The sequence below is a fragment of the Roseovarius aestuarii genome, assembly GCF_019966515.1.
Taxonomy (GTDB): Bacteria; Pseudomonadota; Alphaproteobacteria; order Rhodobacterales; family Rhodobacteraceae; genus Roseovarius; species Roseovarius aestuarii.
In genome coordinates this window covers 57,672-115,048 of the sequence record NZ_JAIMIB010000009.1, presented here as the reverse complement: position 1 = coordinate 115,048, position 57,377 = coordinate 57,672, and the positions used below count along the sequence as shown (strand labels likewise).

The 57,377-nt window shown below is 57.0% G+C and carries 56 protein-coding genes and 1 pseudogene (1 of these 57 only partly in view); 33 read left to right on the top strand and 24 right to left on the bottom strand.

The annotated features are described in order from the left end of the window. Positions 1–1,109: the 5' portion of an ABC transporter ATP-binding protein gene (locus tag LC334_RS12505; RefSeq protein WP_085801004.1), read on the bottom strand. The gene continues 16 nt to the left of window position 1, outside the view; the window shows 1,109 of its 1,125 coding nt (coding positions 1–1,109); the start codon lies at positions 1,107–1,109; its stop codon lies off the left edge, out of view. 69 nt (positions 1,110–1,178) lie between these two features. Further along, entirely contained in the window at positions 1,179–2,261 is a 1,083-nt protein-coding gene (locus LC334_RS12500) for a polyamine ABC transporter substrate-binding protein (protein WP_085801099.1), read from the bottom strand. Positions 2,262–2,407: 146 nt separating this feature from the next. On the opposite strand from LC334_RS12500, the gene LC334_RS12495 reads away from it, so the two are divergent. Then, the gene (locus LC334_RS12495; protein WP_085801005.1) at positions 2,408–3,103 is read left to right on the top strand and encodes a GntR family transcriptional regulator; all 696 of its coding nucleotides are present in this window, start codon (positions 2,408–2,410) and stop codon (positions 3,101–3,103) included. Positions 3,104–3,199: 96 nt separating this feature from the next. Beyond that, positions 3,200–4,594, top strand: a complete 1,395-nt coding sequence (locus tag LC334_RS12490; protein ID WP_085801100.1) for an aspartate aminotransferase family protein — start codon at positions 3,200–3,202, stop codon at positions 4,592–4,594. Positions 4,595–4,754: 160 nt separating this feature from the next. On the opposite strand, the gene LC334_RS12485 is transcribed toward LC334_RS12490, so the two are convergent. Next, positions 4,755–5,939, bottom strand: coding sequence for a M24 family metallopeptidase (locus tag LC334_RS12485; RefSeq protein ID WP_085801006.1), 1,185 nt, complete (start codon positions 5,937–5,939; stop codon positions 4,755–4,757). A gap of 161 nt (positions 5,940–6,100) precedes the next feature. Between LC334_RS12485 and eutB the strand changes: the two genes are divergently transcribed. From eutB to LC334_RS12430, 11 genes and pseudogenes are all read left to right on the top strand, one after another. Then, the gene (eutB, locus tag LC334_RS12480) at positions 6,101–7,111 is read left to right on the top strand and encodes a hydroxyectoine utilization dehydratase EutB (RefSeq protein WP_085801101.1); all 1,011 of its coding nucleotides are present in this window, start codon (positions 6,101–6,103) and stop codon (positions 7,109–7,111) included. After that, the gene (locus LC334_RS12475; RefSeq protein ID WP_085801007.1) at positions 7,108–7,689 is read left to right on the top strand and encodes a flavodoxin family protein; all 582 of its coding nucleotides are present in this window, start codon (positions 7,108–7,110) and stop codon (positions 7,687–7,689) included. Before eutB ends, LC334_RS12475 begins: the two co-directional genes overlap by 4 nt. Then, the gene (locus tag LC334_RS12470; protein WP_085801008.1) at positions 7,686–8,447 is read left to right on the top strand and encodes a carbon-nitrogen hydrolase family protein; all 762 of its coding nucleotides are present in this window, start codon (positions 7,686–7,688) and stop codon (positions 8,445–8,447) included. Before LC334_RS12475 ends, LC334_RS12470 begins: the two co-directional genes overlap by 4 nt. A 9-nt stretch (positions 8,448–8,456) precedes the next feature. Beyond that, positions 8,457–8,930 (top strand): Lrp/AsnC family transcriptional regulator, encoded by a 474-nt coding sequence (locus LC334_RS12465; RefSeq protein WP_085801102.1) that lies wholly within the window; start codon positions 8,457–8,459, stop codon positions 8,928–8,930. Between the two features lie 111 nt (positions 8,931–9,041). Next, positions 9,042–10,412, top strand: a complete 1,371-nt coding sequence (locus tag LC334_RS12460) for an aspartate aminotransferase family protein (RefSeq protein WP_085801009.1) — start codon at positions 9,042–9,044, stop codon at positions 10,410–10,412. A 213-nt stretch (positions 10,413–10,625) separates the two neighbouring features. Next, positions 10,626–11,726 (top strand): ABC transporter ATP-binding protein, encoded by a 1,101-nt coding sequence (locus tag LC334_RS12455; RefSeq protein ID WP_085801103.1) that lies wholly within the window; start codon positions 10,626–10,628, stop codon positions 11,724–11,726. A 107-nt stretch (positions 11,727–11,833) separates the two neighbouring features. Next, complete coding sequence (locus tag LC334_RS12450; protein WP_085801010.1) at positions 11,834–12,925, top strand: extracellular solute-binding protein; 1,092 nt, start codon at positions 11,834–11,836, stop codon at positions 12,923–12,925. Positions 12,926–13,022: 97 nt separating this feature from the next. Then, the gene (locus LC334_RS12445; protein WP_085801104.1) at positions 13,023–14,294 is read left to right on the top strand and encodes an ABC transporter permease; all 1,272 of its coding nucleotides are present in this window, start codon (positions 13,023–13,025) and stop codon (positions 14,292–14,294) included. A gap of 12 nt (positions 14,295–14,306) precedes the next feature. Then, positions 14,307–15,185, top strand: a pseudogene (locus tag LC334_RS12440) (ABC transporter permease); the annotation flags it as partial. Between the two features lie 180 nt (positions 15,186–15,365). Beyond that, entirely contained in the window at positions 15,366–16,481 is a 1,116-nt protein-coding gene (locus LC334_RS12435) for a tetratricopeptide repeat protein (protein ID WP_085801012.1), read from the top strand. A 236-nt stretch (positions 16,482–16,717) separates the two neighbouring features. Then, positions 16,718–17,425 (top strand): Crp/Fnr family transcriptional regulator, encoded by a 708-nt coding sequence (locus LC334_RS12430; RefSeq protein ID WP_085801013.1) that lies wholly within the window; start codon positions 16,718–16,720, stop codon positions 17,423–17,425. Between the two features lie 55 nt (positions 17,426–17,480). On the opposite strand, the gene LC334_RS12425 is transcribed toward LC334_RS12430, so the two are convergent. The 7 genes from LC334_RS12425 to LC334_RS12395 all read right to left on the bottom strand — a co-directional run bounded on the left by LC334_RS12425 (position 17,481) and on the right by LC334_RS12395 (position 24,798). After that, positions 17,481–17,753 carry a hypothetical protein gene (locus LC334_RS12425; protein ID WP_085801014.1) on the bottom strand — a complete coding sequence of 91 codons (273 nt, stop codon included), beginning with the start codon at positions 17,751–17,753 and terminating at the stop codon, positions 17,481–17,483. Continuing rightward, entirely contained in the window at positions 17,750–18,298 is a 549-nt protein-coding gene (locus LC334_RS12420; RefSeq protein WP_085801015.1) for a cytochrome c oxidase subunit 3, read from the bottom strand. The genes LC334_RS12425 and LC334_RS12420 overlap by 4 nt, the downstream gene beginning before the upstream one ends. Next, positions 18,295–20,226, bottom strand: coding sequence for a nitric oxide reductase activation protein NorD (locus LC334_RS12415; protein WP_085801016.1), 1,932 nt, complete (start codon positions 20,224–20,226; stop codon positions 18,295–18,297). Before LC334_RS12415 ends, LC334_RS12420 begins: the two co-directional genes overlap by 4 nt. 3 nt (positions 20,227–20,229) lie before the next feature. Next, positions 20,230–21,051, bottom strand: coding sequence for a CbbQ/NirQ/NorQ/GpvN family protein (locus LC334_RS12410; protein ID WP_085801105.1), 822 nt, complete (start codon positions 21,049–21,051; stop codon positions 20,230–20,232). Positions 21,052–21,056: 5 nt separating this feature from the next. After that, a complete protein-coding gene (locus tag LC334_RS12405) occupies positions 21,057–22,421 on the bottom strand; it encodes a cbb3-type cytochrome c oxidase subunit I (protein ID WP_085801017.1) in 1,365 nt (454 codons plus the stop codon). Between the two features lie 15 nt (positions 22,422–22,436). Next, on the bottom strand, positions 22,437–22,889 hold the full coding sequence (locus LC334_RS12400; RefSeq protein ID WP_085801018.1) for a c-type cytochrome: 453 nt from the start codon (positions 22,887–22,889) through the stop codon (positions 22,437–22,439). Positions 22,890–22,962: 73 nt separating this feature from the next. Beyond that, positions 22,963–24,798 (bottom strand): NosR/NirI family protein, encoded by a 1,836-nt coding sequence (locus tag LC334_RS12395; RefSeq protein ID WP_223412970.1) that lies wholly within the window; start codon positions 24,796–24,798, stop codon positions 22,963–22,965. A 355-nt stretch (positions 24,799–25,153) separates the two neighbouring features. Between LC334_RS12395 and LC334_RS12390 the strand changes: the two genes are divergently transcribed. From LC334_RS12390 to LC334_RS12345, 10 genes are all read left to right on the top strand, one after another. Beyond that, positions 25,154–26,908 carry a nitrite reductase gene (locus tag LC334_RS12390; protein WP_085801020.1) on the top strand — a complete coding sequence of 585 codons (1,755 nt, stop codon included), beginning with the start codon at positions 25,154–25,156 and terminating at the stop codon, positions 26,906–26,908. Positions 26,909–26,996: 88 nt separating this feature from the next. Further along, positions 26,997–27,782, top strand: coding sequence for a uroporphyrinogen-III C-methyltransferase (gene cobA / locus LC334_RS12385; RefSeq protein ID WP_085801106.1), 786 nt, complete (start codon positions 26,997–26,999; stop codon positions 27,780–27,782). Beyond that, positions 27,775–28,077 (top strand): c-type cytochrome, encoded by a 303-nt coding sequence (locus tag LC334_RS12380; protein WP_085801021.1) that lies wholly within the window; start codon positions 27,775–27,777, stop codon positions 28,075–28,077. The genes cobA and LC334_RS12380 overlap by 8 nt, the downstream gene beginning before the upstream one ends. Beyond that, on the top strand, positions 28,074–29,222 hold the full coding sequence (locus LC334_RS12375; protein WP_139836422.1) for a cytochrome D1 domain-containing protein: 1,149 nt from the start codon (positions 28,074–28,076) through the stop codon (positions 29,220–29,222). Before LC334_RS12380 ends, LC334_RS12375 begins: the two co-directional genes overlap by 4 nt. A gap of 3 nt (positions 29,223–29,225) precedes the next feature. Continuing rightward, on the top strand, positions 29,226–30,218 hold the full coding sequence (ahbB, locus tag LC334_RS12370; protein ID WP_085801023.1) for a siroheme decarboxylase subunit beta: 993 nt from the start codon (positions 29,226–29,228) through the stop codon (positions 30,216–30,218). Further along, positions 30,215–30,664 (top strand): Lrp/AsnC family transcriptional regulator, encoded by a 450-nt coding sequence (locus LC334_RS12365; RefSeq protein WP_085801024.1) that lies wholly within the window; start codon positions 30,215–30,217, stop codon positions 30,662–30,664. Before ahbB (LC334_RS12370) ends, LC334_RS12365 begins: the two co-directional genes overlap by 4 nt. Further along, a complete protein-coding gene (gene ahbB, locus LC334_RS12360; protein WP_085801025.1) occupies positions 30,661–31,149 on the top strand; it encodes a siroheme decarboxylase subunit beta in 489 nt (162 codons plus the stop codon). Before LC334_RS12365 ends, ahbB (LC334_RS12360) begins: the two co-directional genes overlap by 4 nt. A 4-nt stretch (positions 31,150–31,153) precedes the next feature. After that, a complete protein-coding gene (nirJ, locus tag LC334_RS12355; RefSeq protein WP_085801026.1) occupies positions 31,154–32,368 on the top strand; it encodes a heme d1 biosynthesis radical SAM protein NirJ in 1,215 nt (404 codons plus the stop codon). After that, positions 32,343–33,890, top strand: a complete 1,548-nt coding sequence (locus tag LC334_RS12350) for a nitrite reductase (protein ID WP_085801027.1) — start codon at positions 32,343–32,345, stop codon at positions 33,888–33,890. Before nirJ ends, LC334_RS12350 begins: the two co-directional genes overlap by 26 nt. Positions 33,891–33,935: 45 nt before the next feature. Continuing rightward, on the top strand, positions 33,936–34,199 hold the full coding sequence (locus LC334_RS12345; RefSeq protein WP_085801028.1) for a hypothetical protein: 264 nt from the start codon (positions 33,936–33,938) through the stop codon (positions 34,197–34,199). Between the two features lie 36 nt (positions 34,200–34,235). Here the strand turns inward: LC334_RS12345 and LC334_RS12340 are convergent, their stop codons facing one another. From LC334_RS12340 to LC334_RS12300, 9 genes are all read right to left on the bottom strand, one after another. Next, positions 34,236–34,616 (bottom strand): c-type cytochrome, encoded by a 381-nt coding sequence (locus LC334_RS12340; RefSeq protein ID WP_085801029.1) that lies wholly within the window; start codon positions 34,614–34,616, stop codon positions 34,236–34,238. 17 nt (positions 34,617–34,633) lie between these two features. Continuing rightward, positions 34,634–35,557 (bottom strand): FAD:protein FMN transferase, encoded by a 924-nt coding sequence (locus tag LC334_RS12335; RefSeq protein WP_223412969.1) that lies wholly within the window; start codon positions 35,555–35,557, stop codon positions 34,634–34,636. Further along, the gene (locus tag LC334_RS12330) at positions 35,554–36,069 is read right to left on the bottom strand and encodes a nitrous oxide reductase accessory protein NosL (protein WP_085801030.1); all 516 of its coding nucleotides are present in this window, start codon (positions 36,067–36,069) and stop codon (positions 35,554–35,556) included. The genes LC334_RS12335 and LC334_RS12330 overlap by 4 nt, the downstream gene beginning before the upstream one ends. Then, on the bottom strand, positions 36,066–36,887 hold the full coding sequence (locus tag LC334_RS12325; RefSeq protein ID WP_085801108.1) for an ABC transporter permease: 822 nt from the start codon (positions 36,885–36,887) through the stop codon (positions 36,066–36,068). The genes LC334_RS12330 and LC334_RS12325 overlap by 4 nt, the downstream gene beginning before the upstream one ends. Next, entirely contained in the window at positions 36,887–37,783 is an 897-nt protein-coding gene (locus LC334_RS12320) for an ABC transporter ATP-binding protein (RefSeq protein WP_085801031.1), read from the bottom strand. Before LC334_RS12320 ends, LC334_RS12325 begins: the two co-directional genes overlap by 1 nt. Continuing rightward, positions 37,776–39,038, bottom strand: coding sequence for a nitrous oxide reductase family maturation protein NosD (locus LC334_RS12315; protein ID WP_085801032.1), 1,263 nt, complete (start codon positions 39,036–39,038; stop codon positions 37,776–37,778). The genes LC334_RS12320 and LC334_RS12315 overlap by 8 nt, the downstream gene beginning before the upstream one ends. A gap of 3 nt (positions 39,039–39,041) precedes the next feature. Beyond that, positions 39,042–40,949, bottom strand: a complete 1,908-nt coding sequence (nosZ, locus tag LC334_RS12310) for a TAT-dependent nitrous-oxide reductase (protein ID WP_085801033.1) — start codon at positions 40,947–40,949, stop codon at positions 39,042–39,044. 22 nt (positions 40,950–40,971) lie between these two features. Then, complete coding sequence (locus LC334_RS12305) at positions 40,972–43,092, bottom strand: 4Fe-4S binding protein (protein WP_370737943.1); 2,121 nt, start codon at positions 43,090–43,092, stop codon at positions 40,972–40,974. Between the two features lie 282 nt (positions 43,093–43,374). Beyond that, the gene (locus tag LC334_RS12300) at positions 43,375–43,815 is read right to left on the bottom strand and encodes a c-type cytochrome (RefSeq protein WP_085801035.1); all 441 of its coding nucleotides are present in this window, start codon (positions 43,813–43,815) and stop codon (positions 43,375–43,377) included. A gap of 235 nt (positions 43,816–44,050) precedes the next feature. On the opposite strand from LC334_RS12300, the gene LC334_RS12295 reads away from it, so the two are divergent. The 5 genes from LC334_RS12295 to LC334_RS12275 all read left to right on the top strand — a co-directional run bounded on the left by LC334_RS12295 (position 44,051) and on the right by LC334_RS12275 (position 47,248). After that, positions 44,051–44,506, top strand: a complete 456-nt coding sequence (locus LC334_RS12295) for a hypothetical protein (protein ID WP_085801036.1) — start codon at positions 44,051–44,053, stop codon at positions 44,504–44,506. Further along, the gene (locus tag LC334_RS12290; protein ID WP_085801037.1) at positions 44,503–45,078 is read left to right on the top strand and encodes a hypothetical protein; all 576 of its coding nucleotides are present in this window, start codon (positions 44,503–44,505) and stop codon (positions 45,076–45,078) included. The genes LC334_RS12295 and LC334_RS12290 overlap by 4 nt, the downstream gene beginning before the upstream one ends. Next, positions 45,078–45,728, top strand: coding sequence for an SCO family protein (locus tag LC334_RS12285; protein ID WP_085801038.1), 651 nt, complete (start codon positions 45,078–45,080; stop codon positions 45,726–45,728). Before LC334_RS12290 ends, LC334_RS12285 begins: the two co-directional genes overlap by 1 nt. Positions 45,729–45,852: 124 nt before the next feature. Then, positions 45,853–46,173, top strand: a complete 321-nt coding sequence (locus tag LC334_RS12280; protein WP_085801039.1) for a hypothetical protein — start codon at positions 45,853–45,855, stop codon at positions 46,171–46,173. Between the two features lie 367 nt (positions 46,174–46,540). After that, the gene (locus tag LC334_RS12275; protein ID WP_139836423.1) at positions 46,541–47,248 is read left to right on the top strand and encodes a VPLPA-CTERM sorting domain-containing protein; all 708 of its coding nucleotides are present in this window, start codon (positions 46,541–46,543) and stop codon (positions 47,246–47,248) included. Positions 47,249–47,423: 175 nt separating this feature from the next. Here LC334_RS12275 and LC334_RS12270 read toward each other — a convergent pair whose 3' ends face one another. Next, the gene (locus LC334_RS12270; protein ID WP_085801041.1) at positions 47,424–49,799 is read right to left on the bottom strand and encodes a 1-deoxy-D-xylulose-5-phosphate synthase N-terminal domain-containing protein; all 2,376 of its coding nucleotides are present in this window, start codon (positions 49,797–49,799) and stop codon (positions 47,424–47,426) included. 12 nt (positions 49,800–49,811) lie between these two features. Next, the gene (locus tag LC334_RS12265; protein ID WP_085801042.1) at positions 49,812–51,017 is read right to left on the bottom strand and encodes a methionine gamma-lyase; all 1,206 of its coding nucleotides are present in this window, start codon (positions 51,015–51,017) and stop codon (positions 49,812–49,814) included. A gap of 140 nt (positions 51,018–51,157) precedes the next feature. Here LC334_RS12265 and LC334_RS12260 point away from each other — a divergent pair, with 140 nt between their 5' ends. From LC334_RS12260 to LC334_RS12250, 3 genes are all read left to right on the top strand, one after another. After that, positions 51,158–51,616 carry an Lrp/AsnC family transcriptional regulator gene (locus LC334_RS12260; RefSeq protein ID WP_085801109.1) on the top strand — a complete coding sequence of 153 codons (459 nt, stop codon included), beginning with the start codon at positions 51,158–51,160 and terminating at the stop codon, positions 51,614–51,616. Between the two features lie 235 nt (positions 51,617–51,851). Further along, complete coding sequence (locus LC334_RS12255) at positions 51,852–52,436, top strand: Hint domain-containing protein (RefSeq protein WP_139836424.1); 585 nt, start codon at positions 51,852–51,854, stop codon at positions 52,434–52,436. A 45-nt stretch (positions 52,437–52,481) separates the two neighbouring features. Further along, positions 52,482–52,844 (top strand): hypothetical protein, encoded by a 363-nt coding sequence (locus tag LC334_RS12250; RefSeq protein ID WP_139836425.1) that lies wholly within the window; start codon positions 52,482–52,484, stop codon positions 52,842–52,844. Positions 52,845–53,068: 224 nt separating this feature from the next. Here LC334_RS12250 and LC334_RS12245 read toward each other — a convergent pair whose 3' ends face one another. The 3 genes from LC334_RS12245 to LC334_RS12235 form a co-directional block, all read right to left on the bottom strand. Then, a complete protein-coding gene (locus LC334_RS12245) occupies positions 53,069–53,461 on the bottom strand; it encodes a hypothetical protein (protein ID WP_085801045.1) in 393 nt (130 codons plus the stop codon). 470 nt (positions 53,462–53,931) lie between these two features. Then, positions 53,932–55,071: an AI-2E family transporter gene (locus tag LC334_RS12240; RefSeq protein ID WP_085801046.1), complete on the bottom strand. Its 1,140-nt coding sequence runs from the start codon at positions 55,069–55,071 to the stop codon at positions 53,932–53,934. A 421-nt stretch (positions 55,072–55,492) separates the two neighbouring features. Continuing rightward, positions 55,493–55,738, bottom strand: a complete 246-nt coding sequence (locus LC334_RS12235; RefSeq protein WP_223412977.1) for a hypothetical protein — start codon at positions 55,736–55,738, stop codon at positions 55,493–55,495. Positions 55,739–56,155: 417 nt separating this feature from the next. On the opposite strand from LC334_RS12235, the gene LC334_RS23055 reads away from it, so the two are divergent. Then, the gene (locus tag LC334_RS23055; protein ID WP_263286442.1) at positions 56,156–56,287 is read left to right on the top strand and encodes a hypothetical protein; all 132 of its coding nucleotides are present in this window, start codon (positions 56,156–56,158) and stop codon (positions 56,285–56,287) included. A 409-nt stretch (positions 56,288–56,696) separates the two neighbouring features. Next, positions 56,697–57,089 (top strand): hypothetical protein, encoded by a 393-nt coding sequence (locus LC334_RS12230; RefSeq protein ID WP_139836426.1) that lies wholly within the window; start codon positions 56,697–56,699, stop codon positions 57,087–57,089. Positions 57,090–57,377: the final 288 nt, after the last annotated feature.

The following is a 57,377-nucleotide window of genomic DNA, read 5'->3' as shown; positions in this document are numbered from 1 at the left end:
ACACCAGCGGTGTCTGTCCACGAGAGCCAAACCTCGTCTTCCCAGGTGAAAGACCGGCGCGATAGGCGGCGGGTATTGGCGGTCTGCGACTTCACGACCTGACCGTTGGCCAGTTCGACGTGGTAGGTCGACAGGTTGCCGAGATACGCGATGTCGAGAATCTTACCCTGTAGCGCGTTGGCGGCGTCTGCGGGTTTTTCCGCCGTGATCGCGACCTTTTCGGGCCGGATCGCCAGATGGCAGGATTGAGCCTTGGCAAGCTGTATATCGGATTTGGCATGCAGAATTGGCTGGCCTTCGGCAAAGGCGATGTCATAGCCGTCGCCCGCCGGTGTGGCGGTGCCGCTGATGATGGTGACATCGCCGATGAAATCGGCCACATAGGCGGAATTGGGCATCTCGTAAATGCGGGCAGGGGTGTCGGCCTGGATAATCTTGCCGTGGTCCATGACCGCGACGCGGGAGGCGACAGTCATTGCCTCTTCCTGATCGTGGGTGACGATCACGAAGGTGGTGCCGGTTTTTTCCTGAATGTCCATCAACTCGAACTGCGTATCCTGACGCAGCTTGGCATCCAGCGCGCCCAGCGGTTCGTCGAGCAGCAGGAGTTTGGGCGCCTTGGCGAGTGATCGGGCTAGGGCGACACGCTGGCGCTGCCCGCCGGAACACTGGTGCGGTTTGCGCTTGGCGAACTGTTCCAGGCGGGTGAGTTTCAGCATCTCGGCTACGCGGGCGTCGATCTTGTCTTTGGGCATGTTATCGCGCTTGAGGCCGAAAGCGATGTTTTCCCAGATGCTTAAGTGAGGAAACAGCGCGTAGGACTGGAACATCATGTTCACGGCGCGCTTGTTTGGCGGGATGGGGGCAATGTCCTGCCCGCCCAGAAGGATGGTGCCCTCGGTCGGAGTCTCGAACCCCGCCAGCATCCGCATCATCGTGGTTTTGCCGCAGCCCGAGGGGCCGAGAAGAGCAAAGAATTCCTGCTCGTAAATATCAAAGGACTGGTTGTCGATGGCAACGAAATCGCCAAATCGCTTGGTCACATTCTTAAACTGAATTAGCGGTTTTGCGTCCGGATCATTCCACGGCTCAAATACGGTCTGTCCCATTCCTGCCCCCTGAATGCAGTAAAGAAAAACCCGTGCAAGTTGCCTAGCACGGGTTTGTATTATGCAGGCTTAGGTGCCCGACTTGATTTTCGTCCACAGGCGCGTCACAACCCGCTGCACCTTCGCGTTATACGGCGTGATGGTGTAGAGGTTGGCCAGTGTCGCCTCATCAGGGTAGATCGCCGTGTCGCCGATCACATCTTCCTCCAGCATTGGCTGTGACGCCTTGTTGCCGTTGGCATAGTAGACGTAGTTCGACGCATCCGCCATGTTCTGCGCGTCCATGATGAAGTTCAGGAACTTGTGCGCGCCGTCCACATTGGGGGCGTCTGTCGGAATGGCCATCTGGTCGAACCACATCAGTGATCCTTCGGCAAAAGCGTTATAGGCAATCTCGACACCGTTTTCGGCCTCGGCGGCCCGGTCACGGGCCTGCAATATGTCACCGGACCAGCCGACGGCGACGCAAATGTCGCCATTTGCCAGCGCGTTGATATATTCCGAACTGTGGAATTTCTTGATATGCGGCGCGACCGCGGCCAGAACCGGCTCGGTTTTTGCCAGCACGTCAGGATCGTGGCTGTCCGGGTCTTCGCCCAGATATTGCAGAACCATCGGAAGGATTTCGGTCGGGGCGTCTAGGAAATACACGCCGCAATCCGCGAGTTTTTCCATGTTTTCTGGGTTCAGCACCAAGTCCATGCTGTTCAGCGCCACGTCTTCGCCCAGAATTTCAGTGACTTTGCCAACATTCACACCGATCCCGGTGGTGCCCCACATGTAGTTGATCGAGTAGGCGTTGTCGGGATCATACTGGATGGTGCGCGATTCGATCACGTCCCACATGTTTTCTTTGTTGGGCAATTGCGATGTGTCGAGTTTCTGGAAGGCGCCTGCGGTAATCTGGCGCTGCAGGAAGGTGCCCGACGGGACAACCACGTCGTAGCCCGAGCCGCCGGCAAGCATTTTGGTCTCGAGCACTTCGTTGCTGTCGAATACGTCGTAGATCAGATCGATACCGGTTTCCTGTTCGAATTTCTCGAGCAGTGCTTCGTCGATATAGTCAGACCAGTTATAGACCCGCACCTCTTCGGCATGGGCGGTGAGCGCGCCCAAGGCGAGGGTGGCGGTGGTCAGAATCAGTTTCTTCATGTTTTTCTCCCGTTGGTCGGCAAGTTTATTGCCGTGCGCGCGAATTTGATCAAAAATTTCCGCGTTTGGCAATATGGTAATGTTTCCACGCAGTCGTTAAACTCGCAAGGACAGAGATTAGAGGCGATATAAAAGGCCGCAGGATAATGAACAAACAGGCCCGGAAACCGGATAGCGGCGGCGGTGGCGAAAGCCGTCTTCCGGCGCATGAGCTGATCTACCGGCAATTGCGTGACCAAATACTGTTCGGTGACCTGGCGCCGGGGCAGGCGGTGACCATCCAGGGGCTGACCGATCGGCTGGGCGCGGGCATGACCCCGGTGCGCGAGGCAATCCGCCGTCTGATTGCCGAGGGCGCGCTTGAGTTCCAGGGTAACCGACGGGTCAGCGTGCCATTGTTGTCAGCAGATAATATCAGTGAAATAATTGTTGCTAGGCAATGGCTTGACCCTCATCTGGCGTTGCGCGCGACGGAACGGATTTCGTTAGAAGAACTCGATGAGCTGACCGAGATGGATGCGACATTGGATCGGGCCATCGAGCAGGGTGACCTGCGCGCTTATCTTGAGCTGAATTACCGCTTTCACAAGCGTCTCTACGAGATTGCGGATGCCCCTATTCTGGCAGATCTTGCAGATGGGTTGTGGCTACGGTTCGGGCCATCATTGCGGGTGGTTTGTGGCCGTATGGGGACACAGAATTTGCCTGATAAGCACAAGGACATGCTAGCCGCCATGCATGCTCGCGATGCTGAACGTGCGGCGCGCGCCATTCGCGAAGATGTGATACAGGGCATGGAGCAGGTGCGCCGCTCGTTCGAGTTGCCGGTCGCCTCGTTCTGATTCGATTGACAAGAAATAATTTGATCATATTCTGGGCGCGTACTTTTGGCGCGTGACGCGTCTTTCCCTCGTTCCCGTATGCGAAAGGCCCAGACGATGAACATGATCTCGAACCATATGCCGACGGCAGAACTGCAGGCGCTGGATGCAGCGCATCATATGCATCCCTTCACGACCAATAACGAGCTAGCCGAAAAGGGCGCGCGCGTCATCACCCGTGCCAAGGGCGTGACCCTGACCGACAGCGAGGGCAATGACATTCTGGACGCGATGGCGGGGCTGTGGTGCGTGAACCTGGGCTATGGCCGTCCCGAGCTGGCCGAGGCCGCGATGCGCCAGATGCAGGAGCTGCCCTACTACAACACGTTCTTCATGACGACCCATGTGCCGGCGATCGCGCTGAGCGCCAAGCTGGCCGAATTGGCGCCGGGCAATCTGAACCATACCTTTTTTGCCGGGTCGGGCTCGGAAGCGAATGATACCAATATCCGCATGGTCCGCACCTATTGGGCCGAGTTGGGCAAGCCGGAGAAGAAAGTGATCATCGCGCGCCACAATGGCTATCACGGCTCCAGCGTGGGCAGCGCCAGCCTGGGCGGGATGAAGCCGATGCACGCACAGGGCGGCCTGCCGATTCCGGATATGCACCATATCGGCCAGCCCTACTGGTATGGCGAAGGTGGCGACAAATCCCCCGAAGAATTCGGTCTGGAGCGCGCGCAGGAGCTGGAAGCGGCGATCAATGAGTTGGGCGAAGATCGCGTAGCGGCCTTTATTGCCGAGCCGATCCAGGGCGCCGGTGGGGTAATCATTCCGCCCAGCACCTACTGGCCGGAAATTCAGCGCATCTGCGAAAAGTACGAAATCCTGCTGATTGCCGATGAGGTGATCTGTGGCTTTGGCCGTACCGGCAACTGGTTCGGCAGCCAGACGTTCGGTATCCGGCCCGACATCATGACCATCGCCAAGGGACTTTCGTCGGGCTATGCGCCCATCGGCGGCTCGATCGTCAGCGATGAAGTGGCGAAGGTGATGGATGCCTGCGAATTTGTGCATGGCTATACCTATTCCGGTCATCCGGTGGCCTGCGCCGTGGCGCTTGAAAACCTGCGCATTCTCGAAGAAGAGAAGATCGTCGAAAAGGCAGGTGCCGAGACCGCGCCTTATCTGAAGGAGAAATGGCAGGGGCTGGCGGATCATCCGTTGGTCGGCGAAGCGGTGATCGAGGGCTTGATGGGCTCAATCGCGCTGACGCCGGACAAAGCCAGCCGCGCGGCTTTTGCCGCTGACGCGGGCACCGCCGGGTATGTCGTGCGCGAAGCCTGTTTCGCCAATTCTCTGGTGATGCGTCACACAGGTGACCGGATGGTGATTTCCCCGCCACTGGTGATCACCAAATCTGAGGTCGATACGCTGGTTGAGCGTGCGTGGAGGGCGTTGGATTTTGCTCATAAGAAGCTGAGCGATGACGGGTTGATGAAAGCCGCCTGACCTGGCGTCGAACGCGCTGCGCGTGACGTATGTGGCAGCCTCTTGAGATGAATAACCTCAAGGGGCTGTTTCCTGACGGCACGCCTTTGGCGTAAGACCTAGCCCGCGTTCAGGCCACGCAGGCCCTGGGGGACGCCCCCCAGACCCCCGTGCCGACCGGTCAGTCTTTTACGAACATCTTGCGCGGGCGGTTGCAGAAGGTCTGCGCCGGGCCGTTTTCGGTGATCAGGATCGACTCGGTGATCTCGAGCCCCCAGTCATCCATCCAGAGGCCCGGCATGAAGTGGAACGTCATGCCCGGTTCCAGCACGGTCTGATCCTCGGCGCGGAGGCTGGCATGATGCTCACCCCAATCGGGCGGATAGCTGAGACCGATACCGTAGCCGCAGCGTGCACCCCGCTCGATCCCCGCGCGGGTCAGCGGTGCGGCCAGTGCATTGGCGATGTCGCAGGTGCGGTTGCCGGCACGGGCGGCGTCGAGCCCGGCCTCAAGCCCTTCGACAAGGGCGGCTTCGGCGCGGCGGATCTCGTCACCGGGTGTGCCGAGGAAAAGCGTGCGGCAGAACGGGGTGTGATAGCGGCGGTAGACGCCGGAGATTTCAAAAAACGTCGCCTCGCCGTGCTGAAACTCGCGCCCGTCCCAGGTGAGATGCGGCGCCGAGGCGTCCTTGCCCGAGGGCAGTAGCGGCATCAGACCGGGGTAATCGCCCCAGATGTCATCCACGCCGCTGATCGCATCGTGAAAGATGCTGGCGGCGATCTCGTTCTTGCGCACGCCGGGTTCGACCCGATCGAGATAACCATCGACGATTTTTTCGGAAATTCGTGCGGCCTTGCGCATGAAGGCCAGTTCCTCGTCGGATTTGACCGAGCGCTGCCAGTTCACCAGATAGGTCGCATCGACAAAACGGGCATCGCCCAGCTCGGCTTGCATCACCTCGAACGCCTTGGCGGAGAAATAGTAATTGTCCATCTCCACCCCGATCCGTCCGGTGTGGCGGCCCATCGCCCTGAGCCGTGCGGCGAGATCCTGCATCGGGTGGCTGGTGGTGGATTGCACGTAGCTGTCATCGTAGCCCAGCACCCGGTCATCGCTCATCCAGACGGTGCGCAGCCCGCCATTGGCATCCATCCGGCGGCCCCACCAGATAGGGTCTTCATCGGGGAAGACCAGCACGCCCTGATGCACGTAGAACGACCAGCCGTCATAGGCGGTGAGCCAGTTCTGGTTCGACGGGTCGGTGACGAAAAGCGTGTCGATCCCGGCCTTTTCCATCGCGATGCGGGTCTTGGTCAGGCGGCGCTGAAATTCGGGACGAGAGAAGGGAAGGTCTTTGGGGGTCATATCATACCTGCGGCTTTGTTCTGGGTTTCATTCTGGCACTGTCGCGGTCATCTGCCCCGACAAAGGCGGCAAAGCGCGTCGTTTTCCGGCGATGGGCGCGGATCGGATTGACGTATCGCAATAGCTGACCAAGAGTGAGCCGGATGATCGGGAGGGACGCTATGCAGGTTACATTGGCTGATATTCATGCCGCGGCGCGGGTGATCCGCGGGGTGGCGGACGCGACACCGCTGGTGCCCTCGCCCTTCATGTCGGCGCGGACCGGCACGGAATTTCTACTCAAGCTCGAAAACATGCAGCCCATCGGCGCCTTTAAGCTGCGCGGTGCGATGAACGCGGTGGCGGCGCTGGGGGACGATGCGCCGGGCGTGACCTGCGTTTCCACCGGCAATCACGGGCGCGGTGTGGCCTATGCCGCCGCGCAACGCGGGATGCGCGCCATCATCTGCATGTCAGAGCTTGTGCCGCAGGCAAAGGTCGATGGCATCAAGGCGTTGGGGGCTGAGGTCAGGACCATCGGCAAGTCTCAGGACGAGGCCCAGGTCGAGACTGATCGTCTGGTGGGGGAGGAAGGTTTCGTCGAAATCTCGCCCTTTGACGATCCTCACGTGATCGCCGGTCAGGGCACGATCGGGCTTGAGATCATGGCGGCGCGCCCGGATATCGAAACCTTGCTCATTCCGCTCTCAGGGGGCGGGCTGGCGGCGGGGATCGCCCGGGCCGCCAAGGCGATCCGGCCCGAGGTGAAGGTGATCGGCATCAGTATGGATCGGGGGGCGGCGATGCATGCCAGCCTGCAGGCGGGCAGGCCGGTGGAAGTGCCGGAATTCGCCTCGCTCGCCGATAGTCTGGGCGGCGGGATCGGGATGCAGAACCGGCTGAGCCTGGCGATGTGTCGCGAGTTGCTGGACGAGGTGGTGCTCGTCACCGAAGAAGAGATTTATCACGCGATGCAGACGCTTTATTACGAGGATCGGATCGTCGCCGAAGGCGGCAGCGTGGTGGCGCTGGCGGCGGTGCTGTCGGGGAGGGTTTCACCCCGGGGGCCGGTCGCCACAACCATCACCGGGCGCAATCTGGATATGGGTGTCTTTACCCGGGTCGTGGCCGGACAGGATGTGCAGCTTGGCGATGTCACCGTGACGGGCCGGGCCTACGAGGCAGCGTCATGACCCGCGTCGCCTGCCTGCTGGGCAGCCCCCGCGCCGGGGGCAACAGCGACATGCTGGCCGGGGTGTTTTGCGAGGCGGCGGCGCGTAAGGGGGCGTTGGTGGAGACCTTCGCGCTGCGCGAGCTGCGCTTTCAGGGCTGCGTCGGGCTCAGGCAGTGCAAGACCGGGGGCACGGGTTGCGGATTGCTGGACGATCTGATCCCGGTGCTGAACGCGGTCGCCGCGGCGGATGTGGTGCTGATCGCCTCGCCGATCTATTTCTGCAATATCTCCGGGCTGCTGAAACAGGCGCTGGACCGGTTCTTTTCGTTTTTTGTGCCCGATTACGTGACCGCTGAGGACCCTTCGCGATTGGGCCGCAGCAAGGCGTTCGTATTGGTGCAGGTGCAGGGAGAAGGGGTTGAACGCTATGGCGATCTTTTGGACCAGTATGGGCCTGCGCTGGACAAGCTAGGGTTTCAGCGCCGCGTGCTGATCCGGGCCTGCGGCGTGCGCGAGGTCGGAGATGTATTGCAACATGAAGAGGCGCTGCAACAGGCCAGGCATCTGGCGCAGCGCCTGACCGGGGGCACCGCGTGAAGCTGGGCGTCTATCAGTGCGTTGCGGCGGGTCGATCATCCCAGGAACGGCTGGCGGTGTTGGAGGAGCATCTGAAAGAGCAGGATATTGACCTGCTGGTTTGTCCCGAGCTTTTCCTTTCAGGATATAATGCGGGGCCGGAGATTGACCGGCTGGCCGAGCCGCCTGATGGCCCGTTCGGGCGCAAAATGGCAGCGTTGGCGCAGCGCCACGGGTGCGCGATTGCTTATGGCTATCCGGAGCGTGGACCGGACCGGATTTACAATTCGGCGGCGCTTTACGATGCCGGTGGCGCGCTGTTGGCCACCCATCGAAAACAGATGCCCGCTCCCGGAAGTTTTGAAGAGGATGTCTTTGGCCGGGGTGATGGCATCACCTTTGCCGAGGTGTGCGGTTGGCGGGTGGCGATGATCATCTGTTACGAGGTCGAATTCCCCGAGATTGTCCGGCGCGCAGCGCAGGGCGGGGCCGACCTGCTGCTGGTGCCTACGGCATTGGGGGCGGATTGGGGCGTGGTTGCCGAAAAACTGGTGCCCGCGCGGGCGGTCGAAAACGGGCTCTATCTGGCTTATGCCAGTCACGCTGGCGAAGAAAACGGCGCGTCCTACTTCGGAGGAAGCCGGATCGCGGCCCCGGATGGCTCGGACCTGGCTGTCGCCAGACAAGATGAGGTGCTGATCAGCGCCGGGATCATCCAGGAGATGGTGTGGAAGATGCGCGAAAGGCTGCCCTATCTACGCGATTGCAAAGGGCTGTGAGATACCATGCTGAAACTGGATGACCGGGATATCGCGATTTTGCGGGTGCTGTCGGCGCAAGGGCGGATCACCAATGCGAAGCTGGCCGGGAAGGTTGGCCTGTCCGCCAGCCCCTGTTGGGAGCGCGTGCGCAAACTGGAAAAGGCGGGGGTGATCGAAGGCTACCGCGCGTCGATCAGCCTGAAAAAACTAGCCCCGGTCATGACCGTATTCGTGACGGTTGAACTGACCGACCACACGGCGGCGGCGTTTCGTGTCTTTGAGGGGCATGTGCAGAAACAGCCCGAGGTAACGGCCTGCTGGGCACTGGGCGGCGGGTTCGACTATCTGATGCAGGTCGTGGTTCGGGATATCGAGGTGTATCAGGTGCTGATGGATGCGATATTGGACGCCGATGTCGGGTTGGCGCGTTATTTCACCTATGTCGTGACCAAGGAAGTGAAGGCTGGTGCCGCTCTGCCGCTGGATCGGTTGATGACTTGATAGAAGTTGCAGAAGATTCTTCTGCAATTCTGCGCAACTTCAGTTACACGATCTGGGGCGGGCGGTGCACCTTCGCGCCGACCGACTCACTTGTGATTATGGGGACAGACCATGCTGAGAAATGACCAACTAGCGGAATGGGATCGCGACAACTTTTTTCATGCCTCAACCCATCTGGCGCAATTCGCGCGCGGAGAGCTGCAAAACCGGGTGATCACCGGCGGGTCTGGCTGCCACATCGAGGATCGCGACGGTGTGCGTCTGCTCGATGCATTTGCCGGGCTTTACTGTGTGAACGTGGGCTATGGCCGCGAAGAGATCGCCGAGGCGATTGCATCACAGGCCAAGGAACTGGCATATTACCACGCCTATGTTGGCCACGGCACCGAAGCCAGCATCACCCTTGCCAAGATGGTGCTGGATCGGGCGCCGTCGAACATGTCCAAGGTCTATTTCGGCCTCAGCGGCTCGGATGCGAACGAGACCAACATCAAGCTGATCTGGTATTACAACAACATCCTCGGGCGGCCTGAGAAGAAAAAGATCATCTCGCGCTGGCGCGGCTATCATGGGTCGGGCCTGATGACCGGGTCGCTGACCGGGCTTGAGCTGTTTCACAAGAAATTCGACCTGCCGCTGGCGCAGGTCGTGCATACCGAGGCGCCGTATTATTTCCGCCGCGCAGATCAGAGCCAGAGCGAGGAACAGTTCGTCGCCCATTGCACAGCGGAGCTTGAGGCGCTGATCGAGCGTGAAGGCGCTGACTCCATCGCGGCCTTCATCGGCGAGCCGGTGCTGGGCACGGGCGGGATCGTACCGCCGCCCGAGGGGTACTGGCCCGCGATTCAGGCGGTGCTGAAAAAGCACGATATCCTGCTGGTGGCCGATGAGGTCGTGACCGGGTTTGGTCGCCTGGGCACGATGATGGGCTGCGATCATTATGGGATCGAGGCGGATCTCATTACCATCGCCAAGGGGCTGACGTCGGCCTATGCGCCACTTTCGGGCTCGATCGTGAGCGAGAAAATGTGGAAGGTGCTGGAACAGGGCACCGATGAAAACGGACCCATCGGCCATGGCTGGACCTATTCGGCGCATCCTATCGGGGCGGCGGCGGGTGTTGCCAACCTGAAGCTTCTGGACCAGTTGGACCTGATTGCCAATAATCGGGAAACGGGCGGTTATCTGAAGAAAACCATGTCCGAGGCATTGCAGGATCATCCCCATGTCGGCGAGGTGCGCGGCGAAGGAATGCTTTGTGCGATAGAATTTGTGAAAGACAGAGAAACTAGAAGTTTTTTCGACGCGGCCGAGAAGGTTGGCCCGCAAATCGCCGCAGCCCTGGCCGCCGAAGGCGTCATCGGGCGAGCAATGCCACAGGGTGATATCCTTGGATTCGCGCCACCCTTCTGCCTGACCCGAGATGAAGCCGACGAAATATCCGAAAAAACTCAAAGAGCGGTCAAATCCGTCCTCGGATAGGCGAACTTAGACGAATCAGCGATGAGAACCTGCGTCGGCCGCGCCGATTAAATTACGAATTTCATCATCTCAAACCACGAAAGTGATGAAATTCCTCAGGCCGTCGCATATTCGGCGAAAATTGCCGCGCTGAGCTTGCATTGCAGCGAGTTTGTCGGTTTAGTTCGGTCCGAACGCGGAAAAGCCGCGAACAAAAAAGACAGGGAGCTCGAATTGGCAGAGCCAAGAAGCAACGATGCGTTCGTTGAATTTGAACGTGTGCAAAAGAGTTATGACGGCGAAACGCTTGTTGTAAAAGATCTCAACCTCTCGCTGCCGAAGGGCGAATTTCTGACAATGCTGGGGCCGTCGGGGTCGGGTAAGACCACTTGTCTGATGATGCTGGCAGGGTTCGAGACCGCGACCCACGGCGAAATTCGTCTGGACGGGAAAGAGATCAACAACATCCCGCCGCACAAGCGCGGCATCGGCATGGTCTTTCAGAACTATGCTCTGTTTCCGCATATGACCATTGCCGAAAATCTGAGCTTTCCGCTGGAAGTGCGCAAGATCGGTAAGTCCGATCGCGAAGCCAAGGTGAAGCGGGCGCTTGATATGGTCGAGATGGGGGCCTTTGGCGGGCGTCGTCCGGCGCAGCTTTCGGGCGGCCAGCAGCAGCGTATCGCGCTGGCCCGCGCGCTGGTCTTTGAGCCAGAGCTGGTTTTGATGGACGAACCACTCGGTGCGCTTGACAAGCAGCTGCGTGAGAAGATGCAATTCGAAATCACCAATCTGGCGCATAGCCTGGGCATCACCACGGTTTACGTGACCCACGACCAGACCGAGGCGTTGACGATGTCTGATCGCGTCGCTGTGTTCGACGATGGCCGCATCCAGCAGATTGCACCGCCCGATCAGCTTTATGAAGAGCCAGATAACAGTTTCGTGGCGCAGTTCATTGGTGAGAACAACACGCTGATGGGGACACTGAAAGAGATCAAGGGTGATCAGGCGCTGGTCGAGTTGGATGATGGCGAAGTGATCGACTGCAAACCGGTCAATGTCAGCCAAGTTGGCGAACGCACCCGTGTGTCGATCCGGCCCGAGCGGGTCGAGTTTAACAAGGACCGCTTGCAGCAAGGTGCTCATACGCTGAAGGCCGAAGTGCTGGAATTCATCTATATGGGAGACATCTTTCGCACACGCCTGCGTGTGGCCGGAAATGATGAGTTCATCGTCAAGACCCGGAACGCGCCGGATCAGGTTCGGCTTGAGCCGGGCACTCAGATCGATATCGGGTGGCTTCCGCAGGATTGCCGGGCACTTGAGGCATAAGGAATATCGCGCCTGAAACTGGCGCGGTGAACAGCGAGTTCCGACTGTAACGCCCGTGACAGGGACTCCGAAATGTAGCTAACGGGCACTCTTAGGGAGAAATGAGTATGAAACTTACCAAAATTCTACTTGCCACGACGGCGCTAACTGTCGCTGCAGGTGCGGCGGCGGCCCAGGAAATGACCATCGTGTCATGGGGCGGTGCCTATTCGAAGTCGCAAAAGAATGCCTATCATGATCCGTATTCGGAAAAGAGCGGTGTCACCATCATCAACGATGACAGCTCGGCAGAAGCCGTGGCAAAGCTGCGGGCGATGGCCGAAGCTGATAACATCACCTGGGATGTGGTTGACGTGGTCGCCGCGGATGCGCTTCGCCTGTGCGACGAAGGTCTGGCCATGGAAATCGACCCCGATACGATGCTGGCACCAGCACCCGACGGCACGCCTGCTTCGGAAGATTTCGGTGAACTGCTGGTTGGCGACTGCTTCATCCCGCAGATCGTCTATTCAACCACTTTCGGTTATCGCACCGATCTGGTGGGTGACAACGCGCCGACCGATGTCTGCGCAGTCTTCGATCTGGATGCCTATCCGGGCAAGCGTTCGCTTGAAAAGCGTCCGATCAACAACATGGAATGGGCGCTGATCTGTGACGGTGTCGCAAAGGATGACGTCTACGACGTTCTGGCAACGCCGGAAGGTCAGGATCAGGCGCTGGCCAAGCTGGACTCGATCAAAGACCAGGTTGTCTGGTGGTCGGCAGGTGCTGACACGCCGCAACTTCTGGCGGACGGCGAAGTTGTCATGGGGTCCACCTATAACGGCCGCCTGTTCAGCGTGATCGAAGAACAGAAGCAGCCCGTGGGCATGCTGTGGGACGCGCAGGTGTTTGACCTTGACGGCTGGATCATTCCTGCCGGTCTGAGCGACGAGCGTAAGGCCCGTGCGCTGGACTACATCATGTTCGCGACCGACACCCAGCGTCTGGCGGATCAGGCCAAGTGGATCAGCTATGGCCCGGCACGCAAGTCGTCGGCACCGCTGGTCGGCAAGCACGCGGAACTGGGTATCGACATGGCGCCGCACATGCCGACCGACCCGGAAAACGCCAAGAACACGTTCCTCTATAACTACGAATTCTGGGCAGATTACCGCGACGACATCGACGCCAAATTCCAGGCGTGGCTGGCACAATAAGCCGGTTGAAATCTACGGGAGGGGGCGGCCTGTCTGCCCCTTCCCTGCCCATACCTGAACCGGTGTGGACCTGAACAAGAAAACCGACGGGGATGACATGAGTGACACTGCAGATACCGGCCCTGTATTGGCCGCAGACGGTACACCGCTAAAACGCAGTCTGGCCAAAGCTCTCAGGGTGCAGAAAATCCGCGCACTGTTGTTGATTGCACCACTGCTTATCTTCGTGCTGATTTCGTTCATTGTTCCGATCATCAGCATGTTGTCCCGCTCGGTCGAGAACGACATCGTGCAGAATACCTTGCCGGAAACCGTGCCTCTGCTGGCCGCGTGGGACGCTTCAAGCGGCGAATTGCCCGGCGAAGATGTCTATGATGCGCTCGCACGCGACATGGTTATCGCCGTAAACGCCAAGCAGCACACGAAGCTGGCCACGCGGCTGAACTACGAGCAAACCGGCATTGCCTCGATGTTCCGCAAATCGGGCCGCACGATCAAGAAATGGGATCCCGTAGCCGATGCGCCGTTCAAGGAGAAGTTCCTTGAGCTGCATGATGGCTGGGGCGATATCGAAACCTGGAAAACGATCCAGACGCATTCGGGGGCGATTACCAACGGGTATTTCCTGAATGCGATCGACATGCAAAAAACCCCGGACGGCATCCAGGCCCAGCCCGAGAACAAGCAGATCCTGATCAAGTTGTTCATCCGCACCCTGATCATGTCGCTGGTGATCATGGGCTCGTGCATTCTTCTGGGGTATCCGGTGGCATGGATTCTGGCGAACCTGCCGGCCGCCAAGGCGAACCTGCTCATGATCCTCGTGTTGCTGCCCTTCTGGACGTCGCTTCTGGTGCGGACGTCCGCGTGGAAGGTGATGCTGCAACAGCAAGGGGTGATTAACGACGTGCTGGTCTGGATCGGGCTGGTGGATGATGCCAACCGGCTGATCATCATCAACAACCAGTTCGGCACGATCGTGGCAATGACCCACATCCTGCTGCCCTTTATGATCCTGCCGATGTATTCGGTGATGCAGACGATCAACCCGACCTATGTGCGCGCCGCAAAATCATTGGGTGCAACCGATTGGACTTCGTTCTGGCGGGTCTATTTCCCGCAATCCATTCCGGGCATCGGCGCGGGCTCGATACTCGTCTTCATTCTGGCGATTGGCTACTACATCACGCCCGAAATCGTCGGTGGCACCAAGGGTGTCTTCATCTCGAACCGGATCGCGTATCACATCTCAAGCTCACTCAACTGGGGTCTTGCGGCCGCGTTGGGGACGATCCTGCTGGTGGTCGTGCTGATCCTCTATTGGGCCTATGACAAGATTGTGGGCATCGACAATGTTAAACTGGGGTAACGCGACATGAGCCTGCCAATCTATGCGACATTCGGCCAACGCGTCTGGTATTATACATTCCGGGTAATATGCGCGCTGATCTTCATCTTCCTGATCACACCTATCCTTGTGGTGCTGCCGCTCAGCTTCAACGCCGAGGATTTCTTTACCTTCACGCCTGAGATGCTGCGGTTTGATCCCGAAGGCTATTCGCTGAAACACTACCGGGACTTCTGGAACAACAACGAATGGCAGCGCAGTTTCAAGAACTCGCTGATCATCGCTCCGATTGCGACCGTAATATCGGTGTCGCTGGGGACGCTTGCGGCCATCGGCCTCAGCCAGAGCCACGTACCGTTCCGGCGGGCGATCATGGCGATCCTGATTTCGCCGATGATCGTGCCGCTGATCATTTCGGCTACGGGTATGTTCTTCTTCTACAGCCAGGTCGGCAACTTCCTCGAAGGCACGCTGGGGATGAACAAGAACTTCGTGGGCTACGTGAAAGTCGTTCTGGCGCATGCGGTTCTGGGCATTCCCTTCGTGATCATCACGGTGACCGCAACGCTGGTGGGCTTTGACCGGTCGCTGACCCGCGCGGCGGCCAATATGGGGGCCGATCCGGTGACAACCTTCTTCAAGGTGCAGATGCCGCTCATTCTGCCGGGCGTGATTTCGGGTGGCTTGTTCGCTTTCATCACATCGTTTGACGAGGTGGTGGTGGTGCTTTTCGTGGGCTCCGCAAGCCAGAAAACCCTGCCGTGGCAGATGTTCACCGGGCTGCGTGAACAGATCAGCCCGACCATTCTGGCGGTCGCAACGATCCTCGTGGTGATCTCGATCTGCCTGCTGACAACGGTCGAGTTGCTGCGCCGCCGATCCGAGCGGCTTAGGGGCATCCGCCCAAGCTGATAGGGTTTTGAGAATCATAAAAGGGCGTTTCGACTGAGGCGCCCTTTTGATTTTTGCGCCATCTGACTACTGAGAAACGCGGTACGCGGCGGCCTGGCCCATGCTTGTGCCTTCGGGATCAACATTCGCGCGGGGCCGGTCTGGGCTGAACCCATCCTCGCCCCCCAGGATCGTCTTGATATGCTAGAAGACCTCTGCGCCGATGACGAAGGCCAGGCCTGTGGTCTGTTGGGCAGGCTTAGCCTGGGCGATGATTATACCGGCCTTGAACTTCCGCAAAATCCGGATGCTGCAAAAGAATTTTACACCCGCTCTTGCGAATTGGGCCATCTTGACGGCTGCACAGATCTCGCGCGCATGTTTGATCCGGAGAATACCAAGACGGGAGACCATTCTCGAATGATGGCGCTTTTGTCTGAGACATGCACCAATGGCGGCGCGGCCGCCTGCGATATGCTTGGTGGCAAGTACCTCTATTCCGACCTTGTTACTCAAGACATTAACCAAGCCCATCATTTCTACAGGCTTGCCTGTCAGATCAGGCTTGAAACCGACACATGCGAGGATGCCGAACGTACCCGTCTTGCCATCGAACGGCGCGACTTGCGCAAAAACCTTGGCGGCTTCGAAGCAGCCCTTGCCCCGAGGCTTCAGGATTTCGGTCTATATTTTCACGCCCCTGCCCGTCGAATGCGGGTGGCCTGCGCTGCCGGGGAGCAGGATCAGTGCCTGGCGCTTGCTGGTCTTTATCAGACCTATATCGCCCTGGCGCATGAAGGGCGGGACGAAGATCAGGCGCGCGCCATTTATGTGCACCTGTGCGACAACGGTAGAAACGAGGCGTGCTACCGCTACGGCCAGAGCTATCAGGATCAGGGGCATCTTAGCCGGCACGACATCTCGGCCGATTACTACAGCCGTGCCTGCGATACGGGGCATGGCGAGGCCTGCACAAGCCTGGGTTTGTTCTATGAGCTTGGAGATGACGCTGTCGGCTCGGAAGACGACAATGTTGCTGGCGAATACTATCTGAAGGCTTGCGGCTATGGGAATGCCCGCGGCTGCGACTATCTCTCGGGCCTCTTCGATGTGCCCGCGAAAACGAAACCTGTCTTCGACCTGATTGCCTGCCTTGGTGGCGACGGTCAGGCCTGCGGGTTTGTCGCCGACCACTATCGCAAGGGCAGGGGCGGCGAACCCACAGACATGACCCTCGCACGTGCACTATATGACTACGGTTGCAGTTTCGGTGATGAGGACGCGTGTTATTATTACCGCCGTCTCGGTGACCACTGATCTGGCCCCGCGGGAGGTCACCTCATATCTGCTTTGATCTGCGGGCAACCTCTGGGTCGGGTCTAATTCGCAGCAAATTTGCCCGGTATCGGGTTACCGAGCGATGAATGCGCTGATATAATAGACCTCCGGTTCGGACTGCAATCCAAAGGTGAACAACGCAGAATTGCACCTTTTTTCTCAATCGTGTTTTCCCGCATCCCAGTTTTGGGCTGGATATTTGAGGAGGTATCGTTATGCTTCTACCGTTGGACCGACAGATCGCCAGTGCGTCGCTGTTAATGAAAAACCTACCGGACACCGTTGTCGACAATCTACTGGCCAACGCAACAATCCGGCAATATGGCCGCGGGGAAACTGTATTTCTGCAAGGCGATGAAGCCAATGTGATCCACGTTGTCCTGGATGGCTGGGTCAAACTCTATCGTATAGCGCCAAACGGTAACGAGGCTATCGTGAATGTGTTCACCCGCAGCCACAGTTTTGGTGAAGCGGTCGCCTTCAGGCATGAAAGCTACCCGGTTTCAGCCGAGGCGGTGACGGAATGCAAACTCTTGTTGATTTCGGCCCGGTCTCTTATCGCCATGATGAAAAAGGAACCCGAATTATGTGTTTCGGTGCTGGCATCAACCTTTCAACATCTGCATGAAATGGTGTCGCAGCTGGAACAGATGAAGGCCCAGACCGGTGCGCAGCGGGTCGCGGATTTCATTCTTGACCTTTGTCACTGTGATACGGGAAGCTGCATGGTCACGCTGCCCTATGACAAGATACTGATCGCGGGCCGCTTGGGGATGAAACCGGAAAGCCTGTCACGTGCGTTTTCGAAATTGCGCAAGGTGGGGGTGAAAATCGCCAAAAACCACGCCTCGGTCAATGATGTCGCCGCGCTGCGCTCTTATGCCAAGATTGACCCCGCGACCGCCTGGAACAAAGCGCTCTGATTGTTGTGTCTGCTGGCTGTATTGGTGATGATGCCATTCCGATCCGGCAGGTTTGTCAGCCGGGATAGTGTGGCAGCAGGTAGAGCCCCAGCAGCAACAGGCAAAAGAGGGCAAGAGAGATTTCGAATCCGCGCTGCCACGATGGCGCCGCTGCCAGACCCAGATATCGCGACAGGACGATGCGTGCTTTCAGCCACGCCAGCACCAGCGCGCCGACACCCGCAGCGACGGGCCACAAGGCCCAGATGCCGGGCTGTGAAAGCAAGGTCGATCCCAAGCTGAGTGCCATCAGCGAGCCCCAGGCGATATGTAGTTGCTGATCTTTCATTGCAGCAGGTAGATCACAGGAAATAACAGTAACCACACGAGGTCCACCATGTGCCAGAACGCGACCCCGGTCTCGATATTGCGGGGAGCGTCGTAGCAGGCGACCAGCAATAACAGCAATATGCCAGCCACCACATGTGCCGCATGAAATCCGGTTAACAAGTAGTAGAAGGTGAAAAACGGATGTGTTTCCCAGCTAATGCCTCCGGCTGCTTTAGATGCGTATTCAAGGCCCTTGACCCATAGAAAGATAACACCCAAACTTGCTGCAGAAATCAGCGCCATGCGTGCCCTGCCGCGTGATCCAGCGAGCCGCAACTGATGCGCCAGCGCCGCCAGAAATCCACTGGTAATCAGGATAATCGTATTGATGCCAGCCCCGGTGCGATGCAACGCGCTCTGCGCTTGTGCAAATCCGTCAGGATCGGTCGCGCGCACGGATAAGAACGCGACCAGACCGGCACCGAAGACCAGTAGCTCGCTAATGATCAGGACCCACATCAGCAACTCGCCCGGCAATTCATCCAGCACGCTTGTGTCGCTCATGCGCCGACAAGCTCGCGGTAGATCAACGGAAGGGCCTCGGTCAGTTTTTCAGGATTGGGAATGACGTGGAAGCCGCCTCGGCCAAATAGGCGTGGAAGCCAGCTTTTTGCATTTTTGTCGATGGTCACGCCGAAAACCGCATGGCCCGCACGACGCGCCTCTCGGACCGCCATTGAAGTGTCTTCGATGCCGTGCCGCCCTTCGTAATGATCTAGGTCATTGGGTTTACCATCGGTAATGACCAGCAACAGCCGCCGCTTTTTGCTTTGCCGCGCCAGATCAGCCGACGCATGCCGGATTGCCGCTCCAAGCCGGGTGTAGAAGCCCGGGCGCAACCCGCCGATACGGTCCTCAATCATGATGCTCATCGGCTCGGCAAATGCCTTGCACCGCTGAATGTAGACGCGGTTGCGTTTGAGCGATGAAAACGCATGGATCGCGAAATCGTCGCCGCAGGCGTCAAGCCCCCAACTCAGCGCGGCCAGCGCTTCGCGTTCGATATCGATCACCGCCCGGTCGTGCACGGCGCTTTCGGTTGAGCGTGATACATCCAGCAATATCGACACGGCCAGATTGCGCGCCTGTGGCCGGGTTTGCCGCCAGATGCGATTACTGCCCGCGCCATTGGCCATGATATCGACCCGGGCGCGCACTGCCGCCTCCATATCCAGTTCATCGCCGTCCAAACATCCCGGTACTGAAACGCGACCGGGGCGCAGCGCCTCAAACTGCTTTTTCACCTGACGAATGCGCCGCTGCGCCTGTGGATCGTCGCGAAAAGAGGGCACGTCTTCCCCCAGTTCGGCCTTACTGGTCAAAACAGTCACATGGTTCGGCAGGTACTGACCGGCGCGCGCATCCCATTCCGGATAGGTCAGAACGCCGGATAGTCGTTCCCGGTCAACGTCTTCAGGGGCAAGATCGAGATGCAGTTTCAGCCGGGTGGCGGGGGCCTTGGAAATCTGTCCTAATCCAATTTCATCCTGATCATCCGCCGCTTTCTTGGCATTGTCCGGGTCATCATCATCGACCCGGCGGTTGAGGTTCAGAAATTCCGCCCAACTCAGGATTGCCTCGAACTTATGCAGGATCAGGCTGTCATTGCGCTCGGCCTGGTCAGCCTGTTTGCGCCGGGCGCGGTGAGTGCCGTCGCCGCCGTCCTCAGGGGGCCCATCGGTATCGCGGGTCTCTACACTGTCTGACGCACTGAATACCAGTTCGCGCAGATCTGGCCACAGGGGAACCGGTTGAAATGGCTGATATTTTCGCGGTGCCTCAAGCTCGGAAAGTGGAGTATCGCGCAGCGCTTTAGCTACATCCGGCAATGGTGCGGCATCCCCCAATGCCTTGCGAATAAGTGCTTCGACGGCAGCTTCGGTTCTGGGCAGCTTCGCGGTGGCGCGATGATGCAGGGCTATGGCGCAGAGCGTTTGATACAGCTCTCGCAAACCCGGGGCTTCGGTCAGCGTCACCGCGACCATTCTTTGCGCCGCTGCAATTGCGCGCAAATCAGCCCGTAAAGGATCCGCTTCGGGCACATGTTCAGCGGCATGTGCAGCCGCAGCCGTCAGCCACAGGTAGAGCGCGCCGTTGGCTTCGCGTGAGGGGAAAACCGCGAGCCGTTCGGGTAACCTGAGGGTTTCGCCGTCAAAGCTGGCGCGCGGCAGGATTTCAGTTTCGGCGCCCAACCGACGCAAGAAACTTAAGCGGTGCCGGCTGACCTCAGCACTGACCGGGCGCAGATCAACCGATTGCCCGCCACCCAATCCCCGGAAGAAAACAGCCAGCCGCCCGATGACCTCAGAAAGGTCAACAGCGGCTCCGTGATGCACCTCTGGCGCATCCAGGCGGCTGGCAAAAGCGTGCCACAGTTTGCCGATGGTTTCCTCGGGTTCCCATGGCTCGATTTCAATCCCGCTCGTGACCATACCTCACCCAAAGATGGCCACGACAAGATCTAGGAGCCCGCGTTTGATATCAGCGTCATCCGTCAGCGGCTCGATCATCGCGGCCTCAACCGCGCGTTCAACCGGCATGCCTTGTGCAATCAGCGTGGCCGCATAGACAATCAGCCGGGTTGAGACGCCTTCTTCAAGATCCTGTCCTTTCAGGGCCCTCAACTTGACCGCAAGACGCACAAGAGACCTGACCCTTGCGCTGTCCAACCCGCTTTCACGGGCTACGATATCGGTTTCCAGATCAGGTGGCGGAAAATCGAATTCCGCCGCGACGAAACGCTGACGTGTCGACGGCTTCAGCGTCTTCAGTATGTTCTGGTAGCCCGGGTTATACGAAGCTACCAGCATGAAGCCGGGGGCCGCTTCCAGTTCTTCGCCGGTGCGGTCGATGGGCAGGATACGGCGGTCATCAGTCAGCGGGTGTAGAACCACGGTCACGTCCTTGCGCGCCTCGACAACCTCGTCGAGATAGCAGATCGCGCCCTCACGTACGGCCCGGGTCAGAGGACCATCGACCCAGACCGTCTCACCCCCTTTCAGCAGATAGCGCCCGATCAGATCGGCTGCCGACAGGTCATCATGGCAGGCAACCGTATAAAGCGGACGGTTCAGCCGCGCCGCCATATGCGAGACAAAGCGCGTCTTGCCGCAGCCCGTGGGCCCTTTCAGCAGCATCGGCAAGTTGTTGGCGCTGGCCGCCTCGAACAGAGCGCATTCGTCGCCCTGCGCCAGATAGAAGGGGGCGTCTGTTGCCTTTTTGGACGCCCCCTCCACAGGTTTGCACGATCCATCCAAAACGCTCACTCCGCCGCGACAGTTGCATCAGGCGAGATAACCTCGCGGCGCGGCACCAGGATCGAATAGAGGAACAGCAGAACCCCGATCAGAACCACCACGCCGGAGCCGAAACGCATCCAGTAGAAGATGGAGATCGCGTCTTGAACGTCCATGAAATAATCCCCCACGACGCGCTGCATATGCGTCTGCACGGTGCCCGCGAATGTCAGGGTAAATGTCATGAACACCATGCCGCCGGACATCAGCCAGAACGAGGCCATGTTCAGCACCTGATTATAAGGATCGCGCCCTTTCAGGATCGGGAATGCGTAGGTGAAGATCGCAAGGTTCAGGCAGACATAGGCGCCGTAAAAGGCCAAGTGACCGTGGGCGGCAGTGATCTGGGTGCCGTGGGTGTAATAGTTGACCCCGTGCAGCGTGTGCAGAAAACCCCAGACGCCCGCGCCAAAGAAGGCCAGCGTGGCACAGCCCAAGCTCCAGAGCAGTGCCGCCTTGTTCGGGTGATCCCGGCGTCCTTTCCAGACCATGATAAAGGCAAACGCCATCATCGCGAAGAACGGGATCACCTCAAGCGAGCTGAAGATCGAACCGATCCATTGCCAATACGCGGGCGAGCCGATCCAGTAATAGTGGTGGCCGGTACCCAGAATACCCGAGAAAAGTGCGGCGGCAACAATGACATAGAGCCATTTTTCCACCACTTCACGGTCGACGCCGGTCAGCTTCAGCATCAGGTAGGCCAGGATTGAGGCCATGATCAACTCCCACACGCCCTCGACCCACAGGTGGACGACATACCACCAGTATTGCTTGTCCAGTGACAGGTTTTCCGGGTTGTAGAAGGCAAAGAGAAACAGAAGCGCCAGACCCCAGAGGCCCAGAAGAAGGATATTGCTAATCGCGGTCTTCTTGCCTTTCAGCACCGTCATGGTGACGTTGTAGAGGAACATGAGCGCGGCCACGACGATTCCCATCTTGACCCATTTGGGTTGCTCAAGGAATTCGCGGCCTTCCTTTCCCAGTAACCAGTTCCCCTCGAAGAGGTTGAACACGTAAGTCACCACCACACCTGCGGTGCCGAGGACAAGAATGATCAGTTGCAGATAGGCGATTGTGGGCGAATGTATCTCGCGCTCGGCCTCTTCCGGGATCAGGAAATAGGCGGCCCCGAAGAAGCCCAGCAACAGCCAGACGATCAGGCTGTTGGTATGCAGCATCCGGATGATGTTGAATGGCAAAAGCTCGGACAGGGTGTTGGGCATCACATAGACCCAGCCGGCCAGCAGCCCGCCCAGAATCTGGACGGCAAACAGTGCCAGGGCGACAGCAAAATACGCAAAGGCGATTTTCTGTGTTTGATATTTCATTTTTGACGTCCTTTCTCAGCCCGCATCATTGGGCGGCCAGCCCTGAGTATCGACTTCGCCCGTCCAGAGCAGGAAATCGCTAAGGGCGCGGTATTCTTCGTCCGACAGTCCGAAATTGGGCATCTGGCGGCGACCTTCGATACCGGTCGGCATCGCTTCCATCCAGGACTTCAGGGTCTCGAACGCTTCGTCCGGATCTTCCTGAACGCCCCATCTCTCCATCACATTCGCCAGTTCCGGGGCGAAATAAGCGCCTTCGCCCATGATCGTGTGGCAGTTGATGCAGGCGTGACGCTCCCAGACACGTTTGCCCAGGGCGACGCTTTCCGTGATGCCTTCGTGATTGGTGGATGTAGTGACGATATATCGGTGAGAGTGAAGCGACAGCCCCAGGAAAATGATGATAAAGAACAAAGACCCGCCAAAAAAGATATTCCGGGCCATGCTCTTGGTCATGACTTCGCGCATCGCGTTCTCCTTTGCGCTGCGTTAATAATTTGGTCACAATGCGCCCGTGCGGACACCACAGCCTTGTCTAAAGTCAAGGCGTTTGGGATTGAGGCGTCGGTGAGGGTGCGACATTGGCGCGCGCTCGGCGTTTGAGCACCGGGCAGGTTTCGGGATCATTCATCACCACCTGACACCGCAGACATAAGACGCATTCATTGGCGTTGATCCGGCCCAGCGGATCAATCGCCCCCACGGTGCACTTAGTCTCGCAAAGCCTGCATTCCCGGCCGCATTGCGGGCGCCGATGCAGCCAGTCGAAAACTTTCAGCTTTGCCGGAATCGACAGTGCCGCCCCAAGGGGGCAGAGGTACCGACAATAGAAACGCTCGATGAAGAGACCCGCCATCAACAGTATGAGAACGAAGGCTACATAAGGCCAGGCCCGGACCATCCGCAGCGAGATAGCGGTTTTGAACGGTTCGACCTCGGCCAGGATCAACGCATCGCGCATCGAATAGAAGGACAGCGCGAGGATCGCCATGAAGAGGATGTATTTGATCATCCACAGGCGTTCATGCACCGCGTGGGGCACGGATAGCTGAGGCACGCCCAGACGCCGGGCCAAGAGGTTAGAAAGTTCCTGAAGGGCGCCAAACGGACACAACCAGCCACAGAACACACCGCGCCCCCAAAACAGCAATCCCATCGCGACACCCGCCCACAAGGTGAAAATCACCGGTTCGATCAAGAACGTCTCCCATCTGAAACCGGCCAGCATCGATTGCAGGAAAGCAACAACCTGAACCACGGAAAGTTGCCCGTTCAGCACCCAACCCAGCCAGACTAATGTGATCGTCAGATAGGCCAGTCTTATGCGGAGCCACAGGCGTTTTCTGCGTACCAGAGGTTCCTGAAAGAGCAGGATCAGGGTGAGCGAGACTTGCATCGCCGCAACGCTGATGACGGCAAATTTCTTCTCCGCCCAGGTGCGATGCCACAACGGCGCCACCTCGGCTGGCGGAGCCTGCACAAAGCGGTCGGGCAATTGGTAGTCAAGCGACAGCGTAAATGATGTGTCTTGCCCTGCTGCTGTTGACCGCGACGCCGTAAAAGCCAGCTCGAAGGGTTGGGTGGGATCAAAGCGACCCCCGCGGATGCGAAACAGGCTGCGTTCCTTGAATGGCGGCGCATCCCAGAGCGGCAGTTTATCAATTCGGGTGTAGCCCGCGTCGGTCAGCGGAAAGTCCACTTTGCCCTGTCGTATCATCAGCCGATCAAACACACCGCTGCGGCGCCAGTTGGTTCCGCGGTGAGAATAGAGCCCGTGAGACGCGACAAAAAGCAAGTATTCTTCGGGTTCCAGTGCCCCGGTCACGCGGTTGAACTGTTGTTCCCCCAGTATGTTGCGGCCAATGGTTGGCGTGTCTGCCAGCGCCACCCAAAGGTCGATAAAGGGCGCGGAACCTTCCGGAATTGGCGGCTTTGCGCCCGGCAGGGCCGCGTGGGCTTCGCTGAGGGTCACAACGTGGTGGCGAACGGCGCCCATGGCCTCTAGTTCCGCCCAGCTCTGTGATGCGAAACCGATCCGGTCGATGCCGCCGCCGGGAACAAGCCCGCGACTGATTGCCAGCAGGCGGGCGGTGCGCAGGATCGCATCGCGGATAACGCCGGTTGAAACGGTGGCGCGCGAAATGATGTCGGGGGCGTCAGGCCCTGTTCCGGCGCCGCCGGGATCCATCAGATTAACCCCTGCAAAGCCCGTGACAAACCTTTCAATGTCCTGATCAGATAGGCCCAACGTAAGGATCGGCTCGTTGTGACGCATGAGCCGTGCCCCGGCGATGCTGCCTTCGAACGACACCGCGACCAGCACATCCAGCGGTTTGCCCGAGTATCCAACCGACCGCAGCACCTCCCAGGTCGACATGATGTGCCCGACCGTTTCCGTCCCCAACGACACTGACCATCCGGGTGCATCACCAGCAGTTCGGGTTACGTTTGGCAACTCTTTGAGACCAAAGAGCGCTGCGGCGACATCGCGGGCTGGGGCTGCGCCATTGGCCTCCTCGCCTGTGAAAGGCCGAACGTCATCGGCGAAAATTGGGCGAGGGAAACAAATGAGACTTATCGCGCACAGCCAACCCAGGACAATTAAGAGGGAGGAACGGGTCATCCCCCCTTCTGATCTGCGACCACGTGACCTGCCTTAACGAAAGTCAAGGACGGCGTTCAGGGCCAGCGTCAGGATCACCTCAGCCTCACCAGCTAGTGGAGAAGTCCTGATGAAACCTACAACTGCCAGACGGCGCGCAACGCTGCTCGCGGGTGCAGCGATTGCGCTTGGCCTCGCCGTAACCGGCGTATCGGCGCAAGAGAAGCCCAAAGACCATACCGACGGCCCCGCAGCGGCCTATGAGCCCAGCATGACAACCCTGGGCCAGATCCAGGTCGAAATTCCGGGCCGCAAACCCGGCGACCCGGTGATGACGCCGGAAGAATTCCAGAAAGCCACAACGATTTATTTTGAGCGTTGCGCCGGCTGTCACGGTGTGCTGCGCAAAGGCGCGACAGGCAAAGCTTTAACCACCGATATTACCCGCGAAAACGGTTTCGATTATCTGCGCGATTTCATTACCTACGGCTCGCCTGCGGGCATGCCCAACTGGGGCACATCCGGCGATATGACCGAAGAAGACGTGGACATGATGGCACGCTACCTGCTGCTGGAGCCACCGGCGCCGCCGGAATTTGGCATGCCCCAGATGCGCGACAGCTGGAAAGTGCTGGTGGCCCCCGAAGATCGTCCCACCGAGAAGATGAACGACTGGGACATCGACAACCTGTTCTCTGTAACGCTGCGCGATGCAGGTCAGATCGCCCTGATCGACGGCGCCAGCTATGAAATCAAGGCGGTGATCGACACCGGCTATGCGGTTCATATCAGCCGTATTTCGGCCTCTGGACGCTACCTTTTCGTCATCGGTCGCGATGCCAAGGTCAACATGATCGACCTCTGGATGGAGAAACCAGATACAGTTGCCGAAATCAAAGTCGGCTCCGAAGCGCGTTCCATTGAGACGTCGAAAATGGAGGGCTGGGAGGATAAATACGCAATCGCCGGCAGCTATTGGCCGCCCCAATACGTGATCATGGATGGCGACACGTTAGAGCCGCTCAAGATCAAATCGACCCGGGGCATGATCTTTGACGAACAGACCTTCCACCCCGAGCCGCGTGTTGCCGCGATCCTGTCGTCGCACTACCGGCCTGAATTCATCGTCAACGTCAAGGAAACCGGAAAGATCCTTCTGGTCGACTATTCAGATATCAAAAGCCTGAAAGTGACCGAGATCGAGGCTGAACGTTTCCTGCACGATGGCGGGCTGGATAGCAGCCAGCGTTATTTCCTGACTGCCGCAAATGCGCGCAACAAGGTGGCCGTGATCGACACCAAAGAGGGCACGCTGACGGCGCTAATCGACACCGAAGGTGCCACGCCGCACCCGGGCCGTGGCGCGAATATCAACCACCCCACTTATGGTCCGGTCTGGGTCACGTCACATCTGGGGGACGAAACCGTTGCCCTGATCGGCACCGACCCTGAAGGCAATCCGGATCATGCCTGGAAGATGGTACAGCAGCTTTATGCGATGGGCGGTGGCTCACTCTTCGTAAAGACCCACCCCACGTCCGAGCATCTTTATGTTGATGCGCCGCTGAACCCGGATGCCGAAGTGTCCGGCTCGGTCGCGGTCTTCAAAGTGGGTGATCTGGCACAGGAAGAGCCCGAGTACACCGTGTTGCCCATCGTCGAATGGGCCGGAATTGCCGAAGGTCAGCCCCGCGTTGTGCAGGGTGAGTTCAACAAGGAGGGTAATGAGATCTGGTTCTCGGTTTGGAATGCAGCCAACCTTGAATCCGCCATTGTGGTGGTGGATGACAAGACGCTTGAGATGAAGCATGTCATCAAAGACGAGCGCCTGATCACGCCAACCGGCAAGTTCAACGTCTATAACACCCGTGCCGACGTCTACTGATGCTGGCTTTGTGGGGGCCACGTCAAGCGGCCCCCATACCTTTTCTATGACCTTCATGATCGACAGCCAAGTTTAGGAAATGCCGCGAATGACACTAACGGGCAAAGTCTATCTGATCGGCGCCGGACCAGGCGATCCAGAACTGCTAACACTGCGTGCCCTGCGGATGCTGGAAGCAGCAGACACTATTGTCTATGACAGGCTGGTTTCCCCCGAAATTCTGGCATTGGCACCTACAACCGCCACGATGGTTTCGGTGGGCAAAGCCCCTAATTGCCATCCGACTCCGCAAAATCAGATCAACGATATTTTGACCGAATTGGCCTTGGAAGGGCAGACCGTTGCCCGCCTCAAAGGGGGCGATCCGATGATCTTTGGTCGCGGTTCGGAAGAAGCGGCCTATTTGCAAGCGCGTGGCATTACTGTCGAATACGCGCCCGGTATCTCGGCGGCTCAGGGTATGGCTGCGGCAACAGGAGTGCCGCTGACGCATCGGGGGCTGGCGACCGGCGTACGTTATGTCACCGGTCATCTGGCGGCCAACAAAACACTGAATCTGAATTGGGAAAGTCTGGCAGATATCGATACCACACTCGTGGTCTATATGGGCGCTGCCAACATCGCAGAAATTGCCCTACGCCTGATCGGTGCTGGCTTACCTGCCAACCTGCCTGTTCTGGCGGTGTCAAACGCCACTAGATCAAGCGAGATCAGAGTGCTGTCACATCTCGGCCAGATCGGCGTCGACACACAGACAATTCCCTTGCGCGCACCGGTGCTTTTCGTGATCGGCCGGGTTGTCTCGCTTTACCAAAAAACTTTGCTGCCGACAGCGGAGGCGTCGTTTTCACCAGCGGCGGTGGCCGGTGAATAAAGTGGTGGCATTCCTATGCTGCGCCAGCACCGCATGGGCCAGCGAAGCACCAACTGATGGATCTGCGCTGAAGCGTCTTGTGCATCAGGATTGTGGATCATGTCACGGCCTGACGCTCAAAGGCGGTCTTGGCCCGGATATTCGCCCCGAGGCGCTGCAACATTACGACGCGCAGACCCTGAGCCTTGTGATCATGGACGGTGTCGAGGGCACAGCGATGCCAGCCTGGCGGCCTTTGCTGACCACATCCGAGATCGACTGGATGGTCGATTATCTTTTGACCGGAGGCGAATGATGCAAAATCAACTGCGTGTGTTTTTCCTGTTGTTTGCCCTGTCAGCCCCCGCCGCATTTGCGCAAGCCACCGGTGACCTGGGGCTTGTGGTTGAGCGCACCGAAGGATCTTTGCTGGTGGTGGATCAGTCTGACCGCGCCCGCATCGGTCGGATCACCGGACTGGGTGATCTGTCACACGCCTCGCTGGTTTATTCTCCGGATGCGCGGTTTGGCTATGTTTTTGGGCGCGATGGTGGTCTGACCAAGGTCGATATTCTGACGCAAAGTATTGTTGGCCGGGTCATGCAGGCCGGCAATTCCATCGGTGGGGCCATTTCCGACAATGGCCGCTATGTGGCCGTGTCCAACTATGAACCCGGCGGTGTGCGCGTGTTTGATGCCGATACGCTGGAACTGGTGGCCGACATTCCTACCGGATCGAAAACCATTGGCCTTGTTGATATACCGGGAACGCGGTTCGTGTTCAGCCTGTGGGATGATGGCGAAACCTGGATCGTTGATCTGTCGGATGCCGAACCGGAAATTACCAAGATCACGGGCATGGGCGCCAATCCTTATGACGCGCTTGTCACCGCCGACGGGCGCACCTACATCGCCGGGCTTTTTGGCGATGATCACCTGACCGCACTTGACCTTTGGCAACACAAGCCAACGCCAACACCGATCCTTGAGGGATACGCCGCCGGGCGCGAAGGATTGCCGGTTTACAAGATGCCTCATCTGGAAGGTTGGGCACTGGCGGGCACCGAGTTCGTATTGCCTGCCGTGGGCCAGCACGAAGTTTTATGGGTCGATGCCCGTGATCTCATCCAGACCGGGCGTACCAAAACCCACGGTCAGCCGGTCTTTGCTATTGCGCGGCCCGATGGCCGGCATGTCTGGGTGAATTTCGCCCACCCGCTGAACGACACCATTCAGGTGATCGACACCGTGAGCAAAGAGGTCATCCACCAGTTCACGCCCGGCCCGGGTGTTCTGCATATGGAGTTCACACCCCGCGGGCACGAGGTTTGGGTGTCGGTGCGCGATGCCGGGAAGATCATGATCTACGATACCCAGAATTTTGAGAAATTGCGTGAAATAGAGGCGCTTAATCCGTCCGGCATCTTCTTTACCAATCGTGCGCACAAGATGGGGCTTTGACGGATGGACGGTGTTGATGATTTTGTGAATGAAAGACTACTCGACGCCTGGCAGCGCGATTTCCCGATCGAGCCGCGTCCGTTCGATCAGCTGGCTGAAGCTTTGCAGATCAGCGCTGAAAGTGTGCTGGAACGCCTGCGCATGCATCGCGAAAACGGCCGCGTAACACGGGTTGGGGCCACTTGCGCACCCAATACCGTCTCTGCCAGTACGCTGGCGGCGATTTCCGTGCCCGATCGCCGCATCGAAGAGGTGGCGGCCATCATCAGCGCACAACCCGGCGTTAACCATTCCTACCTGCGCGAACATGATTGGAACCTCTGGATTGTAGTCACAGGCCCCGACCGTGCCCATGTGGACGCAGCTCTTGCCCGTATCGAAACACTGACCGGGCTGCGTGTGCTGGACCTGCGCCTTGTGCGCCCCTTCAACGTCGATCTCGGGTTTTCACTGAACGGCTCCACCACCCCTGTTGGCAGAGCACGACAGGTTGATGTTTCGGCCTTTCAGGATACCGACCGTCCGCTCTTGCAGGCGCTGACCAAAGGCTTGCCCCTGAAACACCGCCCCTATGCGCGCGTCGCTCACCGCCTTGGCTGGACCGAGGCCGAGTTGCTGGAGCGTGTCGGGGTTCTGGTCAATGCGGGCATCATTTCCCGGCTCGGTGTGATCGTACGCCATCGGGCACTCGGATGGAGGTCGAATGCCATGGTGGTCTGGGATATTCCGCATGACACGATCACGCATGCCGGGCCTTTGTTGGCGGCGCAGCCAGGCGTTACCCTTTGCTACGAACGTACGCCCGTCGACGGTATCTGGCCATATCGGCTCTACTCGATGATCCATGCCCGCAGCCGGGATGAGGCGATGAGTGCGCTCAGCCGAGTGCGTACGTTGCCGGAATTTCAGTCTGCACCTTACCAACCGCTGTTCTCGATCCGCTGTTTCAAACAGACCGGCGCAATGATCGACGCCTGCCCGAAGGACGCCGCATGACACTTGATGACACCGATCGTTTGATTTTGAACACCCTGCAGGAGGGGTTTCCGATCACCCCCAATCCTTTTGAGGACGTGGCACTACAACTCGGGATCACCGAGGCCCAGCTTTTATCCCGTCTCAAAGCGATGAAAGAGGCGCGTGTCATCACTCGTTTTGGACCGTTTTTCGACGCCGCGGCTATGGGCGGCGCTTTTTGTCTCTGCGCCATGTCCGTGCCCGAAAGGGCGTTCGACGATATCGTCGCCACGGTCAACGCCTACCCGGAGGTCGCCCATAATTACCAGCGCACCCATGATCTCAACATGTGGTTCGTGCTCGCCACGGAAACCGAAGCCGAAATCGCGGAAGTCGCACATGAGATTGAAAGCGAAACCGGGATCAAGGTGCTGCTTTTTCCGAAGTTGCAGGAATTCTTCATTGGCTTCCGGGTGGCCGCATGACACTGGACCCGACAGATCGCGCGATTATCACCGCCACCCAGTCCGGCCTGCCACTGGTGTCGCGCCCCTATGCCCAGATCGCCACCGATCTGGGACTGGACGAAGGTGACCTGTGCAACCGGATGCGCGCAATGCAAGCCAACGGCGTGATCCGCCGTATTGCGGTGGCCCCCAATCACTACGCCTTGGGCATGACGGCCAATGGCATGTCTGTCTGGGATGTCGATGATAACCGGGTCGCAGAACTGGGTCAGCGGGTCGGTAATCTGGAGTTCGTCAGCCATTGCTATGAACGCCCGCGTGCTCTGCCTGATTGGCCCTATAACCTCTTTGCGATGATCCACGGCACTTCGTGCGATCAGGTCGAGGCCCTGCGTGCAGATGTCGCCGCGATCCTGGGGGATGCGTGTCGCGGCAATGACATCCTCTACTCCACCCGCATCCTGAAAAAGACCGGGCTGCGGCTGAGGCGGCAGAAAGGATAACCTTATGTTCCGAATGTCCGAATATATGCATCAGCTGGTCGAGCCCACACAGGTGCGCGTGCGGCGGAGTAGCGGGCCGGTCAAACCGGTGGTGATCTGGAACCTGACCCGTCGCTGCAATCTGAAATGCCGCCATTGTTATACGGTTTCGGCAGATGTCCATTTCCCCGGAGAGCTGACCCACGATCAGGCCATGGCCAATGTCAGAGACCTTGAGCGTTTTGGCATCTATGCCCTGATCCTGTCAGGTGGAGAGCCGCTGGATCGGTTTGATTTCTTTGACATCGCCCGTGCCTCGCGTCCATTCACGCGGATGCTGGCCTTATCCACTAACGGCACAAAAATTCACAGCGAAAATGCCGACAGGATCGAAGAGATCGGGTTTGATTATGTGGGCATCTCGATCGACGGCATTGGCAAGACCAATGACTGGTTCCGGGGCGTTGACGGTGCCTTTGACGATGCCGTGCGCGGCGTGCGTGAATGCAAGAAACGTGGCATCAAAGTAGGGCTGAGATTTACGCTGACCCGTGACAATGCCAGGCACCTGCCCGATCTTCTGAAGCTGTGCGAGGACGAGGACGTGGACAAGTTCTACCTCTCACACCTGGTCTATGCCGGGCGTGGTGATAAGAACCGGGGCGAGGATGCGATGCACGACCACACCCGCGTGGCGCTTGACACGCTGATCGAACACGCCTGGGCTGGTGCGACGGGAGGCTTCCCTCTGGACATCGTGACCGGCAACAACGACGCCGACGCGGTCTACATGATGAGTTGGGCTCGGCAGCATTTCGATCACGACAAGCTGGACAATCTGCGCAATCATCTTGAGGCCTGGGGCGGGAATTCCTCGGGTCTGGGTGTCGCTAACATCGACCCCCAGGGAAAAGTTCATCCGGACACTTATTGGTCCGACTACACCATTGGCAGTGTTAAAGACACGCCGTTTTCTGAGCTCTGGACCGGGGATGATCCGATGCTGGCACAACTTCGGACACGTCCGCGCCCGCTAAAGGGCCGTTGCGGGGCATGCGTGCATCAATCCATCTGCGGCGGCAACACCCGTATCCGTGCCTTGCAGCTGACCGGCGATCCATGGGCCGAAGACCCAGCCTGCTATCTCAGCAATACCGAGATCGGCGTTGTGGAAAACGAACGTCTGACTGTTACGCCGTTCAGGGGGAAACGCCATGATCCGGCGCATCGCTTCACCTAGCCTTCTGGCACTTTGTGCAACCGTGTTGCAGGCCGATCCGCAAAGCGATTATGCCAGCCATTGCGCTGTTTGCCACGGTGCAAACCGGCTAGGCGGCATCGGCCCTGCGCTGATCCCGGAAACGCTGCGCCGGATGCGCGGGCCAAATCTTGAAGCGGTGATTTCTGATGGTCGCCCCGCCACGCAGATGCCCGGTTTCTCCGAGGCGCTGGACGCGGGCGGGGTAACTGCTCTGGCGGAATATCTGAAAACACCGCTTGAAACCGTCCCCGAATGGGGCACAGAACAGATCACAGATACGCGTTGGCTTGATCCAGACTACTTGGCTGCAGATGCGCCGGTATTTTCGGCTGATCCGATGAACATCACGCTGGTGGTGGAAACCGGGGATCATCATGTCAGTGTGCTTGACGGTGACAGTTTTGAGGTTCTTGATCGGTTTGAAACCCCGTTCGCCGTGCATGGGGGCCCGAAATTCACCCCCGATGGCCGCTATGTGTTCATCATGTCGCGCGATGGATACGTGCAGAAATACGATATCTGGTCACTGCAACAGGTCGGCCGCGTCCGCGCCGGATTGAACAGCCGCAACATCGCCATCAGCCGAGACGGCAAACACCTGGCGGTTGCCAATTATCTGCCGATGACGCTGACGCTTCTTTCGACCAATGACCTGAGCGTGCAAAAGGTCATGCCGGTGATCTCGAAATCGGGTACCAAAAGCCGTGTTTCTGCCGTCTATCAGGCTCCGCAACGCGACAGTTTCATCCTGGCCCTCAAGGATGCGCCCGAGATCTGGGAGGTGGCCACCGACCCGAACGCCGATCCGGTCTATGAAGGGTTCATTCACAGTCAGGAAAAGGGAATGGTTGAGGCGATCCCCTCATCCCAGGGTCTCTTTGCGCGCCGCCGGATCGAAACGGCCGAGCCCCTGGATGACTTCTTTTTTACCGATGATTACCGCCACCTGATCGGCGCGGCGCGCGACGGCGCAAGAGGCGTTGTCGTTAACCTGAATGTCGGGCGCGAAATTGCAGAGCTGCCGCTGCCGGGCATGCCGCATCTGGGGTCGGGTATCAGTTGGGAGTTGGACGGACGTCGGGTGATGGCCACACCGCATCTGAAAGAGGGCAAGCTTTCGGTCATTGATACGGCGGATTGGAGCGTGCTCAGGACCATCGACACCGAAGGGCCGGGTTTTTTCCTCAGAAGCCATGAGAATTCGCCCTATATCTGGGCCGATGTCTTCTTTGGCCCGAACAAGGATGTGATGCATGTGATCGACAAAGCCAGTCTGGAAATTGTCAAAACCATGCGACCCGAGCCGGGCGCGACCGTTGCGCATGTAGAATTCACCAGGGATGGGTCACATGCGCTGGTATCAATATGGGAGGATGACGGCGCGATTATCGTTTATGATGCGAAATCTCTGCGGGAAATCCGCCGTCTGCCGATGCGCAAACCATCTGGAAAGTACAATGTATTCAACAAGATCACCTTCTCGGAAGGCACAAGTCACTGAAGGCGGCAACAACGCCTTCGGTGTGACTTCAGATTGGGGGCGATCATGAACCGCTTGTCGGAGCAAAATGACCGGCCACCCTCCAGCGGGTTGCCGTTCAAGCAGCTCTATCTGCTGCTCTATGTGTTCACGACGGGGGCCGTTGCCATCAACCTCTTTATGCTGGGGCTGATGGCGCAGGCAATCGGATTGCCGGCGCTGAACCCGGTCACGGCGCTGATCATTTCGGTACCTCTGGGCATCCCGGCCAATTGGCTGGTCACACGGTGGGTGCGCCGCCTTATGGATGAGGCAGACGAAAATCTTTGACACCCACACGCCACGGCTGACGCGATCCTGCGGGGCTTATTCGAACCCGGCCAGATAGGCGATCACATTCGCGACGTCAGCTTCCTTACGCAGCCCCGCAAATGACATCTTTGTGCCCTTCATGAAATCCTTGGGTTTGGTCAGGAATGCCGACATCGATTCTTCGTCCCAGACCAGCCCATCGGCGGCCATCGTGGTCAGCGCTTCGGAATATTTGAAATCCGCGTTCTGGCCCGCCGGCGCGCCGATGATGCCATTAAGGTGTGGGCCCACCTTGTTCTTGGCATCTTCGCCAACCGCGTGGCAGGCCTTACATTTCTTGAATACTTTTTCGCCCTTCTCGGCGTCACCTTCGGCGAAGGCAGGGGCGTTCAGCGCGCAAAGCACCGCAACGGTTTTCAGGATTGGCTTGATCATTTTTCAGGTCTCCTTGGTTAGATCAATGTTTCGAGTCTGGTCTCGGCGAATTGCGTCAGACATGTTTCAATCTCGGCTCTCTGCATCAGGCAAAACGCTGTCGACAGCCCATCCGCCAGTGCGGCAGAGCGGGCGGAAACCGAAACAAGGTGGTATCCTGGTTCAGAAAGCTGTCGCGGGTCGAGTATATGACCCAGGCGTTGTGCCGGAACCAGTATCGTACCCATCGGGGCAGAAGTAGCAATCGCACGGTCACGCAAAATAACGTGATCGGCGATATCGCCCGTGGGTGTGGCAATTCCTACCTTCCAACGCTTTTCGCCCACCGCCGCGATCTCACCCATATCAATTAAGATATCGGTCAGTCCGCGCTGACGCAGCAGCGCGGCAATTTGATCGGTCACGTAGCCCTGAGCGATGCCATTGAGCGTGATACCGCAGCCGTCGCGATCAAGACGCACCTCGCCTGCGTCAAATGAAAGATGCTCCCACCCCACATTGTCATGAGCCACAGCCTTTTCATCCGATGACAGAGCACGGCCATGTGTCGCCGCCTCTGCATGGGCCAACCATAAGGACTGTATCGTTGGATCAAAGGCCCCGTTGGTCGCCGTGTTCAATGCATCACAAAGGCTCAGCACCTCCAGTATGTCTGGAGACGGTGCCTTTAGTATGCCGGTCTTGTTCAGCTGCACTATCTGCGAGCCTGGCTGATAAAGACTGAAGATACGCTCCAATCTGGCAAGTTCCTGCTCAACGGCGCGAAAGATCGACCGCGCCTCTGGTTCAGCTATCGGGCCAACCAGCTGCATGCTGGCTTCGGCACCCATCGCGCGGCCTTTCCAGCCTATCCTCTCACTTGCCTGCACCGGGAAACCTGCGCTGGCCATGCTGGTCGCAAAGATCGTCAGGAAACGTCGCCGTGTCAGCATGTTCTTCATGTCGGTTCCTCCAGTTTGTCGTCCAGATCGACCGGTCCCAATGCGGCATCGTCCGGTATCGCCTCAAGCGAAACCACTGCGCCGCCATATTTTGCGGTAAAGGCATCCGCATCGAGCTGGGTTGCAAATGGCACAATTTCGGGGGCGCCCATACCGCCTGCGACATTTGCACCGACCACGAAATGCGCGTCTTTGGCTGCGATCCAATCTGCCGCATCCGGTTGACCCCAACTGGGCGCCGAGCCCATGTCACTGACATAGACCACCAGTATATCGGCATCGCGTTCGGGGCTTTTCAGATAGGCGATCAGGTCACGCACCTGCGCAAAAAACAGCGGCGCAGGGTAGCCTTCCAGATGTACCTGGCCTTTGGGTCCGGCATGGCTGATCACCTGCATCTGGCAGAAATAGCTTAGCGCGTCTTCGGTCATCGGCATGGCGTCCGGCAGGTCCGCGACTTCCTCCTTGCAGGCGGCAATTGACAGAAACGCCAAGATCAACAGGTATCTCACGGCTCGACCCTCCCGAAGAACATTCGCGCCAATCCAAGTGCCAGAACCGGCCACGTCAGCAGCGACAGGGGCGCCACCCAGCTCGGCAGAGTGTTTGCCGCTCCGGTGAGTCCGGTGGTAAGCGCCACCCCCTCCGACGCCGCGACATTCCACAGCCGGAACGCATCTGCGGGATTGATGGCCATGACCCAGGGAAACAGAACTTTGGTGAAAAATCCGTCGTCGTCGATCACCACTGCGCCTAGAAGGCCCAGATCGTAAAGCACGACGAATATCAGCCACAGCCCCGCGCTCAACCCCGCCGCCGTCGTGGCACTGCGGCTGAGCGCCGACACCATGTATCCCAAAGCCAGAAAGCATGCCCCAAGCGTAATTGAGGTCAGGATCAAACGCAGCAACGCCGTAAAGCTTGCGGTATCTGCACCACCATAATAAGCCGCCACGCCACCCGCGGTGCCGAACCCGATGGTCATGGCAAAGGCCAGCGCCGCTAGGTGCGCAAGAAACTTACCTAACAGGAACTCACCGCGACTGACCGGGTAGGACAGAATCAGTGCCAACCCGCCACGCTCGACCTCGCCTGCAATCGCATCAAAGGCCATCATCAACGCCAGCAAAGGTGCAAGATAGACCGATAGCGTGGTCATCGACGCAACCGATACTGTCAGCAGGTCGACGCCCAATGTGCCGGTTGGCGCACTGCCCGCAAAGGTCAAAGCCAGCGCAAAAAGCAGCATGATCAGTGTCGCCATCACCAGCCAACGGTTGCGCCTCGTAATGGCCCATTCGGTACGCGCGATGGCAAGGCTGCGGCGGATCATCCGTCTTCTCCGGTTGCATAATGGCGATAGAGCTCTTCGAGCCCCGGTAAATGCATGTCGATATCAGCGACCTTGTCACCCATCGCGGACAACTGGCGCAGGGCTGCCATCTTGTCGTCGGGGGCGCATAGCATTTCGACATGCATGCCGTTCACACGGGCGCCAGCGGTTTCATGCGCGATATCTGCGGCGCAATCCGGGGCGGCGCGCACCCGCAGCCGGATCGGCAAATGCGCACGACGTGTAAGGTTCGCTAGCGTATCATTCGCCACCAGCTTTCCCTGCCGTAATATCGCAATCCTGTCGGTGCGTGCCTCGACCTCGGTCAGGGTGTGACTGGCGATCAGTACCGCCGTGCCATGCGCGGCCATCTCATCAATGACTGCGTAAAGCTCGTGACGTGAAATCGGATCAAGGCCGCTTGTCGGCTCGTCCAGCAATGCCAGTTTTGGCCTGCCCAACAGAACCTGAGCCAACCCGAGCCGCTGGCGCATCCCCTTGGAATAGGTGCCAACCCGGTTGTCCGCCGCATGGGCCAACCCGACACGATCCAGAAGCGGCGACACATCCGCTGGCTTGACCCCTGATAGCTGCGCAAACATGCGCAACACTTCGCGTCCTGTCAGGGCGACGTGAAAGGCAACCGATTCCGGCAGATAGGCCGTTGTGGTACGGGCGGGCGCACTCCCAGGGGTGTGACCTGCGACGGTGATCTGGCCGTCACCAAGCGGCGTCAGGCCCAGAATGGCCTTCATCAGCGTCGTCTTGCCAGCACCGTTATGTCCCAGCAATGCGATACGCTGTCCCGCTTCAACCGATATCGAGATATCCTCGAGCACCCGAAGAGACCCGCGGGATTTGCCTGCATGCGATATGCTCAGCACCTCATCCATCCGCGCCCCCGCGAAATTCCGGCAAGGTCATGTCAGGGGCGCGCATCAGCGCGCGACTGTCCATTACACCGCCCGGCAGTAACGCCGGAAATGCCGATTGCGACCACCGCACCAGTTGGACAGCTGGTGAGCCCAGCAGCATCTTCGTGGCGGGTTGCGTCCAGAGAATGTGATCCATGGCGTCATTGGGCCGGAAGGCCGTGTCAGCAATGCCATCGCCGTCCAGATCATAGGCGGCAAAATCGCTCCAGTGATTGCCACGGCCCTTGTCAGACCATTCATCCCATTTCGTGCTGACATATTTTACCTGCGTCCGGTTGCCGACAAAAGCGTTACCGGTAATCACGTTTTTCGCCGACCCACCGGTGAAGTGGATGCCAACATCGCAATGTTGGAAATGATTGCCGGAAAACCGGTTGCTATTGGCATTGTAGAGAAAAGCGCAGCGGTTTTCGCCGTTCAGCACGGTGTTTCCGGTGATCTCGGAATGGTTGGTATAGTTCAGCATGATTCCATGCTCTCGGTCGTCAGCTGACAGATTGCCGGTCACCTTCACGCGCTTGGAAAACATCACCGCATAGCCCAGATCGTTCCCGATCGAGATATTGCCGCTCACCTCGCTCTGGTTGACATACATGTAGTGCACCGCAAAACGCAGATCGCGGAACCGGTTGCCGCGAAAGATGTTCTTTTTGGAGGAGTTAACAAAAAGACCGTCGCGCCCCCACCGCACGTCATTACCCTCGACCACGGCACCGGGGGCATTCCAGACATAGATGCCGTTGCCCCGATCATTCATCCGCTGGTCCTGCCGCCCCTCGATCCGGTTATTGGCGACCAGCGCATCCTGTGCACCGTGGATATCGACACCGTAAAGGTTGCCCAGCAGGGTATTGCCCCGCACCACCGCAGACGTCGCCTTTTCGGTTAGTTTGATGCCCGCATCTATGGTCTCGTGGCTTGATCCGGACCCGTTGATCGTCAGCCCCTGCACCACGACATCAGGCGCATCGACGGTCACCACGCTGCCTTGCCCGTTACCTTCCAGCCTGGCCCCGCCGCCTCCGTCCAGCGTCACGGATTTGTCCAGCAAGACCGTTTCGGCATAGGTGCCGGGGGCTAGGTACAAAACATCGCCTGTCACCGCCCTGCTCAGGGCATTTGCAATGGCCCCCGGACCCGGCTGCACCTGCCATTCCGCTGCCCACGCGGGCAGCGAAAGAAAGGTCAGCAAAAGGGTCAGGGAGCAGCGCATGTTTTAGCTTGCCCGCGGCTCGACAAACATCCGGCCACGCATCTCCATATGCAGTGCGTGGCAGAACCACTGGCAGTAGAACCAGTGCACGCCGGGCCGTTCAGCTACGAAAGTGACCGAGGCAGTGGCCTGTGGTGCCACCTCCATTGCGACCCCGTAATTCGCTAGGCAGAAACCATGGGTCACGTCGTCGATATCGTCCATGTTGGTCACATAGATGGTCACCTCATCCCCCTGGGTCACGGTGAATTTCTCCATCGAGAATTCCGGTGCAACAGACGACATATAGACCCGCACCTTGTTGCCATCGCGGATCACCCCGTCATGGCCCCAGTCAAGATCGACGCCGTCAGCCTCGGCCTGTTTACGGGCATCTTCCCAGGTCGGATCGTCGCGCTCCCAGATATTGGCGGGGTTCACGATATCGCGGCGCACGATGATACTGTCATGCGGCTCGGCAAAGGTTGGTCCGTCATGGACCAGTTCCATCTGCGATCCGGTAATGTCGATCAGCTGTTCATTCTCGGGTTTCAGCGGCCCCACATTCAGGAACCGATCTTTCGAGAACTTGTTCATCGAGATCAGCCATTTACCGTCAGCCTCTTTCGTCTCGCCCATAGAGGTTGAATTATGGCCAGGCTGATAGTGCACATCGATTTTCTCAAGGATCGGATCAACGTCCTCGCCCGCATAGGCGCGAATGGCCTTGTCGATGTTCCACTTGGCCACCTGACTGTCGAGAAAGAGCGTGGTGAAACAGTTGCCCTCGCCGTCAAAGGCGGTGTGAAGCGGACCAAGCCCCAGTTGCGGCTCTGCCACGATACAGGATCGCGGATCGGCGTCATCGTTGAAAAGTGCATCCACCTTTTCCACATCGATCACCGATACGGTCGGCGACAGCTTGCCGTTGATCATCACGTGTTTGCCATCCGGTGCGGTGTTGCAGCCATGCGGGCTGTTGGGAATCGGAATGTAGCGGGTGTAGTTCTTGCCCGAGCCCTTGCGCCCGTCGATCACCGGCACGCCTTTGAGCATCTGCACGTCGCCATTGGCCACGCCCTCTTCGATGGCCTTGATGTTGAAGACAACCACATGATCCACCTCATTGGCCGTCATCTCGGCCAGGTTCATACCCATTTCCGAGTTGTAGCTGGTGGAAAACGCGTATTTGCCCTGATAATCGCAATCGGTGTTATCAAGATTGCCGCTGACGATCACCTGCCAGGATACTTTCATCTCGTCGCCGTCGATAGCGGTGAAGATGTTCACGTATTCCTCGGGCTTGTCCAGCACCATCCCGTCATTGACCAGCGGTGCCTCATGTTCGCCATTGGCAAAAACATAGCCGGTGCGCGGGAATTTTTGCGGACGCATGCCGTGGATATCATGGGCGTTGGGGATCTCGATAATCTTGTCGCATTTCATCACGTCGCAGCGCACGCGCGCCACGCGGGTGTTGGCCTTGTCGTTCATGAACAGGAAACGCCCGTCATAGGTGCCATCAGTGAACGACATATGCGGGTGGTGCAAATCGCCATTGTCGTAGGTCTGCTTGCCCTGTGCCGCGAGATACGCTTTGGTTTCCGGCAACAGCCCTTCAGTCAGGATCTTGAGGCTTTCGTTGGTCTGTCCCCACCCGGTGGCCGAGCAGCGGTTAAAAACCGGTACGCGCATGAACTCGCGCATCGAAGGCACGCCCAGAATGCGCAGTTCTCCGGTCTGACCCGAGGACCAGAAACCGTAATACTCGTCCAGCTCACCGGGTGCCAGGGTAGCTTTCCCCGCTGCCTGAACCGCGGTGCTGGACGCCAGCGTGGCGCTCAGGCTGGAGGCGGCGAATACACCCCCTGTTGCCGCCGCACCCAGCATACCGCGCCGTGTCATCGCGAGTTTCTTGAATTCTTCTGACATGGGTATGTCCTCCTATAAAATCTCAGGTTTTCGCCAGATCGGGCATCTGGTCTTGTTTTGGAATTTCGGTCACCTTCCCCACTGCCGCGCGGCGCTTCAGCTGTCGCATCACAACGGGGCACTTGGTCTCGGACTGGTAGAGCACCTGGCAATGCAGGCAGTTGACGCATTCGTTCGGATTGATCTCGCCGGTGGGATGGATGGCCTGTACCGGGCATTCGTTGCGGCAGGTCTGGCACGGGCTGCCGCATTCCTTGTAGCGCTTCAGCCAGTCAAACATCCGCATACGCGCCGGGATCGCCAGCGCCGCACCCAGCGGACAGAGGTAGCGACAGTAAAACCGCTCGACAAAGAGCCCGGCCACCAACAGCAGCACGGCAAACAGAACAAACGGCCAGTCGCGCACGAATTTCAGGATGATGGCGGTCTTGAAGGGTTCAATCTCAGCCAGATGTTCAGCCGTAGGAATCGACGCCAGTGATACGCCAAAGAGCCCCAGAAAGATCATGTATTTCGCCGGCCAGAGCCGCTCGTGCAGGCCCCAGGGCAAAGACCATTGCGGAACCTTCAGGGCGCGGGCGATCTTGTTGGTCAGCTCTTGCAACGCTCCAAACGGGCAAAGCCAGCCGCAATAGGCCCCGCGCCCCCAGAAGAGCAGCGCGGCGGCAATGGCAAACCACTGAATGAACACCAGCGGGTCGAGCAGGAAGGCATCCCAACTGAACCCGCTGCGCAAACTGCCCGCCAGCGCCATCAGGTTCACCACCGACAGCTGTGCATTCGCATACCAACCGATGAAAAACAGGCTCATGGTCAGGTAACCGACCCGCACCCAATAGAACACGCGCGGATTGGCCGTAGCCTGAAACTGGAAAAAGAAGATGCCGGTCAGCGCCAGCAACATTGTCCCCAATACACCGATTTCAAAAATCCGGTCGCGCCAGATACGCTGCCAGAGGGCGGATTTGGCGGCGGCTTCGGCGGTAGCATCGTTGGCCAAGGCGCTTGGCGAGGTGGACGCGGGCAGCAAGTACCGTTCGGGCAGGCCATAGCCCAGATCAAACGTAAGAAAGGTTTTTTCGACGGCCCCCACTGCGCGCTGTGCCAAAAGCTGCACCCGAAACGGCTCTGCCGGATCAAATTCTATGTCGGCGGGAATGCGGTAGAGGTCGAGTTCGTTGAAAGCAGGTGCACCGGCAGCGACCAGCGCCCGCACCCGGCGATGTTGCTTGTCATTCCAGCGCACGGCGTTGTCGCCCTGTATCAACTGGATGCGGTCAAACAGCCCGCCACGCACATAGCCCGACCCCTTGAAGGAATACCTGCCGCGACCCAACAGCAGGATGGCCTGCTCGCCCTCACCAAGCCATGCCTCCAGATTGGCGAACTCCTCATCCCCCAGCAGGCTACGGCCAATCGAGGGCACGCTGACCAGAGCCGCATGCATGTCGATATATGTCTCATCGGCCGCGCCCTTTTCAGGCCGTTTGATCGCACGTGCATCACCCGTCGCCTCGAATGCCGCATTGATCTGGCCCACATCCAGCGAGAGCCGCCGGACCGACCCGTCGCCAGCGAGGGTGATCCAATCTGCAACCTCGTGCTGTGACAGATCCAGTTCGCGTTTGGGTCCTTCCAGAGTCGTGCGGGTCAATCCGCCCAGACCCAGAGCACGGGACACCTTCAGCCCGGCGCGCACCAGTGAATCGTCGATCACCATGATCGTTACCGTCGCGCCCGAAATGATATCCAGATCATGCGCGCCGCCCCCGGTTGCGGCCTCGGCCTTCAGGTCCAAGCCGGTATAGCCCTCGGTCAGGGCGCGCACTTTGGCGTCCGGAATGCCGATCAAGACGATTGGCTCCGAGTGCTTGACCAGTTCAACACCGGTCAACACCGCATCGGGTGACAAAGCGGCCACCACGTGGATTGGCTTGCCGGAATACCCGGTTGTGCCCACGAAATCCGAGGTCAGAAATATCCACGCAACAGTTTCACCCGCCCTCAACACGGGCGCCACGGGAATGTCCTGCCTGATTGGGCCAAGGCCATCGGCCCCGTTGGCAAATCTGGACGGGTCAAGTTTGGGCAAAAAGCTTGCCAACGTATCGGCTTTCGCCATCCCTGCCGCCATCACGCACATCAGCAACAGGGCCAAAGCCCGCGCATGGTAAAACCAGACGAGGATACCGAAACGTTCCATACCCAAGTACTATGAAAGCCGGGGCTAGTCGTACTTGACCCTTGTCAAGCCGTGATCATTCCGCCAGGGCGGTAGCTGGACATATATAGCCACGCCAGCCCGGCAACCTGCGGGTTGGTTTTGAATAAGTGAAATGGTGTGGGTTTTGCGATCCGGCGAAACCACGAAACCGCCGATAAGTACCGAGACGATTTACTTTGACGACGCCGGACGACCCGCGCGTTATTCCGGGTTTGGCCCTGTCGACAGGATGTAAGCCCAGACGTTTCTAGCGGCGTCTTCTTTCTTGAGCCTGAATGTCATCTTGGCTTTTGCACTGCCGTCGTCGAGATATTCACGCAAGAAACCTGTTGGGTCAGCTACATATGCCACGAAATCTTCCTCATTCCAGGCAAGCCCGGCTTCACCTGCAGACACCATGAACTTGGAATACTTGCCGTCTTCGACGCTGCCTGCTGTGCGGTTGTGCAGGCCATACAGGTTGGGCCCAATTTTACCACCCTTAACAATCGTATTGCCTTCATGGTCCCTGATCATATGGCAGGCCTTACACTTCTTGAATTCTTTCTCGCCTGCTGCCGCATCCCCGCTCGCATGGCCGTCAGCAAATGCTGCCTGCGAAAACGAGAGAGCCGCGATAAGTGCTAAGTAGCTGGGTTTCATATGGTACTACGCCTTTATTTTGATGATCGCGCGGGAACCGCGGGGCCATGATTGTGGTTTTTTTGGTATACCTGCATTCCAGTTATGAGTGAACGTCGCGATCATCCAAATCACAAAAACTTTTCCGAGTATCACAACGCTTTGACCAGCCGCCAGTTTTGTTGACTGCCAAAACTGTTGGCAAAGTTGATGGAGTGTGGAACGCTGACCGGAGAAACCAAAGGGAGATTTCGCCATGAAACGATTGTCGATCTTATTGGCGGTGATGGGAGCCGCGGCCTCGCCAACCTATGCGGCTGAGCAAGGCGAGCGCATTGAGATCAAGGGCGAGCTGATCGACACCTGGTGTTATTTTTCCGGGGTCATGGGCGGCCCCGATGCGGTTGTCGGTTCGGCACATCACACCTGCGCGCTTTGGTGCTCGGCGGGCGGTATTCCGGTTGGTTTGCTGGGCGAAGATGGCAAAGTCTACATGGTTCTCAAGATTGACGGTGATGATACATCGGCATCAGGTGATACGCTTTTGTCGCTAGCCAGCCACCAGATTGAGGCGGATGGCCTCTACTATGAACGAGACGGACTCAACTACATCGTCGTCGAAAATGTCGTCTCGGATAACGGCATCACCTATCGAAATCACGAAGATTACGGTCCTGTACCGGGCTTCGCCTTGCCGGAGCCGAAAGAATGAAAAAACTCGCATTTACCCTTTGTCTGATGGCCGCACCGCTGGCCGCCCCACTGGCGGCTCAGGATTTCTCGGAAGGATCCGAGGCGAAAACATGGAACCTTTACGCCGAACAGCCAGCCCGCTTCGACGCTAAGGTTGTCGATATCCTGTGCGAGTTGACCGGCGATTGCCCGGAAAACTGTGGCGACGGTCGGCGCCAGCTTGGGCTGCTGCGTGCTGCCGATGATGCGCTGATCTTTCCCAACAAGAACTCTCAACCCGTTTTCAGCGGGGCCGCCGAAGAGATGCTGCCCTTCTGTGGTAAGGATGTCGAGGTTGACGGGCTGATGATCGAAGACCCGGATGTTGGCGCGAAAAACATCTACCTGCTGCAAAAGATCCGTGAAACCGGCGCATCAGAGTGGACCAAGGCCAATAGCTGGACCAAGAAATGGGCTGCGGCCAATCCCGAGGCAAAGGGTAAAGGGCCTTGGTTCCGTCGGGACCCGCGCGTCAAGGGCCACATCGAACGGGACGGGTATTTCGGGTTGGGGCTGGAGGTTGATCAGGAATATTATGAGGAAAACTTTTGATGCGATTTGCGGTCGCATTTATGGCGTCTCTTCTGCCGGTTCTGGCCCACGCTCATGACGGTGTGACGCACGGCTCTGACGCCGAGGCGGCCGCGCATCAGGCCGAAGCCGCAGTTGCCAATCTGCCCCTGGGTGCCCCGACCGAATTGCCGTTTGATCTGGGCGGGCAATTCGAGCTTGTTGATCACACCGGTAGTGCGCGCAGCGAAGCTGACCCGGACGGGCACTCGCAATTGCTGTTTTTCGGCTACGCCAATTGCCCGTCCATTTGTGCGGTTGCCATGCCGATGATGGCCGAACTGACCGACGCTCTTTTGACCGATGGGTTTAAAGTGCGGCCCGTGATGGTAACGATCGACCCCGAACGAGATACGGTTGTAAACATGGGCCCCGAGCTGGAGAAACTGCATGAGGACTTTGTCGGGCTGACCGGCAGTGATGACCAACTTGCGCATGTCTACGACTTGTTCCAGATCAGCCGCGAAAAGGTTTTCGACGATCCTGAGTATGGCGCTGTATATGCACATGGCAGCCACATCTACCTGCTGGATGACCAGGGGAAGGTACTAACCCTGATCCCCCCGATTCTTGGCGTGGAGCGGGCTCAGAAAATCGTTGCGAACTACCTTGATTCAGATATCGCGCAATAATTTCCTGTTACGATAATTTTTTGAATTGGCGTTACTTGCAGCCCGTTGCGAAATGCGCCGACATATACCGCAAGTATGGAGTGTTGGAAGGGGCGTTTGCACCTGAAAGGCCAAGTACGACGGAATGGCAGTTTCGGATACCTTGCAGCGTGAAGGTGCCATGCGGGCCGATGTCTCGCTGATAACCCGTGAACCGGATGCCAAGCGTAGCAGTATTACCCGCACCATGTTCACTGGCGGCCCCTTTCGCATCTGCTTCTATGGCTGGCAACCCAGTCTTGGATACTCTGGTGAGCGGCGGGGCCATTATGTAGGGCATCTGCGGGAGAGCGCTGTCAAACAGCACTCAGCGCAAGAACGCGAAGATTGCAAAGGCCCTCATGGTTACTGGCGGCAGCACACCTCAAGCCGCAATAAGCGATCTGGCCAAACGAAAGATTATTGAAATCCTGATGGGGCAATCACTCGCCTGATCTGCCTCAATGAAACCTAGGTCCAGCAGCAACATCCCCATTGTCCTGGAACTGAAGCGTTGGCCTTCTAGCACCATTGCAGAAGTGAAATCACAACCATCCCTGTTGGATGAAGACACGCATGGCCCGCTATCTGCGAGCGATCATGTACCTGCCAAGAAAGCCTTGGATTGCGGGGGAATTGGAAACAATATTTGTCATGCTAACAGATTAAATCTCCTACAATAAACAGTCGGCACATTCCTGACACATTTCACTTGAACCGCGCTGGAGACTCACTTAGCCAAGCGGGTCAAAGCCATGTAGGCAAGTAAGCGGTAACAAAGGACAAGTTGGGTAATGATTAAGAAGATTTCCACGATTGCAGTTGCAACATTCCTGTTCGCTGTCCAGGCGAATGCCACAACGACACTCAGACTGGACGGCTATTCTTCGCCGCTTCAAACTGTGAATATTGAATCATCTCCGGTATCCGGAACGCCGTCTCGCGTTGGAGCGGCAGGATTTAGCGTTACCGATATGTCTGGAAGGCTGGGCAGTTTCACAGCTTGGTGTCTGGACGTTGGCCATCGGCTTATGCGCGTTGGGCAGTCACAGGATTACAATGTGACAACTAATCCGTTCTCGAACAGCTCCGGCTTAAGTCTGACGGCCCGTAAACGGGTGCAATCGGTTTTCGATGCAAACTACGCCTTCATCGACATTGCAAATGGTGACCAAGCTGCGGGTTTCCAGATGGCACTATGGGAAGCCGCTTTCGAAGACGACAAGAAGCCGTTAAACATGAGATGGGGCTTATTCCGAGCCAGCAGTTCAGGAAGCACTTCGCTCGCTAATCAGTATTTGGATAACGGTATCAACTATACCGGCAACAAACGTTGGAATCTCAAATTCCTCGAAGTGGCCGATTTTGATGCGAACCGTAGCTATGATACCGGACAAAATCTCGTAACTGTTTCTCCGGTACCACTGACTGCCGCCGGATTCTTCTTGCTGACGGCGCTTGCAGGAACGGGACTAGTGGCACGCCGCCGACGCAAAGCGTAAGCTAGGTCAGATTAGTACGGCCAACAATTGAACCTGGATGGCGGCATATCTTTGCCGCCATTTTAGTGATTCCTGCATCAGCGTAAGCCAGCAGAAGAGTCATATCGATTGTGTCAGATGACCGCTTCGAGCCCTTGTTAACCGGTGCTGCAAGGTGTGCCGATGTCTGCTGTTGCTATCCTATTGCAGCAATCTGCGGGATTTTGCGGCCGTGCGACAGTTCACTGGCGGATTGTATCAACGCATCTGCGTTTATGCCGAAATGACGATACAGGTCGGCGATAGTCCCGGTTTGGCCAAAGTGCTCGACGCCGTGCGGAATGGTTTGATGTCCGTGAACCGCACCCAACCAAGAAAGCGTGGCCGGGTGGCCGTCGATGACAGTGATGAGAACGCAGTTGCGCGGCAAGCCATCCAGCAATGCCTCGATATGGGCCTCGGCGCCGCTGATCCCATTGGATCGCGCCCGTTGCGCCGCCGTCCAGCCCGCGTTCAGGCGGTCTGCTGATGTCACAGCCAGAACGCCGACGTCACGCCGTCCCTGTGCGATATGGCCGGCGGCCTTGATGGCTTCCTGCGCAACGGCACCCTGATAGGCGATCACAACTTCACAATTCGGGCCCGGCTTGCGCAGCCAGTAAGCCCCATCAATTGCTCCATGGCGAAAATCGTCATCGACTCGCTTGCCGGGCTGTTCAATTGGATTGGTCGTCAGGCGTAGATAGACGGATCCGCCGGTTTCATCGCGTAACCAAGTGCGTTCATCCGGGTCGCCTTCGCCGTCTTTTTGCATATGGGTAAAGGCCCATTCCATGATAACCGCCAGTTCATCCGCGAAGGCAGGTTCAAATGCCGCCAGCCCGTCTTGTGACATGCCGATAAGAGGCGAGGCGATGGACTGGTGCGCACCGCCTTCGGGCGCCAATGTGACACCGGACGGAGTGCCGACAATCATGAACCGTGCATCCTGATAGCAGGCATAGTTCAGTGCATCGAGGCCGCGCGAGACGAATGGATCGTAAACCGTCCCGATGGGGATGACCCTTTTGCCAAAGGCAGAATGCGACAAACCAGCGGCAGCAAGCAAAAGAAAGAGGTTCATTTCAGCGATACCTAGTTCGATATGCTGACCTTCTGGCGTAAACTCCCATTTTGCGGTCGAGGGGATGTTTTCAGCCTTGAAGGTATCCTCCTGATGCGAGCGTGCGAACAGTTTGCGGCGATTGACCCAGGGGCCGAGGTTGGTTGTGCCGGTCACATCAGGTGAAGTTGTGACGATACGTTCGGCCAGCAGGCTGTCGCCCTTTGACAGGTTGTCCAGGATTTTGCCAAACGCCATTTGGGTCGAGATTTCGCGATCAGAAGTCAGCTCAATCGCCGGCACATCTATGATATCATCTGTGTAGCGCCGGCGGCCCTTGGCAAAGAAGGGCGCCTTGTTCAGCATGCTTTGGAAGGCTGCCGGGTCCGCAATGGTGGCAAACTTGTCCCATTCCTCACCTTCAGCGACACCCATGTATTTCTGCCATTCGGCCATTTGCGACTTGTTCATCAAACCGCCGTGGTTGTCCTTGTGGCCCGCAATCGGCGTCCCCCATCCCTTGATCGTATAGGCCAGGAAGCAGACGGGTCTTTCATGATCGACTGCCGCAAACGTATCGGCTATCGTCTCGACGCAGTTGCCACCAAGGTTTTCCATCAACGCGGCCAGTTCATCGTCGCTGCGCCGCTCGATCAGCGCGGTGACATCGCCCTGATCGCCCAGGGCGTCCATCAGGCGTTCGCGCCAGACAGCGCCCCCCATAAAGGTCAGGGCAGAGTAAAGCTGGTTTGGACAATCATCGATCCATTGGCGCAGCTTGTCGCCGCCCGGCTCTTTGAACGCGGCCTGTTGCAGAACCCCGTACTTGACGCGAACCACATCCCAGCCGAACGCATCGAAAATCTGTTCGACCCGCTGGAACAGGCCCTCGCGCACCACGCCATCCAGGGACTGCCGGTTGTAGTCAATGATCCACCAGCAATTGCGCAGGTCATTCTTCCAACCCTCCTGCAGCGCCTCATAGATATTGCCTTCATCGAGCTCGGCGTCACCCACCAGCGCGATCATGCGCCCCAGTTTCTGATCGTCGCCCCATGACTTGGCCTGAATGTAGTCCTGAATAATTGAAGCAAAGGACGTGATCGCAACCCCCAGACCAACTGAGCCGGTGGAAAAGTCGACATCATCGATGTCCTTGGTGCGCGACGGATAGCTTTGTACGCCCCCGAAGCCACGAAAGTTTTCCATCTTCTCGCGCGTCTGATTCCCCATGAGATATTGGATCGCATGAAAGATCGGCGAGGCATGCGGTTTGACCGCCACGCGGTCTTCTGGGCGCAGCGTTTGAAAGTAGAGCGCCGTCATGATCGACACCATCGAAGCCGATGACGCCTGATGTCCGCCAACCTTGATGCCGTCGGCCTTGGGGCGAATGTGGTTCGCGTGATGGATCATCCAATGGGACAACCACAACAAACGTTGTTCGATGGTTTTGAGGTCTTGGGACATGATGGCCTCTCTTTATGCTGCGCTGTGGATCAGGGGTTTGGGCAGGGCCTGTTCAAGATCGTAGATTACATCGTCGATCCCTTCGAGCCCGATAGACAGGCGTACCAACCCTTCGCTGATCCCATGAACGGCGCGCTCTTCGGGCGTATAGGTGGAATGGGTCATGCTGGCGGGGTGTTGAACCAATGTCTCGGCGTCGCCGAGCGATACCGCGCGGGTGATCATTTGCAGATTGTTCATCATGGCCCGTCCCGCTTCCAGACCTCCGTCCAACTCAAAGGCAATCATGCCGCCAAACTGGGACATCTGTCGCTTGGCCACATCGTGCTGCTCAAAACTGTCCAGCCCCGGATACCAGACCTTTTGCACCCCATAGGCGTTTTCCAGCATTTCAGCGATGGACGCAGCGCTGCTGCAATGGCGATCCATCCGTAGCTCAAGAGTCTTGAGGCCGCGCAGGATAAGCATCGCATTGAACGGTGCCATGACCGCGCCGGTCATGTCCTTCATACCGTAAAGGCGGATTTCCGAGACCAGCTCCGCCGATCCAGCCAACAGGCCAGCAACAACATCCCCGTGACCGCCAAGGTATTTCGTCGCCGAGTGCAGAACGATATCCGCGCCATGTTTGATGGGTTGGGTCAGGTAAGGCGTTGCATAGGTGTTGTCGACGACCACATAAGCACCCTGTGCATGTGCAATTGCCGATACCGCCTGAATATCGACAAGGCGCATATTCGGGTTGGCAGGTGTTTCGAAATACACGACCTTGGTTTTGTTGCTGATCGCTGCGGTCAGATTTTCAGGGTCTGTCAGATCAACATGGGTTACGGTAACGCCAAATTTGACCAACCCGTGCTGCATGAACGAAAACGTGCAGCCATACAGGGTCTTATCAAGAATGACCTCATCACCCGGGGCGAGAAGTGTCCACATCGTAGCGGTGATTGCTCCCATGCCCGAGGCCAAAGCCAATCCGGCTTCTGCCTCCTCAAGCACGGCGATGCGGCGCTCTAACAAGTCACATGTTGGGTTCGAGATGCGCGAATAGATATGCCCGGCGCGATCGCCCGCAAACATCTCTCCACCTGCCTCAGCAGTCTCAAACGCGAAGGTCGACGTCAGATGTAACGGCGGCGTCAACGCGCCTTCATTCTCCATCGGATCATATCCGTGGTGGATAGCACGTGTGGAAAAGCTGTCTGGACGATTGCGCATTGGGTGGCTCCGTGATGTCGAGGATTTCGAGTAGCGCCTCGATTTCAAGAGGCATCATATCGCAATCGACCTGCTGGATTATTTCAAATTATGCTTTGATTATCACCTTACTTGGCATTAAATGCCGCCTTATGAGAAATCTGGACAATAAAGACCAACAGATCATCCGAACCTTGCAACGCAATGGTCGTATGACGAATCAGGATTTGGCGGCAGAGGTAAACCTGTCACCCTCTCCCTGTCTTAGGCGGCTCAAGCTGCTGGAACAAAACGGCGTCATCACTGGCTACAGCGCTAATATCGATGCCGAGGCCTATGGATTACCAGTAACAGTATTTGTTCATATCAAGCTGGAGAGCCACACCGAGGAAACGGTAGCGAAATTTGAAACTGACATTGCGCGCATAGATCAGGTGATGGAGTGTTTCGTCATGACGGGTGCGTCGGACTACTTGCTTCGCGTGGTGGTGGCCGATCTTTCAGATTACGAAGATTTCGTGCGTCGAAAGCTGCATTCCATTGGCAGCATCGCATCAATGGACAGCAGTTTTGTCTATGGTGTCGTTAAGAAAACAAACGTGTTTCCAACGATTGGGTAACGCTGGTTGCCGACTTAATGCGTGCTGACTGCAGACATTGGTGGTGAAGCCGCGAATGGGTGCTTTGTCCGCATTGCCGACGTCTACTGCTCCCATGCGGACAGGTATGACTACCTCTCGACCAGCTATAACCATTTGGTGCCATACCCGGCCCATCAGCAACTTGGAAACATTGAATTTCCAAGCAAATAATTGAAATACAGATAAAATTATAATATCAATACGCGGTTGTGTTTTGAGTGTTGATATTAGTGGTCGGTTAAAAATGCAGGATCCTACTGAATCCTCCTTGCTGCAAAGAATTGCTGCGCAATGCAAAGCAGATGCGGTGGCGGCCAAAAAGCCACCCGCTGAACCTAGGCTACCGCTTTGGTCTCTTCCCGGATTTGGCGCTGGTGCGCAGGTGACGACATCGTTTGGTAATGTCCCGGTCGAAGCATTGCGCCGGCGTGACCCGGTCAAGACACGCGATGGTCGCTTTCTGAAGGTTCAACACATTGATGTCATTCGGCTAGACCGCCGCTTTCTGCTGACTCATCCTGACGCTCAGCCGATCCTTATTCCTCGCAGCGGTTTAGGCGTAGACATCCCGAAACAATCCACCCTCGTATCTGGCTGCCTGAAGATTCGATCACCCTTACAATATAATCAGGCTTTTGGCCGTCCCGCCGTGGATTACACCGGTCACAGCGGCATTGCGCGGAAATTCCACGGATACTTCACTTACTATGTGTTTCAATGTGGCGAACCTAGCACTGTCAACGTGAATGGTATGTGGATCGATCTGGATCCTAGCGTTCTTGAAACGCCCGGGGATTGATGCGCCGATCCATAGCAGCCGTCTAATTGCAGTTGGGAATATAGAGTGCCCAGAGCGCAATACATAAAGGTAGAAGAGTATGTTGCCGACCTATTCGCGTCCAACGAAGGTGTAACGGCACCTATGGCAATTGCCGCAGCAGTAAATAGATACCCCAAATGTCCCGCTATTGATGCGGCATTTGCATTTGTTTCGGTGGTTTCTTCGCTTGAAGAACCATTTTTTTTGTACACTGAGAATGATGAAAAACTAGCGATTGATATGTATCGCTCAATCGCTGCGTTCACGGCCGATATTTACGCTGTAGAGAAGCTTTTCGGTCCTTCTCCAACCTGTTCCCAAATCAAGGATTTCTGGGCGGAGTCCAAAGAAGCATTCTTCACCAGCACTGATCCGAAATCAGCGTAATGACTTTAGTCTGCTCGTAACGCTACACCCAACCTGGCAGTTACTTCCCCGTTGTCCAGAAACTGAATGCCATAAGCTTCTAATGCCTTACGGACGGCCTCTGCGTCAGCGTGTTGCTTTTCTCTGTCGCGCGAGCCTAAAAAAACGTTTTTTTTGTAGTGTCGCCGACAGAGCAGTCATGATCTTCTCGTTCTAACTATGCTGAAAACGAGATATATGCGGCATTATGGAGCAAACTCACCAAATAAGGTTAGTTGACTTTCTAGATTTACTCGCGGGGTTCTTGAACGGTACTTCGTATGAAGTTTTAAACGGCTAATGAACTCTTTGCCCTGACAGTCCAGTTCAACAACGTACCTATCCGGCAAACGATCAACTATTCGGAATATACCACCAAACATCCAAGTTTCCGGCTCGTGGTAGAACTGGGCCAAAGCGAATACGAACTCGCGATTGAATGCATCGGTATTGGGACGGTACTCTTGCCACGTCTGCCACTCAGAAAAGTCTTCTACCATAACATCAAGAGGCTGTTTGATCTTGTTCCAACGAGCAAAGTGGACCTTGTATTGGTCTTGGTTTTCGATGGGCCAAATTTGTTTGAGGGGAATTCTCATATGGAAAGCGTAGCGTGGTCGTTTCGAAACGTGAACAGCTTGTTTCGTGCTAATGCGCCCGATCGACGCTTCGACGAGAATAGAAATTAAGGTTAAGGTCCGAGTTTTGTCTGATGTTTTGAGGTACACTAATCATTCAGCAGGGCATCACATCCAAACGGCTCCGAAAAAGATAACGAGATCAGCGTTTAATTCGAAGCGTGCTTCAAAAATAGCCGACGATAGACTGTACCCCGTGGTTCCCTAGCAGCACGAGAGAACAAATCGGGCGAAAGCAGTGATCGGTTTAATGGCTAATTTGCCGGATTGTGCTCTGGATTGCTCTAGCGAGCGCGACGAATGGTGCAGGTGGAACGATTGGAAATTGCGGCCCGTTAACACACAGCGCAACAATTTTATTTACGGTCGATTGCTCAACGAGATGAAACCGTCATTTACCGTGATCCAATTTACGCAAAATCAATCCGCTTTCAGGCACTTTTACGATCGTCGTCATCAGGTCGAGTTGTTTCGTGAAAGCTATCAGGGTCGGGCAATCCTTCCCGAGAAAGGATTATGGCGATCGGGCGAAGTGCCTTGATGTGAGAGCAAACAATCATAATCGAAACCATAATGGGGACTGCCAGGAACATGCCCGGAACACCCCAGACGGCGGCCCAAAAGGCCAGCGATGTGATGATTCCAAAAGATGAAAGTCGCAACGCCGTGCCAAGAAACAGAGGATCAAGTACTTGTCCGACAACAAACTGAATCGTGGCGACGATGGACAGCACCGCCAAGCCGGTTACGTTGTCACCAGTCTGCACGTACGCCACAAGTGCGACAACGATAGTTGCGACGATTGAGCCAATATTAGGAATGAAGTTCAAGACGAAGGTAAGAACCCCCATAGCGAATGCAAGTTCGAGCCCAAAAGTTCTCATCACCGCATAAACAAGCATCCCTGTAATAGAACTTATGATAGTTTTGACCAGTAAATAGCGGTTCAATCGGTGCATGATGGAAGAAATAATTACCTCCACACGTGCCGCGCGGTCGGCGCCTCCCATCAGGCTGTTTAGCTTCGTCGAAAACCACAATCGTTCAAGAAACAGAAATCCCACGAAAAGCGTTACAAGTACTGCGCCTGATGCAATGTTGCCCGCCTGTCCCGCCATTGCGGTTAACCAAGGTTCCAGCCGAACACCTTTCAACCAATCAAGAACAGCTAATTCAACATCTTCCCCCATCCAGCTAAACAGTTCGGCAACTGCCCTTTGAGCAGGATCGGTATATTGCAGGATTGTAAACACGGCGGTGTTTGCTTGCGTAAGGATGATCGCGGAAACCAAGATCAAAACCGTGGCAATTGTGATCACTGCCAGCGTCGAAGCAAACCAAACTGAGATTTTTGCACCGCCAAATCGGAAAGTTTGGATGTAGCTAATTGCGTCCGAGGTCAGCGAAAAAAGCATGATCGCGATGGCTAGCGAAATCAGAAGGAATTTGGCCTGCACCAAAAGAAAAAGAATGACAGCAAATGCAATGATGCCAAGAAACCAAAGTTGAAGCCGCCGCGGCTCATGGTTTGAAGGTGGAACGGGATGATTAGGATCAGACGGGGCAGTCATTTGATGTTATTGGTTACCGCAATGCAGGTTTTATCAGTCGTCAATCATAGCTTACGGGCGGCGAAGCACCTGAGCAAGGCATAGGAGAGTTGGCAACTTTCGAGCGTTAATAGCCGATCTTCGATACGTTAGTAGGTTCGGCCCGAATGTAGTACCGGCTGCTGTTCGCAGGTGATTTTCTGGCATGTTCTCGGAAGTCGCTCGCGGACAAAGTGTTAGTTCGCCGCACGCGCGGCAGTAACCGCATTCTTCGCTTCGCTTCGCGTCCGTAGCGAAAAGGACCTTGGGTGACGAGGTGAACCATCACTTCGCGGACTGAAGATGGCTTCCGTTGCAGTGCCGCGGTCCGCTGCTTTCCTAAGAATTCAGGCAAACTGTTCGGGCTATTTTCCCATTTTGCATGGACAAAAGCCGGACGGATTTACTTCTTATCGCGAGCAGATTTCTCTTCTTTGGTCAGCTTGTTATTCCAAACATTATTGCTCAGACCCATCTCGCTTGGCATCGGTTTGGTCTTGCCGATGTTTACTTTGCCGCCCTTGCTCAGAAATTCCTGAATAAGAGCATCATCTGTAGTTTTTTTGGGAATATGTTTCATAAAGACGAGCCTAGCCTTCGCAATCACCCCAAGCAACAGACGTTGTTCTACTCCGCGACCCTTCTTCAAGAGGGCTCGACCAGTTATTCGTTTGAGCTTTGACTTCGCGATGTGTTGGGTATAGCGATAGCTTGTGGTTAAGAAAACCGTTCTCGCGGTGCTGCCGATGTCGGGTAACCACGGCCTTTCGAAACTTGTAGCATATTTTCTGTTCCCGCCAGGGCGCAGAAATCAGCATGTTGTCATACCCCAGTTTCGCAGCCCGGGTAAATCTCTGCAAAGAAAGGCCGGCCAAATTGGAAAAAGGCACACTCAATGAAAAATTGGGGCGGCGTTTGAAATCAGACCATTCGTCTTTTCAATCACCGAGTAACAAGTTCCGGATCGCCATTATCGCGGCAATCGCTTTGGCAACGACAGGTGTAGTTTTCCTAATAATTCGACCCTGACTTAGCTGACAAAACCCCATCAAAAAGGAATGTATCGATGTCATTCAACGACTTATTCTCCAAAGAAGCTGAAATAAAGAAAACTGCAGAAGACGCTAAAAACGAGGAAACCCCCTTGGCTGACTCAAAGGGCAAAGAAAAACCCAAGGATCAGCAAGGCAAAAGCTAGAGACCAACGGCTCAGGCGCCTTATGGAGTTAACCGGATGGGTGAACGTGGCCGCGATGGACAATAACTTGTCTTCAGCCGATATAGCATTGCTGCAACTGCTGATAAACGCGGGGTCCCATACATTTCCTTTGGTGACCGATGAGGCTGACAACCGCGCGACGCTCCATGCTGAAAACTTGGTATCTCTGGGCTTGGTTGAGCGAGTTACCGCTTTGCCGAATACGGGTACGACATACCATATTACTCTGAAGGGCCGGTTCGCGTTCGATAGAATTTTGAGTATCGGCTGAACGTAAGGCATCAACAAAACAACCATCAAAAAAATTCTTTGGCGACCTGGCGAACACCTAGCAGCAGTTGGGTCGCCATGAATTACTTGATGCGGAGTTGACCGGAGGAGACAGAAATTGAAGCCATTTTCAGAAGTTTCAACTATGACCGCAACCGAAACCCGGACTCTGATAAAAAATGCATTCAAGCTCCCCGGACTCGCTTCGCAGAATGAAATGATGATTGGGATTCGAATTCTTGAATCAGTTGCGAGCAACGGATTAGATAAGATGCCGCCTCAGAGGTATCCGAGCCCGAAAAAGAGCCCTGAAATCGAGGCGCGACGTCAGTGCATGGCTGACATTCTATCCGACAATCCCTTAGGTCGATCGGACATCAGCGAATTGTTTCCCGACATGACACCCGGCAATATTCGCGATGACCTGGCACATCTGCGACGGATCGGTTTGGCCATCAGGATCGGCACTGGAAACCAAATCAAGTATATCAAACAGAGCAGAGCGCTATAACTTCTAACCGGACACATGACCCGTTCCGCAGGATTTCTACAATCAGCTGGAGACATAACCTCATCGATACATATTGCTTAATCTGCCCCCAGTTATCTCCGAAGGATGCCGACTTCGGTCGGAAAAACTAGTGGTCAATGATTTTTTCATTACCTCGACACGGTGAATTTTTTGTTGGGCGGTGATTGATTAGCGTGGAGTGAGGCGGTTACGGCAGTCGTTTTAAGCGTTTCGGTTCATGTTGATTGAAAACGGCAGACCGAGTGACTAGGTTAATAACTACAAAGT

Excerpts from the sequence above, each read along its gene's own strand:
- LC334_RS12500 (WP_085801099.1), bottom strand. The coding sequence starts at position 2,261 with ATGAAGAAACTGATTCTGACCACCGCCACCCTCGCCTTGGGCGCGCTC.
- LC334_RS12495 (WP_085801005.1), top strand. The coding sequence starts at position 2,408 with ATGAACAAACAGGCCCGGAAACCGGATAGCGGCGGCGGTGGCGAAAGC.
- LC334_RS12490 (WP_085801100.1), top strand. The coding sequence starts at position 3,200 with ATGAACATGATCTCGAACCATATGCCGACGGCAGAACTGCAGGCGCTG.
- LC334_RS12485 (WP_085801006.1), bottom strand. The coding sequence starts at position 5,939 with ATGACCCCCAAAGACCTTCCCTTCTCTCGTCCCGAATTTCAGCGCCGC.
- eutB (WP_085801101.1), top strand. The coding sequence starts at position 6,101 with ATGCAGGTTACATTGGCTGATATTCATGCCGCGGCGCGGGTGATCCGC.
- LC334_RS12475 (WP_085801007.1), top strand. The coding sequence starts at position 7,108 with ATGACCCGCGTCGCCTGCCTGCTGGGCAGCCCCCGCGCCGGGGGCAAC.
- LC334_RS12460 (WP_085801009.1), top strand. The coding sequence starts at position 9,042 with ATGCTGAGAAATGACCAACTAGCGGAATGGGATCGCGACAACTTTTTT.
- LC334_RS12450 (WP_085801010.1), top strand. The coding sequence starts at position 11,834 with ATGAAACTTACCAAAATTCTACTTGCCACGACGGCGCTAACTGTCGCT.
- LC334_RS12445 (WP_085801104.1), top strand. The coding sequence starts at position 13,023 with ATGAGTGACACTGCAGATACCGGCCCTGTATTGGCCGCAGACGGTACA.
- LC334_RS12435 (WP_085801012.1), top strand. The coding sequence starts at position 15,366 with ATGCTAGAAGACCTCTGCGCCGATGACGAAGGCCAGGCCTGTGGTCTG.
- LC334_RS12430 (WP_085801013.1), top strand. The coding sequence starts at position 16,718 with ATGCTTCTACCGTTGGACCGACAGATCGCCAGTGCGTCGCTGTTAATG.
- LC334_RS12425 (WP_085801014.1), bottom strand. The coding sequence starts at position 17,753 with ATGAAAGATCAGCAACTACATATCGCCTGGGGCTCGCTGATGGCACTC.
- LC334_RS12420 (WP_085801015.1), bottom strand. The coding sequence starts at position 18,298 with ATGAGCGACACAAGCGTGCTGGATGAATTGCCGGGCGAGTTGCTGATG.
- LC334_RS12415 (WP_085801016.1), bottom strand. The coding sequence starts at position 20,226 with ATGGTCACGAGCGGGATTGAAATCGAGCCATGGGAACCCGAGGAAACC.
- LC334_RS12405 (WP_085801017.1), bottom strand. The coding sequence starts at position 22,421 with ATGAAATATCAAACACAGAAAATCGCCTTTGCGTATTTTGCTGTCGCC.
- LC334_RS12400 (WP_085801018.1), bottom strand. The coding sequence starts at position 22,889 with ATGCGCGAAGTCATGACCAAGAGCATGGCCCGGAATATCTTTTTTGGC.
- LC334_RS12395 (WP_223412970.1), bottom strand. The coding sequence starts at position 24,798 with ATGTCGACCTGGGAGGTGCTGCGGTCGGTTGGATACTCGGGCAAACCG.
- LC334_RS12390 (WP_085801020.1), top strand. The coding sequence starts at position 25,154 with ATGAAACCTACAACTGCCAGACGGCGCGCAACGCTGCTCGCGGGTGCA.
- cobA (WP_085801106.1), top strand. The coding sequence starts at position 26,997 with ATGACACTAACGGGCAAAGTCTATCTGATCGGCGCCGGACCAGGCGAT.
- LC334_RS12375 (WP_139836422.1), top strand. The coding sequence starts at position 28,074 with ATGATGCAAAATCAACTGCGTGTGTTTTTCCTGTTGTTTGCCCTGTCA.
- ahbB (WP_085801023.1), top strand. The coding sequence starts at position 29,226 with ATGGACGGTGTTGATGATTTTGTGAATGAAAGACTACTCGACGCCTGG.
- LC334_RS12365 (WP_085801024.1), top strand. The coding sequence starts at position 30,215 with ATGACACTTGATGACACCGATCGTTTGATTTTGAACACCCTGCAGGAG.
- ahbB (WP_085801025.1), top strand. The coding sequence starts at position 30,661 with ATGACACTGGACCCGACAGATCGCGCGATTATCACCGCCACCCAGTCC.
- nirJ (WP_085801026.1), top strand. The coding sequence starts at position 31,154 with ATGTTCCGAATGTCCGAATATATGCATCAGCTGGTCGAGCCCACACAG.
- LC334_RS12350 (WP_085801027.1), top strand. The coding sequence starts at position 32,343 with ATGATCCGGCGCATCGCTTCACCTAGCCTTCTGGCACTTTGTGCAACC.
- LC334_RS12345 (WP_085801028.1), top strand. The coding sequence starts at position 33,936 with ATGAACCGCTTGTCGGAGCAAAATGACCGGCCACCCTCCAGCGGGTTG.
- LC334_RS12340 (WP_085801029.1), bottom strand. The coding sequence starts at position 34,616 with ATGATCAAGCCAATCCTGAAAACCGTTGCGGTGCTTTGCGCGCTGAAC.
- LC334_RS12335 (WP_223412969.1), bottom strand. The coding sequence starts at position 35,557 with ATGAAGAACATGCTGACACGGCGACGTTTCCTGACGATCTTTGCGACC.
- LC334_RS12320 (WP_085801031.1), bottom strand. The coding sequence starts at position 37,783 with ATGGATGAGGTGCTGAGCATATCGCATGCAGGCAAATCCCGCGGGTCT.
- LC334_RS12315 (WP_085801032.1), bottom strand. The coding sequence starts at position 39,038 with ATGCGCTGCTCCCTGACCCTTTTGCTGACCTTTCTTTCGCTGCCCGCG.
- nosZ (WP_085801033.1), bottom strand. The coding sequence starts at position 40,949 with ATGTCAGAAGAATTCAAGAAACTCGCGATGACACGGCGCGGTATGCTG.
- LC334_RS12305 (WP_370737943.1), bottom strand. The coding sequence starts at position 43,092 with ATGTGCGTGATGGCGGCAGGGATGGCGAAAGCCGATACGTTGGCAAGC.
- LC334_RS12300 (WP_085801035.1), bottom strand. The coding sequence starts at position 43,815 with ATGAAACCCAGCTACTTAGCACTTATCGCGGCTCTCTCGTTTTCGCAG.
- LC334_RS12295 (WP_085801036.1), top strand. The coding sequence starts at position 44,051 with ATGAAACGATTGTCGATCTTATTGGCGGTGATGGGAGCCGCGGCCTCG.
- LC334_RS12290 (WP_085801037.1), top strand. The coding sequence starts at position 44,503 with ATGAAAAAACTCGCATTTACCCTTTGTCTGATGGCCGCACCGCTGGCC.
- LC334_RS12285 (WP_085801038.1), top strand. The coding sequence starts at position 45,078 with ATGCGATTTGCGGTCGCATTTATGGCGTCTCTTCTGCCGGTTCTGGCC.
- LC334_RS12280 (WP_085801039.1), top strand. The coding sequence starts at position 45,853 with ATGGCAGTTTCGGATACCTTGCAGCGTGAAGGTGCCATGCGGGCCGAT.
- LC334_RS12275 (WP_139836423.1), top strand. The coding sequence starts at position 46,541 with ATGATTAAGAAGATTTCCACGATTGCAGTTGCAACATTCCTGTTCGCT.
- LC334_RS12270 (WP_085801041.1), bottom strand. The coding sequence starts at position 49,799 with ATGTCCCAAGACCTCAAAACCATCGAACAACGTTTGTTGTGGTTGTCC.
- LC334_RS12265 (WP_085801042.1), bottom strand. The coding sequence starts at position 51,017 with ATGCGCAATCGTCCAGACAGCTTTTCCACACGTGCTATCCACCACGGA.
- LC334_RS12245 (WP_085801045.1), bottom strand. The coding sequence starts at position 53,461 with ATGAGAATTCCCCTCAAACAAATTTGGCCCATCGAAAACCAAGACCAA.
- LC334_RS12240 (WP_085801046.1), bottom strand. The coding sequence starts at position 55,071 with ATGACTGCCCCGTCTGATCCTAATCATCCCGTTCCACCTTCAAACCAT.
- LC334_RS23055 (WP_263286442.1), top strand. The coding sequence starts at position 56,156 with ATGTCATTCAACGACTTATTCTCCAAAGAAGCTGAAATAAAGAAAACT.